Consider the following 57671-nt stretch of genomic DNA (forward strand, 5'->3'; position numbering starts at 1 on the left):
AGAAAACCCAACCTAAAATCATACTAAAAGGAATAGTAAGCCAGATAATATTTTCACCAAATTTTTCAATAGTCTTTGAAAATTCGCCAAGGAAACCAAAAGGTAATAGAATACAAAACAAATTCGTAAAATATAAATTGATGCTCGAAAACTGCCTAGGATAAGGAAAGTTTTTGATACGTTCGCATTTGCCCTGCTGATCGTACAATTCTTTTAGTTGATTTTCCAGGGCAACATAATTGTAATCTGATATCTTGCCTTCTTCATTCAGTTTTTTCAGCTGAGAAGATTGTAAAGTGACGATTTGTGCTGCACGGTTTTTTGTTGATAAAATATACTGGCCTTCACTTTCATTGAGAAAATTTTTCAATCCTTCCTCCAAATTACTTTCCCACTCCGGGACTTTGTAATATTGCAGATATTCTCGGTTATAACTTTTCGTTTTTATATTTTCCCAGCTTTTAATTTCTCTAAGTTGAAAACGCAATGCAGTAAGCCACGCAAAATGACGGTAAATAATCTGTTGATGAAGTTTTTTTTCAAGAACTTTGTCTTCTGAACGGATAAAATCTTTTATCATAATCCCAAAAGCCCTGCTGTTATTGATAATAGCTCCATAAACCTGCCGCGCTTCCCAAGTGCGATTGTAAGTCTGGGTATTTTTGAAACCGGAAATAAACGCTGTTGCTGTTCCCAGCAACGCCACCGGAACCCACGGAATCGCCAGCCATGTCCAACCAAAAAAATAGAACAGAAGCGTAGGAATGATACTTAATATTAACATTTTATAAATCTTGACCCTTGTCCAGGGAATAAAATGCTTGAGTTTGTAATGTGAACTTATATTCATACAAATTTAATTTCTTGAAGAAAATTTACTGATTAAAATACCCACCAAAACCACCGTATAAAACTGCCCTGCAACGCCAATAAACGCTGTGACAAGCTTGGTAATTTGATGATTAGGTGTAATATCTCCAAAGCCGATACTCGTAAAAGTTATAGAGCAAAAATAAACCAGGTCTGTAAATATACTTGCAGGTGATGATGTATCTATACCTTTAAAAGACAAAGGGTTATGGTATTCGAATGTTTGTAGTAAGAAAACCGAAATTTCTATTAATAAAAAATAACCACATGCCGATGCGGAAATAATATCACTATTAATATACCCGGGCTTCAATAAAAACCGAAGCAACTCTAAAAACAGAAATACAAAAAAAATAACATAATTAATATTAAGGAAAGTAAAATACCAAGGTACATCTTTAAAAGCCGGAATACCGATGGGCAAAAGCAGTACGACAATAAAATGAAGGTTCCTGAACCAATGTCTCCAACTGTGTTTGCCAGTAAATATAAAAATGCTTCCCAGTCCCAATATCAACATATTGGCTGGCCAAACAACCCTTGTATAAAACTCGAGGTTGGTAAGAAAAACACCTATGAACAAATGCTGAAGCAATGCGAACAGCAGTAATTCGTATTTTTTACTTTGAAGAAAAGCTATTGTTTTATTCATTGAAGCAGAAATAGATTTTAGAAATTCAATTATTTAGCCTGCCCAATATCTAATCTGTTAAATTTACCTTCCGCATTAATGCTAAACTTAAAATAAGTCTTGAAATCGCCCCAGCTTTCTGTGTGGAAATTTCCGGTAATATCTTTACCCTCATTTTCCACCTTTTCTATGCTGGTGAATCTTTCGTGCCCGCAGGCTTCTTTCACAAAGCTCTGGAAGTTGCGGGGATTACCATCATCATAAAGCTTTGCATCTGCAGCAAAGTATGATAGAAAAGTTTTGCTATCGCCGTTTTGCCAGGCATCGAACGCGGCTTTTACAGTTCCGTTTGTAAGTTTGTCTGTATCCATTTTTTGTGTTTCTTTAATTGTTGTTGTTTCTGATTTTGGAGTTTTTGATTGTCCACAGGCCTTAAATGAAAGACTGACAGCAAGAACAGCAATCATCGGAAGTGTTGTTTTCATCATTGGAAATTTACTGTTCATAATGAGCCGTTTTTAAGTGGATGCTGTAAGTAAATGATGATCAGGTTCAGCAAAAGAAATGGCAATTCTATCACGACGCCTTTCAAATCTCTGTCATGCAAATGAAAACAGATAATCAGTAAAATGCCGGCTGCCATCAAAAAATTGCCCCAAACAAAGGTTTTTGGAAAAAGAATTAACAATGCACTTAACATTGTTACCGCTCCGATCGCCATTAATCCTGTTTTATTAATGTTCCATTTACCAAACATTTCCAACATTTCGGGTTTTCCTGAAAACATTGCATACCCTTGTTTTAAGCCCATAAAAACAGCCACAAGGATTAATGCGGAGTTAATAATTTTTAGTATCATATTGTTTTTTTTAGTCGTTCAAACTGATGGCTGCAGAATACAAATTGCCTTGTCCAAATATCGAGTGCCGTTCATCTAATTTAATTATTTTTGAATAACCCTGCTCAATAAATAATTCCTTAAGCTTTAAAAAATTAACCGGATAAGGAACCCATTGGTTGGAAGCCGTCGTATCATACTCTACTATTACAAATTTTTTATTTTCAGATAAATATTCATTTAACCTATTAATTAATACCCGTTTATCTTTTACATAATGTAATGAATTGGTCATAAGAATTCCATCAAGGTTTGAGAAATCAAAATCAAATATCTCAAAATCAGCTTTTATAAAATCAATGGAAACGTGGTCTCCTATTACTTTTGGAAAATTTTGCGCTTGAGCATCTATTGCATAAATATGACTTCCGTTTGGTAATAAATGAGCCAATGCATGGGTAAAAGTGCCATCACCACAACCTAAATCCGCCCAAATTTGAGGCTTATCAGAATATTGAATTGCTTTTTCAATTAAATTAACAGCTTCTTGTTGCTTCATATTTATCCAAAAACACTTAAATTTTTCGCAATGTCTTTTCCTTCATACGGCGGAAAAACATCAAGTTCCAAATCAGGATTTCCTATCAGCATCGCTTTTGTATTGCTCAATGCATCAAAGCCTGCTTTGCCGTAATACTTGCCCATTCCGGCATAACCAACACCTCCAAAAGGTAAACTGTCTATCCAGCAATGCAGATTGGTCTGGTTGACGCAGCCACCACCAAAAGAAACTGAATTTAAGAAATAATCTATATTCTGCTGATTTTTACTAAAGAAATATGCGGCCAAAGACTTCGGCTTACGTTTAATAATTTCTACAATTTCTTTTAAATCTTTATATACCAAAATCGGGAAAACAGGTCCGAAAATTTCCTGTTGCATAGCAGGATCTTCCCAGGTGCTGGGATATAAAATGGTTGGCTCAACATATCTGGCTTTCACGTCATATCTTCCTCCTAAAATTACTTTTTCAGGGATAATATAAGAAGCTACCCTTTCGGTATCGTGTTCGCTGATCATCCTTGCGAAATCAGGGCTTTGACTTGGGTCCTCGCCATACATTTTTATCACAGATGCTTTCAATTTATCTATAAACTCATCTGCAATACTTTCGTGTACATACACGTAACCCGGAGCAATGCACCATTGGCCGGAAATTGCCATATGCCCCCAAACAATACGGTCAACAGCAATGTCGAGATTGGCAGTTTCATCAACCACAGTCGGATTTTGACCACCCAATTCCAATACTATTGGCGTTAGGTTTTCGGCCGCAGCACGCATTACGATTTTGCCAACGGCAGAACTTCCCGTAAAGAAAATAAAATCGAAGGGCAGTTCCAATAGCGCAGTAATTTCCTCTCTTCCTCCTGTAACAATACTTACAGCTTCGGGTTCGAAATATTTTGGAATAAGCTCCTGAAAAAGTGCGGCAACTGTAGGCGTTGTATTGGCTGGTTTCAGAATAACGGGATTTCCTGCTGCCAAAGCTGCAATGGCAGGGTCCAGCAATAATAAAATCGGTGCATTAAACGGCCCAATGACCAATGTTACACCGAAGGGTTCCTTATAAACAATACCTTTGTTACCGGTTTCTTCCAAGCCTTTTGGTATGGTGACTGTTTCCGGGGTCATTAATTGTTTCAGATTTTTTTTATAATATCTTATATTTCCTAAGGGAACTGTAATTTCGAACAATTGCTCAAAAGGTGGTTTATTAAAATCGGTTTTTAAAGCCTGGCAAAATGTTTCCTGATTTTCAGTAAGCATTTTTTCCAGTCGGTTGAGCTGGTCTATCCTCCACTCATAAGTTTTGGAAACATCGGTATAGAAAAACTCTTTTTGTGTGTCGAAAAGTGATTGGTATTTATTCATGTGTTTTTTGTTTAATGTTCTACATTTCTGATTGGTAATCTTTAATTATAGTTTTTTTAGTCCGGAATTTTCCAGGGAATCGTAAAAACCAATATTCTGAACCTTTAAAACATATATCGAAAAAGTAAAAAATACAATTATTAAAACTGTTTCAGAAGTTTTGGGTATATCATTTTTTATTCATTTGTGTTTTTCAAATAAAAACAGAACGAAAAGAAAACGAAAAACAGGATGTTCTACTTTTCGTTTCTCATAATAAAAAAATTTACTCTGATAAAGCTTCAATAACTAATTGAGAGGCCAAAAAGCTACTGTGCTGTTGTTGTACGGTAATCAATCTTCCATCTCTGATGGCGAAGGGTTCCAGCGGACCAGCTACTTCAAAATTGGTGTTTGGATTTTTGCGGGCTTCTGTTTCGATGGTGTAATCGTTCACCGTCATTCCAAACATTTCATTAATCATATTTTCCTCGCTGTCAGCAAATCCTGTCCAGGTTTTCCCATCTGCTAAAAGAGTTCCGTCGCTTAATTTCGTCCATAATAATAACGATGTTCCATGGCAGATTAAGCAAGTGATTTTCCCTGCTTCATAGAAATCTGCGATCAGTTTATGCAGTTCTAAATCATCTTTGAAATTAATTAATGGAGCACCGCCACCAGATACACAAACTGCATCATAATCGGCAACGTTGATATTGGAAATAGGCAGCGTGTTTTCCATCCATTTTCCAAATGTTGCGTGATGCACAAAACCGATACTTATCAAATCGTTCGGGTAAGCTCCTTTTGGGTTTTCCGGGTTGCTATGTCCATCAAAAACTACTTTTCCCCCTCTCGGAGACGCAACATCTACATCGTACCCTGCATTGATGAAATCAAAGAATGGTCTTGTCATTTCCTCGGCAAAAAATCCAACTTCCATTCCGTGAAGCTGTGCCGCATTGGAAACCAGACATAATACTTTTTTCTTGGGAAAGGTATATTTCGGTTGTTTTCGGATTACATTATTTTGTTTGTTCATTGTTTAAGGAAATTGTATGTTAAAAACAAAAAGCCAGCTGTTAGATAAATCACAGCTGGCTTTCAATTGATTATCTGGTTGTATAACCCCCGTTTGCAAAAATAGTTTGTCCGGTAATCCACCATCCGTCGGTTACTAAAAATTCAACTAACGGAGCAATATCTTTGATGTCAGTAAGACCTCCTAAGGCCGAAGCCGATTTGTGATATGCGACTGCATCAGCACTTTCCTGTCCGTAGAAGAAAGGTGTATCCATAGGACCGGGAGCAACTGCTGTCACTGAAATTCCCCTGCCACCAAATTCTTTAGAAGCGGCTCTTGTGAAATGCTCTACAGGAGCTTTTGCACCCGCATAAGTAGAATACAAGCCGGTATAAGCTGCTAATAAAGAAGTAACGATAGTACAGATTTTACCGTTATCATTTATCTTTTTACCAGCTTCCTGTAAAAAGAAATACGCTGATTTTGAATTGATCCCGAACATTAAATCATATTCTTCTTCAGTTGTTTCAGTAAATGGCTTTTTTAACACCATCCCAACCGTATTGATGGCAATATCAATGCCTCCAAACTTGGCAATAGTTTCATCAAAAAATTGAGTAATATTTTCTACTTTGGTTAAATCACCCTGAAATAAGAATGCCTCAGCACCAAGAGCTTGAACCTCAGCCAAAGTTTTTTCACTTTCAGCTTTAGAACTTTCGCTGTTGTAATGTATTGCTAATTTTGCTCCTTTTGCTGCAAAATCTTTGCTTAGTAATCCACCTAAGTTTTTACCACCTCCGGCAATTAAAACTACTTTTCCTTTAACTTCATGTGTTGACATTGTGCAATTATTTAAATATTATCATACAAAAATCAACAATGAAAATCATATTTATAGGGTGAACTTTTCGGATGTTGTTAGAAATTCCGAATTCCACTTGCTTTTTTGAAATACTCCTGAGTAAGTCTTCTAGAGATAATCTTCAATTCTCATTTCATCTAAGGCTTTGTTTAAATTATCCACATAGGTTCTGTGTTTATTGAAGTAGATGTCCATTGTCTTCGTGTCGATAATCGGCTCTAATGCGCTTATTTCATCAGGCAACGGTTGTAATGTGTAATTCATTATACTTAATTTAAATGGATAAAAATTATTAATGATGAGCGAAAAGTCCATTGATAAAAATAATATTAAAATTGATTTATCCCTGTTGGCTAGAGGTGTATATTTAGGAAATGCTATTTTAAATGATAAAATGACAAAGACCTTTAAAATAATGAAGAAATAATGTTTTGCTTGTACGTCTATGGCATATTAATTTACAAAAAACGGTAAACCTCAATAAAGGGCCATGGATTTTATAATCCATGGCCCTTTGATGTACTATATTGTAGAGTCCTTAAGATGCAATATTACAAATTATTTAACTACTTAATATATTGTTATAGTGTCGTTTTAGTTCGGTCCATAAAATACCTTAATGAAACCAGAATATCTATCTAGGATGTAAATAATACTCATGGCATGAGATGTCAAAGAAAACTTCATTTAAAAAGGTCTTTTTATTTCAGGGTTTCCAAAACGTCCAAACTGTACCATTATAGACCGCTAGGTGTCTCTTTACAGTATCATACACCAGCATTCCGGCACTTGGATTGATAATATTTAAATGAGGACTTGCTACTTTGGGCAGTATCATTGCTTTATCTGTATCAGCGAGTACCAGTATTCCTTTTGTGGTGTCTGTTCCTCCTGCAGATGTACTTATACAAACCTTAGCTCCCGGCTGCTCCTCTCTATCAGCCGCCTGGATACTCAGATCTGCAGTTCCTGATGAGTCTACACTCAGATCAAACCATGTGTTGGTATCTTTTAAGTATTTTACTTTATGATCTGTTGTATCAAAAAGAACAGTTCCATTTTCGGTAATTCCGGTCTTATCTGTAACATAGGGAAGAAGAAGACCTTTATTTTCATTATCTCCAAATTCTAAAGAAACCGAGCCGTTGCTTACACTTTCTGTGCTTATTCCTATTTGTGCCTGTGTAGAAGCAGCCATTAAAAAACTGCCTAATACGATTATATTTTTAACCATTGTAATTTTAGTTTAAAGGAAAACGAGAACCTGAATATTCCATTACTTTTCTCAGGCTCTCAAAAAATTATATTTAATCAGGGCAGGTTTGTGTACTGATACAAAACCACGCAAATGAACCTCCATTCTGAGAAGTATACATTTTCAGACATTTATTGGTGGTATCATACACCAACATTCCTTCAACAAAATCAGAAGCCGGAATTCCTTCCGGGTTTCCAGAAGTGTTAAAAGGCATTCTGTTCACAACAAAACCTTTCGTTCTGGCTTCCAGAACCAGCCAAGCTCCGTTACGAACTGCCGGCCAGTTATCTGAATTCTGAATCCCGGCTCTTGTCAATGAACTGATTCCTACCTTACTGATCAATGCCGGGTTTCCTGCTGTAATAATAGCTCCAGGCTTATAACAGACTTCAGTAGTTAGTACACCGAACGTGAAGTATCTTTTTGTGTTTTCAGAATCGAAATTATGATTGAATATCCATTTGCCACCTACTTTGGTACCGGGAATCAATAGTCTATTGGTTGTAAAGGTATCATCATCGCCAATTACCATATAAACAGTAGTACCTTGAATATTGAATTGACTTTCGTAAGCGGATAGATCTGCTTGGAAATAGGTATTTTCTAGGGTACCTGTTCTCTGCGAAAGCCATTTTCTCTGTATGATTTTACCAGTATTACTACCCAAAGTCACATTCACCATCGGTAGATCTGTGTCATTGTTATCACCAGCAATGAAGAACTCCTGATCATCAGAAATAACTGTTCTGGACGCATCAAGGTTATCTGTAACAAAATCATTACTAGTCGCGATCGTAAGGATGGCCGCGCTGTTAACACTTACCGATACCTTTTGATGCAAAGCACTGATGTCATCTCGTCCAAGACCAAATATATTGCTGTTATAAGATGTATTCTGAGCGCCATTCCATACAACAGTTTCTGCTGAAGATAAATAATGGTTTGTGGCAGTACGTCCCAAGGTAAGACCATATTTGATTGCCAAATAAGAATCTACTCTTCTGCGTTCTGTTTCTGTAAGGTTACCTGATCCGTAAATAATAGCTTCGCCTATATGACCTGAAGCATTATCGTTATCAGACCCATTACTATTGAATATTGTAGAACCAAAAACATGTCCACCTGTCAATATTCCTCTTGGACTAAATACTCCATTAGCTCCGTTGGCACCTCCATTTAAACCTCTAGACACCGTGGTATTCCCAAATCGATTATACATTATACTAGGAATAGTGGCCGCAAAATTAATACCGCCCGGTACAGCAAGATACCTATCTGTGATGTTTACAGTTACACTTTCTACCTCATCAGCTGTATTACCTGCAAATCTTTTATTAACTCCTATACCATCCCAATAAGCAATATCTCCTCTTTGAAAATTGATATTTGCCAATGCACTGAAAATTCTATTATTAGCATTATTCAGAGGTGCCCATCCTTCTTTTGTAAAAGTAAAAATATCATAATCCGTGGAGGTTACCGTAGATGCGATCTGATCATTACCTAGCGATTGCTTTACTGCCGTAAAATTGATTCCTGGGTTATAATTGAAATAATTGGCTGCACCTTTTACATATTTTGGAAATGTATTTTCATACATTTTGGAAGAGACCGTCCCAGAAAAGAAATCTGTCCATGATGTAACATCAGTTCCTTCACCTGTATTCACTGCATTTTTATCTGCCCTGTACCAATAACCTAAGTTATTGACTACTCCCCCAGGAGCATGAGCATAGCCTGCAAAAGTGAAAAACTCTCCGTTATTAAAAGTCACCGTTGCCATATTGTAAACCACACCATTCACTGTCGTTTCTAAAGTCATTGGGATAAACTGATCCGCTGCATCGAAACTTTCATTTGTTGAACGAACCAAATGAAGATTAGAAGTTCCTTTAGGCCAAGCAATAGTTACAGTCCCTGTATTCCCCGTGTTCTGAACCTTCCAGACAGAAGCAAACCTGTTATTAGTTTCTCCACCGGGTGCAGTTGGATATGATAGAGGAATGGATAGTGATTGTTTTAATCCATTATCTCCCACAACAAGAAATTGCCCGTCTGTTAAAGTATTAGTGTTTGCAGAATTCGTATTAGATAATGAATTCCCCGCTCCAATAATTAGTTTCTGACTAGGATTTACACTTTTTGATTGCTTCTGGTACAGAGTACCCTGATCATCACGAGCAATCCCGAAAACGTTGTTGTAATAAGTTGCATTAGCAGTCGCATTCCAGACTGTAGAAGCTGTAGAAGAAACATAATTCTGTGACGGATCTAATGTAATACCATATTTGATGGCCAAATAACTGTGTATCTTTTGAAGATCAGCATCAGTCAAATCGCCTCCTGAAATGCTATGGTATAAAATTACCTCTGCAATATCTCCCTGAAAGTTATCTCCCGTAGTTCCGTCTGCACCCAAATAAGCACCGATACCGGTAGCGGGCAAAACGTACGCCCCACCCGTTATAGGATATGGTGAAGAATAAATTTTTCTTGTTCCACTATTAAAACCTCTTTGAGAACCTTGGCTCGTTGTTTTAGGCAATATCGCCGAATATATACCAAATGTATTAGTTGACGACGGACCAGCCGCTGAGTAATTGAAATTATTACCAATTGTTGACATTGGATAGACTGTGTTACTATTTACAGTTAAGAAAAATCCATCATCATTTCCGGCTATTGCAAATAAATTCCTATATGCATTTGTCATCCTGGAAAGTCTTGCAACTGCAATATAATGTACAGAACCAGCAGGGTTCAAATAAGCTGTTGTCGTGTTTCTTAAGTAATTATTCGTTCCATCATAAGATAGCGTTGGGTTAAAGTTCCACATATTGGTATAAGTGGTCTGATCATTATATGGGATATATGCTGTACCACTTGGAGTTAAAGTTACTGACGTAGATGAGGAAGAAATCCACTGCGTAACCTGCTTGGAACCATTAGTAGTTATTCCAGCGTCGGCTTTATACCATACAGATAAATCCGTTGATACCCCACCAGGAGACTGACCGTAGAGCCAAACAGAAGAAATAACTGAGACGAAAAGAAATAATTTAAATTTTCTCATTTGTTTTATGTTTATAAAAATTGCTATTGTTGGATATTATGCTCAACATTGGGCTTATTCAATGAAGAGGCCAGACTGATTTCATTCTGACCTCTTATATATAAAGACATTTGTGTGTTAAACTTATAGAAATATAAACGTCGGCTGTATCTATCAGCCCAACTTATCTTCACCAATGCAATATTAAAAACAAACATCAGAGTTAACAAAAAAAAGGCCACTCACATACACTTATTAGCTTACTTACATTTACTTAAAATTCATATTTGTTTAAAAATCAAAGCATTAAACCCAATCAAATTAAAATGTGACGATCATATATGAATTGAGGTCTGTTTCAGAAGACAGATTGAGCTTCTTCCGTATCCTGTATTTCTTATTTTCTACAGAGCGAATTGTTGTATTGGTTGCAGTCGCAATATCCTTAGTACTTAGGTTTAATTTTAGCAAAGCACAGATCTCCAATTCTGATGCAACAAGATTTGGACAGGATTCTAAAATCCTTTCGAAATAATCCGGAAATTGCGACTTGAAATAGGTTATAAATAAGGAATTTCTACTTATAGCCAGTTCATACAGATTATTGGATAAACTTATCTTATCAGTCTTTTTAATCAGATCATTCATTTTTTCTTTTTCGACGTAATATTTAATGACTATTTTCTCTTTCCTGTTAATAAAATACATCCCGACAAACGTGCAGAAAGCAATCTCCATTGCCTTATAAACCCGAACATACCATTGTTTTTCAGGTGAAAGATTTTGCTGCAAAAAAGTCAGTACAGAATAATCAGTAATGATGTTTATCAAAAAAAACAGTACATATAGCCCCAAAAGCATAAATACGATGACTCTATCTCTATCATAATCAAAAAAAAATGCTACGGCAATTGATAATGATATATAACTTAAATAGTTCATTACCCCTCTCCCACTTACTGTATCGCAATAAAAAATAACAACTCCCAAAAATATAAAGAGCAACATCAGTACGTGTCTATTGAATCGTATCTTGTTTGACAAAAAAATTGTGCAGAACATAAATAACCCCATTCCCAAAAATATTGCCGCATAAACAGGTTCCTCAAGAAAAATAAGGTTCAATAAAAAGTTACTGATCAAAATAAAAACAAGAACAAGCGTATAAACATCAAATAAAACACTTTTCTCATATTCGATCTCATCGATGGCTAGGCGCTTCTTTTCTATTAAAGAAGAAAAAAAATTTGTGTACATAATAACTGTAATAAAAACTGCTCTAAACTGCTTTCAATTATAAACCTAGAACTCCCAAAATTCTTCATCATCTTCATATGATGTTTTGCTCAGATTCATATCCAATTTGGCTTGATATATCTTCCAGCCGAAAACCAAGAAATTATTTCTCAAATTCTATGATCAATTGATTCATAGCGCTTTGTTAATCTATTAGTAGAATTGTAGACTAAAAGTTCTGTTTTAGATTTATAATCGGAGAAAGACTGCTTGTTGAAACCATGCGGGTCTGGGGCCAAGAAAGCCTCTATTGGATGATTCCCCATGTAGCATAGCTGAAAGATTGGGGAATTACCGGGTGGTACATTACTCGTTGTGATCATCCCCACCTGACCATATAGAAAAATAGTTGCCATGAATACTAAATGCAACAATAATTTTTTTTTCATGATTCTTGTTTTTTGTATTATTTTGTATTATATAATGTTCAATATGCCATTTAGTATCACCCTACTTTTGAAATACGTAATTTAAAGGACCGGCACAAAAAAATATTTGTCAAAAACTATTAGCGACTTAAATAAAGTAATAGATTTCAATAGCCCTCCAATAAATACCCTTTACCTAATTATATTTACTAAATATTTCAAAAAAAAATTATATTTATTTCAGTTGAAAACCAATTCTTAAAAATTTCAATTTTAGGACTTGAACAAAAAATTATAATAAGTTTATTGGAAACAGCTTACTTTTATTGTAATCATAAAATTACAATATTATGCTGCTTTGTGCTATTTTCATCTCATATGTTTTTTGTAACTAAAAAGTATCGTGTCTTAAAAATAGCTGATTACCCAGGTTCACTGCTATAAATTTCAACAATATTATAAAATATAACTACATAACTTAAAGAAATGCTTGTGTGTTTTTCTGAATATATAACAACATCTTTTACTGAATTATTTTATAATAACGTAACCACAGAAAGGCTTTTGGAATGATGCTAAGAGAGAAACAGCATTGCCTAACATGTAATAAAATAAAAAGATGAGCTTAACTAATAATATTATAATACACATCCGGTTTACTGAGATTCGCAGTTAGCAAATAATGGAGAAAAAACAGTTATAAATGGAGGAAACTGAAACTCTCCTTTTTTAGTTGCAAGAGCTGATACAGCAATGGGAAATTCTGTAAATTGTTGGCTATTATATTCTAAATGTATTAGCTAAAGATAAGGGACAACACCAGAGCAAAAAACTAACATTCTCTGCCATAATTATATCAAAAATCGATTTTTCCATTTGGTAATCGTGTTTCTGCTTAAATTAAAATGTCTAGCCAATTCGCTATTATTTAAATTGTTCTCCTTCTGATATTCCAAAATTTTAATAATTGTAGATGTATCGTAAGAACGGTGTTTCTGGTTAAAAGCAAAATTTTCTTTAGAGACTTTATTAAAAAGAATTCGGCTAATTTCTATAATATCAAGCGTTGAAAGAATATTTTTCGATAGTAAGTGATTGCATTTTTCCCTTTTTTCAGGATACTTTATATTTATTAAATCATTGTATATTTTTTTGTAGTCTGGTGCAGTACCTTTTTTTCCCAAATTATTTTTCTTTATCATCTTTCTTTGATTTTCCGTATTTATTCAACCATCTATATATTGTTGTTCTGGGAATTCTGTATTCACTCATAATCTGTTTTTTTGTTTTATTCCCGTTAGCCAACTGTTCTAAAATAAATTCAATAACTTCGATTACGTAGATATGTTTTGTAGAATATGAAAGAGAAGATTTTTCTGAGACACTATTGTAATTAATATTAGATTGAGGAGAATATAAAATTAAATGCTGAGAATAAATTCTCAAAAATTATATTCCAACAACAAACAATCTCATTACTATCTCGGTATTTAAAGATTTTTGAGATAAGGTGGATTGCCATTCTGATTCTGTGCATTCTAACCGCCTACAAATTTGTTGTATGCCCATTACTTTTTCCTCAACACACTGGATTAAATGTCCAAGATCAATATTTTTTTAGATACAAAACATATTTTTTTTTGAGTTAAATTGTATTCTCCTTCCTAAATTCTGTGAGTTCATAACATCCTTTCAATAATGAATCTAACTTCTACATTATAAGCGCAAACATTTGCCCAATAAGGTCCGTTATGCAGACATTGTAGTTACTATAAAACAATAAGACACTAATAATTATTAATTTAATGCATCATAAAAAGTATAATACATTAAAAATCTCATTGTTTATTACAATATTATAAGCTTTTAAACTTGGCTCAAAACAAAGCATGTTGTGTATTCGGAATTTGTTACTGCAAGTAAACAGTGCTACAGAAAAGATCATCCGAGTAGTATAGTATCTCTTCTACGGGTATCATACTTAGGAGATAGAATATAATCGGACAAAAGGACGGTAGATATTAAAGTATATCTTCCCGTAAACTACATTAAAAAGAAGTTTTACACCACTACCTACTAGTGAATGGATTCTATTTCTCTACATGCTTTAGTGGTACATGCAATTCTAAAAGTGCATTGATATTTAGTTACAGTGATTCAGACCTGAAACAATTACTTTGAATATTTAATCTTGATAAAAATTGTCTGATAAAATGCGAGTAATATTAATATTTACACAAATATTATTTTATTCAAAGACCCATTTCATAAAGACAAAAATTGAAAATCCTTCAGGATATTAATCAAAATATTTTAGATCTCTATCCAATTTTCTATTCTAAGGGTTTTTCTTGTGTTAAAGAGAGAATAAACATTGTAAGATATTCTGAATATCTTACAATGTTTAAGTTTTATAACAAATATTCATAATTGATGAAATAGAGGGGTGAACTATTCATCATTCAATCTTATAGGCAATTTCAAATCAACTAACAACTGCTTTGATTGTAGTCCTACCAAGCTCACTAAACGGAACTTAGTGCGTATTTGCTTCCGGTGAATTATCCTTGTACTATTTTCTCCCGGCTTTATTAACTCAAAGCTACGAGTTGCCTGAAGGTCTAACATATTCCTTCACTGCATATTGATCACTGCTGTGGTAACGCAGTGTATCTTTGAAATACCAGCTATTTAACCCCTGTATCATCATTCCCTGGTAAAGCACATATTTGTCAACAGATTCATGCCAATCTCCGAAATCCGGCAGGTTGGCATGTAATGCAACAAATTCCGCTACATCTGCGTCATGAATGCGAACTACTTCCTGAATTGCCTCATCCAGTGAAATATTTTGCTCGTGTTGTATAATGAGTACCAGGTTAATTACCTCGCCTTTTCCCATGATTTCTCTTTTTACGGAATAAACATCATTTTGCCAGGACATTATTCTGGCTGTTAATGCCTGTATACGCTGTATAACAGGATGAGCCGAAATGTGTTTTGGTAAAACATACCCTAATCCCAGTTCGGCCCAGGGTTCATAAGCATACATGGCTATGCAATATTCCCTTAATATCATAAAATAGTCGCGTGGCGGAAATGTTCCGGTTGTCTTGAAAGGTGCTTCTTCCCGCAATCCATACCTTATGTAGCGGTCCATAAAATAAGCGAATGTTTCTAGCCATTCAGGTGAGGTAACGGCTAGATATTCATCTCTTACCTGCGCCATAATCTTATCATGTGGATGCGCGTCCGCCCCCGGCTCATCCCCTCTAATGATACCCATAATGCGCTTATGTACCTGATCCAATTCTTCGACAGTACAAAATCCAACGTAATCATCGAATGTAGTGATCCAGATCATGAAGCGATTACATGCTTTCGCATGTTCATAAGTGGGCGCTATGGCAAGCATCCTTGCGGTAGCTCCATGCAGCCCCATTCGTTTATAGCTCTCCCGGGTTTTAGGAGATAAGAAGGTAAAATCAGTATCCAGCCATCCTTCCAGATCCTCCTTCAGCTGGTCAAAATGCGGATTTACCAAATCCGGCCAGGGATATTTGAAGATCAGTGGATAGGGTTGTTCAAAATATTTATTTGATTCCATACTTGAGTTGTTTTGTTATTAAAAATGACACTTAGAGCGTTTGATATCTGCTTATTTTAAGTGGTATTAGTATGCAGATCACACTTTGCTCAGTTTCTCCTTCAACTCAGCCGCATCCGAAAATTCCATAGCATTGTAACGGTCAGATTTTGTGGATATGCTTTTCAAGTCAGAGAATATGGTAGCTCTATAATACATCCTTTTGACTGACCTCCTATTTTTGGGAAATATGTTTTACGTCAAAATCTAAAGATATTGCCGATTGTCCGTTAGGTGTTACAGCAAAACCTTCCGGATAATACCGCTGTGTCCCACCTTCATAATACCATGCATTGCAACCGGTTATCATCAGTTTCATGTGATATACATAATTTTCCACTTCTTTCTGATAAGGACTGAAATCGGGCAGACAGACAGATAAAGACTCCATTTCCTTAACAAATTCGTCATGTATTCTCAGCCCTTCTATACAAGCCTCATCAAACGTTATTTTGTGCTCATGCTGCAGAATAAATATGATATTGAATCTTTCGGATTCTATGGCCATTTCTTTTCTTATCGATGCATAATCATTCTGAATCGCAATAATGTTGGAAAGAAGCATGACCAGACGCTGAATAACCGGATGGTTGTATATGTCTACAGGCAGAGCAAATCCTGTAGCAGGTTCTATCAGATCACCATAGGTTACCATGCCTATAGAGTAGGCACGAATCATCAAGTAACGGGCAAGCGACGGATATGTTTTGCTGAACTTAAATGGTGTTTCTTCCATGATGCCATAAGTAATGAAACGATGAAAATTGGTAGAAATCCTTTCGATCCAGAACTGGGGCATTCCGTTTTCCAGCCATTCCTTTCTTGCTGCTGCCATTTGACGGAGTATCCCTTTTTCTTTGGGACGGGGATCTTCACCGGTCATTACCTCAAAAATCCGGTCTCTGAAAATTTTCAGTTCTTCAAGAGGCATCAGCTCAACATAATCATCAAATGTAGTTACGTATACTGCAAACCTCCCGATGGGACGGAACTGGTCTCTGTCAACAGTAGTTGGTGACATAAATGCTCCTACCTGAACAATTCTTTGTTTTTTGTATCTCTTTATAGATTCCGGGCTCATGAAATCATAATCGTTATCATACCAATCGCTTTCTTCTTCATAAAAAGTTTCGCTGATCGGGCTGTAAACAGTAGGCCAAGGATAGCTTGGTTTCGGTATGTGAATGGTGCTTCGCATAACTGAGTTTTATTCGTTTACTAATGTTGTTTTTATTGCATTGCTCATTACCGGCAATATTATTTTGCAGTGATATAAAATTAAATTACATTGGTTCAGCTTTTCTTTCAGTTCTCTTGCTTCCACAGACAAAAAAGTATAAGCATTACCATACGAATCTTCAGCATCCTTCTTCATCATATCAGTATATGGAGAGATCTTGTCCGGTCAAGGATAATATATCGTTGTTTATAATTTTTGTAATGGAATTAATTATAATTTAAAGTGATGTATCTTCAGTTTCCCTATCTGGCCATGCAAAGCATTTGGGATCATAACGGTTTGTATCTACCAGGTAAAAAGTATTCAGACCTTGTATCAGACTGCCCCAGCCTAGTAACAATTGTTTTACATCTTCCTGATACTTCCCAAAATCGGGAAGGTCTTCCTGTAAAGCAACAAGTTCTGCAAGATCAGCGTCATGAATTTTCATAGCTTCAGTTAAGGCATCTTCTAATGACAGGTTATAGTTTCTTTGTAAGACGATAACGATATTCATAACTTCGGTATCCTTACTTAGTTCTTTTTTCAATCCCTGGATATCATTCTGCCAGGCAACAATTCTGGACCATAGGGATCGAACACGCTGTATTACGGGATGGCGTTCTATCTCTTCTGTTAAAAAGGTACAAAACTCCGCCTCAACCATATAGAAACAGGGAAATATTACAATTGAATATTCCCGGAGTACTTTAAACAATGCAAGGGAAGGTACTGTTTGGGTTGCCTTATAAGTTGCCTCTTCCTGAGCACCATATCTTGTAACGGTGTAAAATGCTTGTGCCAAGCGTTCCATCCATTCATCAGGCATAAAAACACGACATTCATCTCTGATTTTGGCGGCCTGAATGAAATATCCGGGATCCTCTGGAGTGAGGCTATCTCCTCTGATTATGGCTTCCAGTCGCTTAGCATATTTAGTGATCTCTTCTTCGGTTGCATATTCAAGCTGATCGTCAAATACGGTATGGAAAAGAACAAGCCGATGTATAGGTGTTACGCACTCATAATTTGCATAAGGATACATTCTTGCTGCACACTTGTGCAGGTTCATGCTCTTGTATCGTTCACGTATATTTTCAGATAAATATACATAATCAGTATCAATCCAGTTTATGTAATCAATACCCATTTGCTCCACATTCGGATTGATTTTATCTGGCCAAGGGTAATAACCTTGAGGCAGGTAATTCGACGGGTTGTAATCTTCTGGTTTCATTTTTTTAAAATTAAAGTGTTAAATTGATGTTTTATAGGTTGTTATTATGATAGAATATTTTAAATTAAAAATATTCTTATACAAAGTATTATTGAACCTGATTCAACTTTGCTTTTAGTTCTGCTGCCCCAGGAAATTCAGCTGCGGTATAACGGTCCAGTTTTGTAGATATATTTTTCCAGCCGCTCAGAACCATGCTCATATAATGTACCCAGTTGATCACCGCGTCCTGCCAGATCCCAAAATCAGGAAGATTGGCTTGTAGTTCTAAAAATTCTTTCAGATCTTCATTGTGAAGACGTAAATCTTCAATACAAGCTTCTTTGAGGGACATCTGCCTTTCGTGTTGGATCACTTTTACGATATTGTAATAAATACTGTCAGTTGCTTCATCCTTCAGTACAGATTGTACTTCATTAAAAAAAGTAACCAGATGGCAGGCAAGTGTCTGCAGGCGAATGATGACAGGATGTGCGTGAATCTCCGGTGGCAGAATAATTCCGGTTTCTACTTCCGTTAATTGTAAGAAGGGATAAAGACATATAGAATTTTCACGCAATGCAATACATTCGCTCACACTGGGATAGGCTTTATTTTTCTTGTATTTTAATTCCGTTTCTAATCCTGTGAAATACCTACTGATCATTTGCGTAAAACGGGCAACTGATTCCTCTGGGATAAATTCCAAGAGTTCTTCTCGTAAAGAAGCTAGCATAGGTCCTAAAGGTATTCCTGAATCTTTAGCGGTTATTTCACCTTTTAATATGGCAATAGACTGGGTGTGTACATATCCGATACTTTCAGGCTCACTTTCTTCATAAAGATCATCATTGTATAAGGTCCAGAGCATTAGTCTGCAGATGGGTTTGAACCGTTCAGGTGGTGCTGTTGGAAACCATTGGGCCGCAATATGTGCTGTTTTGGTTTTTTTGTACTTTTTCCGAAGGTCGGGGTTTTGTTCGTACAGCCACAGATATTCGCCATCGATCCACTGGTTTTCAGTGATTTCCTGCAATTTGTCGGCGTTGGGATTTTTTAATGTGGGGAACGGGTACCTGAACTGATGACGAAGAAGTTCGAGGGTACTGAAATTTTCATGGTTCATAGTTTTATGTTTTTGGTTTGGTTTTGAATATAATTTATTTAGAGTTTGTTTACATTTATTCCATAATAGTTTTACAGCAGATAATTTGACCCTATTTCGGAAGTTTTCAGCAGTAATTCATAATTTCTATAAAGTCTTCTGTCATTATTAGCCAAGAAAAAATGCTGTCTGATGCTGTAAGAAGATTCATAATATAGTATTGATTCATATAGAAATTCTTATAACTAATGAGAGGAACCGCCTTTTTATAGAAGTAGAGATTAATTAACTAGCAACTAATTGATTATGTATTAAACAAACATTTTTTTTCCATTTTTGAACTCCTGTTTAAAAATTCAAAATGAGAAAATATAATTACCCTGGTCTGAAATCCTGAGTTTTGTATTTATTGACCTGCGTTCCTTCTGGCCATGCAAAGCCTTCACCACCGGCAAGGTAGCGTTCCGTGTCCTTTATATAATGAGTATTAAGTCCCTGTAATATTGTTCCAAGACTTGTAATATAGTCATATACCCGTTGCTGATAATTGCCAAAATCCGGTAAATTTTCATGGAGAGCTACGAATTCAGCGACATCTTCATCATGGATACGTTTTGCTTCATTGACCGCCTCTTCTAAGGATATTTTTCGACCTTTCTGTAAAACGAGAATTAAGTTCATTAATTCTGTGTCGAGACCCATCTCCTTCCGCAAGGAGTAAAAATCATTCTGCCATGCTTCGATCCTTGAGGTAAGTGCGCGCAGACGTTGTATCACGGGATGCTCTTCAATATATTTAGGTAAAACGAAATTTGTTTCAATATCTGCCCAGTATAAATATGGATACATGTTTACGGAATACTCCCGCAATATCATAAAGTATTCCAATGAAGGGATGCGCTTCGCTAGCTTAAACGGAGTTTCTTCCTGTACACCATACTTGAAACAGCGGGAGAGATTTTCTGTAAATCGTTCCAGCCATTCCGGTGGCATAAAGGCTTTATACTCATCTCTTATAAGTGCTAAATGCTGGAAAATCCCATTTTCATTAGGAGCAGGAGCGGAGCCCTGTAGAATTTCTATTACCCGGTCACAGTCACGCTTTTTTTCATCAATTGTTGCAAATTCCATCTGGTCGTCCATCACAACAAAATTGAGGACAAACCTATTACAAGGTATTGTTTGCTCATAACTTGCTTTGGGTACCATTCGGGCAGTGCATAAATGAAAGCCCATTTTTTTGTATTTCCTTCTTGCTTTTTCCGGGAGGTAGGAATAATCTTGATCAATCCAATTGTTCATATCAATCTCCATTTGCGCAATATTTGAATTGATTAAATCTGGCCAGGGATAATAACCTTGTGGCAGATAGTCTTGCGGATTAAAGTCTTCTGGTTTCATATTATTTTAAGAATATAAATAAAGTTTTTTGCAGTAGGTACATTCAAGCATATAATTGTCTAAAAATATATGAATGTCTATTATCATTGACGGATTCGCTTCAAAAAATGCAGTTCAATCTATAAATACATAGATAACAGTTTGGGAGATATAGTCAGGGAAAGTATTGAAATCGTAGAGACAGATCTTACCTTTCTATTTTATTAGGCAGTAAATTTCATAAATAATAATTTGGTGTTTTCTCTGGTTTTAGTTTATTACTAAGTTAAAAAAAAAAATGATCCAGCCTAACTTTATTCACTGAAATATGATATCAGAAAAGTAACAGCCTTACACCACTGTATTAATAGAGGATTAAAAGTTCAGAATAAATTTAGTTTATGTATTAAATTCGGAATTTATTGTTTTTTTCTGCTATTTTCTTGTCCTTTTTTTGTTTTTATCTCTAATGTTGTGGTATCTGCTAAATAAATTTGTTTACGATTATATTTTCGATAATTATTTAACTAATGCACTGTTGTTTTTCATTGACTAAAAACGTTAAAAGAGGTATTAAGTCTTCGACTGGACACCCCTTTCTCTTAAAAAAACCAATATTTATCTTTTTTAGACGATTTTTACCTTAAAGCTCTTTACTATTGATACGAGCCTAACAGGATTCGGTGTTTCCTTTCTTAATTTTCCCTCAGGATACCCGAGAATAGAAATATACTGGCTAGAGTGGTTCCTGCGTATTTGATCATTTGTGCCCCCATTGGTAGGACCTGAATAAAAACCTTCCACTTTAGAAACATTTAAAGCAGCCCTTAATGCAATACCTACAAACCCATGAGCCGTTTCTCCGGCATTTTCAAGGGGCTGTCCACTAATTGTAGCTTCAATGACACCGTTATGAAAATCAATATCTTTCAAGATCGCAAGTGTAACATCACCTTTGGCTTGACCAGGTATTTTCAGAGCCAAAGCATCTTTACCTTTATAGTACACCTTCCTGGCTTATCATTTATCATTTTCTATAAATCTTATTTTAATTCAATATAAATATGAAAATCTCTAGTGGAAACAACATCTTAAATGAAAGTATAAACATAGCTCTTGCTGGTAAACTTTCAATATGACGAAATAAAAACAAGTTTACAAATTTATCTGGTAAGCACCTTTTATATAATCTCCTCATCCTTTAACTTTATATGACTTGGAGTGGTTCGATTACCGAAAACTTTGACAACTAGAACCGCACGAACTGGTTTTCCAGCTTCATCATTTATAAATTCAAGTTTAATGTTATCTTCAATTGCCCCAATACTACCTTTATTATTTGTCAGATCAAGAACCAGTAATCCTCCTAGTTTTGGCCCTGTATTTTGATATTCACTTGCCTGCCCCAAATACTGTTTCCGGATATTTTCAAATGAAGAATTGTACAGCTCTCTTTTGACTTCAAATATAAATTGATGATCAATATGATTAATGACAACATCAGCCCTGCCTCCTGCTATATTGTTTACTTCAATATTTATTTTGCCGTCAGAAGGAGCTGTTGCCATATAAATATAATAGTCATTTTGGAGCGCATCTTCTTTCTGGTCATTTTCAAAAAGATAGGAAACTGCTGAAATATTCCCCTTAGTCGCATCCATTCTACTCTCTAAAAACTTAGTGTATTATATACGTGCTTTCTGAAGTTTAAGCCGATTGTAGGATTTCTGAAAGATTCGATAACTTCTAGCTCAGTAAAAATTTTTTCGAAGATTTCTACTAAATTTTGTGAAGTATTATTAAAGTTGCTGATCATATATTCCTTAGTAAACTCAGTAAATTGCTTTCTTCTTTCTATTGGAATACGTTCACTAAAAGGGACAGTTGAAGTTATTTCCTCAGCTGTCCCTTCATCTTTTTCCAAAGAAGCACTTCTTTTATAATCCACAATATCTTCCCGCAGTTTCCCAGCATCTGCCCAAAGTTCATTTTGAGGGTGACTACTGATCCACTTATCAAGAAGATAAACATATGTTTCTTGCTGGTTGAACTTCATCTGAACCAAAGGCTGAATCAAGTGATCTACTCCTTTGCCTGCATCTTTTTTTAAAAGTGTCCTGCTACAATTATAAATCTGAAGAAGATAATTCTCTATGACAATCTTGGGATCAAACCAAGAAATCTCTTCCAATGCTGCCATGGAATTTTTAAGAACACTTACTAAGTTGATACCAATTAATAATTTCCGCATTTCTAGCATTAGCCCAAGGCAGAGATGCATTTACCCTGCGCCATCCCGAACTCAGTCGAATTATATTTTCAATCTTATTGAGCGTATCATGTATTTCTTCTTCTTTAGCAGACTTATTAGCGTAGCTCAACAAAATCTCCAAAATCAAATCGATACAGTATGCATCAGTATGTGTTGAGGGGCCAACTTTATTAAAATAGCTCTTTGCCTTAGTAAAACTATAGTATGCATCTGCATGTGATATTGCAGAAATACCTTTTCCAAGATACCCCATTCCCACCTCATATAAGCCATCATCATCAACACTAGTATCCATCACATCAGTCAATCTTTCAAAAATGCTTTCATCCTGGAAAAATGAATAAGATAATCCTAATATTTTAACATAATGAGAAAAGTAATTTTGATCATCAAGTTCATCTTCTTCAAGAAGATAGCCAATTAAATAATGCTTCTTTGCCTTATTATAAGTTGCTATCTGAAACGCAGCTAATAAATACTGGCTTTTCAGAAAAGAGTTTATGTCCTGATCCTTCCTTTGCAGACATTCATTTAAATAGTGATCTATTGGAGCCCCAACCTCCTGTAGTTTTTTATGTGATTTCCTCTGATGCGGTGAAACTTCGTTCGGAATATGTCCTGCTTGAAAAATCTGTGCAGGCATCCAAATTACAGCAGAAATTAACAAAAGGAGATTATCTTCCCCAGCTGGGTATTGGTGCCACAGGATATTACCTGGATCCTTTTTTAAAGGGACAAAAAGGAGACTTTAACGGATTACTTTATGCATCATTATCTATACCTATAACAGACTGGTGGGGAGCAAAACACAAAATGAAAGAGCAGGAATACACAACTCAGATTACTGAAAATAATCGTATGGAGAATATTGAGCTTCTCGGCTTACAGATAGAAAAATCCTGGACCGACCTTAATGAATCCTACGACAAGATTATTCTCTTAAAGGAAACTTTGCAACAGGCAGAAGAAAATGTACGGATGAATAAAAACTCGTACGACAATGGTCTGATTCAGCTTTCTGATCTTTTGAAAGCACAAGCCATAAAAGTTGAAACTGAAGATAAACTGGCAGAAGCTAAAACTCAGTATAAGATTAATGTTACCAACTACCTGCTAGTAACTGGAAGATAAATATTAAAGTTGCAGTTGGTTTTCTTTTAAAAATCAGTTTTAAATATGAATACTGACTGCAATATTTTTAAATAAAAAAATGCTCAAAAACAAAAACGCAGGCTATTGAAGGTGGATTATCATTTTTCCAACGGTGACTGACCATTACAAGGATGGCAAAGATGCCGCTTATTGCTGATCCAAGGTATTCAATGGACGAGGATAAATCCAGAGAAATGGAAAGAAATCTTCGAGAAAATGTAAGTATGACCAATCGAGAGCCGTATCCGCAGGAACATGAGATTGGGTTGTCTAGAAAAAAAGCAATAGAATCCAATTAAAAGAAGGTTAATAAAATTGTGGATACAAAACTAAAATTTAAAAGGTAGTGATATACTTAAATGTACACTTTGTTTTATTGTAAACTTAGCAACGAAAAAGATGAAAAAGATTTCTAAATTTAGCTAAATTCGAAAAAGAAATTCTTAATTTCTCACACCTTAAGTTTCATAAAACGGTGTAAACTAAGCAATTTTGAGTTAATAAAATTTTCTTACTATGAAAAAAATTTACATGCTTTCAGCCTTCTTGTTTTTAAGCAGTCTGAATGCTCAAACTAATCTGAGGGTTCTCACCGGTTGGGGAACAAGGCTTTATGATATCAACAACAATGGAAACGCTGTGCATTCCGGAGGCTATTATAGCTACTCTACAGGTACAAGTACCCCTATAGAGCCTGTTGCCGATGCAACAAACCGGCTGAATAATACAGAAAACATAGCTGGGAGTATGCCTTTTACAGCTGCGGATGGTTCCAGTTTGAGCCAGGCTGCTTACCGCAAAAACGCAACCTGGACAGCTATTGGCTATTTCTCCGGAGACACACCGGGAAACAGCTGGTTTGGAGAAGCAAAAGGAATTTCAGCAAACAGCGTGTACATAACCGGACAAATGACTTCAGGTAATGCGGGGAGCAGTTATCCATTTATTTATAATACCGAAACTAATATACTTACCAAACTTACGGGTGACCTACTGTACACTAACGGCCGCGGGGCTGATGTCAATGATAACGGAGTCGTAGCCGGCTGGATAGACCGGGAAGACCTTTTCGGCGCCGGAACTTTTCGGGTGCCTGCTTATTTTGATCAGAATGGAGGTGCACATTATATAGATTTCAGCAATCCGGAATACGGAGAAGCCAATGATGTGAATAATGCCGGACAGGTGGTTGGCTACAAAGGAAGTAAAGCTTTTATTTATAATATTAACACCAACATGTATCAGGCCTTTGATGCTCCGGCAGGATATACTGATGCTGTATTTGTATCAATATCAGAAAATGGTACCGCTGTAGGATATTGCGGAATGATCGGAGACAGAGAAGTAATTATTTATCACCCTTCTTTAGGAGCCAGTCCCGTATTACTTACTGATCTTTTAACTTCACAAAATGTTCCGATTACTACATTCGATACAAAACTTGGCACCGGAATGGGAATATCGCCGGACGGTAAGTACATTTGCGGATTTGATAATACTATCCCTCCCATATTTGCTGCAGGATGGATCGTCAAATTAGACAATCTGATACTTTCCGCAAGTGATATAAAGAATAATAGTCTCAAATTTAATATTTATCCAAATCCCGTACAGGATATTCTCAATATTTCAAGCGAAAAAATAATAAAAATAATATCCATATACGATGTAAACGGCAAAATGCTGATAAAAGACCAGGCAATTAATAAAATAAATGCTAAAATTGATGTATCTGTACTGAATACGGGTGTATATCTTGGTAGTGCAACCTTGAATGATGGTACTATTAAAACTTTTAAGATTATAAAAAAATAAATATACAACTTCGGAAACAGTAAGCAAATGCTTTCCATTTAACTGTAGTAATTATTCTTTATTACAAAAAACAGCTGATCTCTTTATGGGATAAGCTGTTTTTATTTATTATCAACTACTTTGTTGAGGATATAATCTCGTCCATTCTAAGGCTTCCAAAAACTCCAGACAGTACCATTATAAACAGCTAATTGTTTTTTTATGGTATCATATACTATCATTCCTGCAGAAGGACTGATGATATTCAAATGCGGGCTGGCCACTTTAGGCAAAACCATGGCTTTGTTATCATCGGCCAAAACCAATATTCCTTGCGTAGTATCTGTTCCTCCCAAAGTCTGACTGATACAAACCTTTGCTCCTAGATGCTCTACTCTATCAGTTGCCTGGATATTCAAATCCGAAGTCCCTGTTGTATCAACACTCATATCAAACCATGTATTTACATCTTTTAAATATTTTACTTTATTGTCTGATGTGTCAAAAAGAAGAGTCCCATTTTCAGTTATCCCTGTTTTATCTGTGACATAAGGCAAAAGAAGTCCTTTATTTTCGTTATCTCCGAACTGTAATGAAACAGAGCCATTGCTTACGTTTTCTCTACTTATTCCTATTTGTGCGTGAAAAAATGTACCCATTAGAAACCCTGCTATTGTTATTATATTTTTAAACATTTTAATTTTAATTTTAATTTTAATTTTAATTTTAATTTTAGTGAAAACTTCAGAACCTGAAAATAAAAACATTACTATTCAGGTTCTAAAAAAGTATTATTAATCAGGACATGCTTGTGTGCTGATACAGAACCATGCAAATGTACTTCCCCCATTTTGAGTAGTATACATTTTTAAACATTTATTAGTCGTATCATAAACAAGCATTCCTTCAACAAAATCAACAACCGGGATTCCAACCGGATTTCCAGAGGAGTTGAACTCCATTCTATTAACAACAAAACCTTTCGTTCTTGCCTCTAAAACTAACCAGGCGCCAGTACGAGCTGCCGGCCAATTGTCTGAATTTTGTGTTCCGGCTCTTAGTAATGAAGTCATTCCTACCTTACTGATCAGAGCAGGATTTCCAGCCGTAGCAATAGCTCCGGGTTTATAGCAGGCACCATTGCTACAAACAATAGGAGTGTAACCGTCACCAGGTACCGTTACTACCGATGTTCTTGTATCAATATAGGCAGAATATACCCTCAATGTCTGGTCTCCTAATGAGGCAACACTTCCAATAGAAATTTTCACTTCATCAAACGATAATGTTGTTTGGAAGCCCGGTGTATATATGTTTGGATTGGTACCAAACCATTGTGTGAAGAAAGAAAAATCTATCAAAGCTCCACCACTTCTCTGCTCTCTGAGTACACCATTTAAATATGTACTTACCGTAACATTGGGTAAAAAACCACCGGAAAAAGGAAAGTTCTGTTTGTCCACCGTAAACCCTGCAAATGTGCCCGGCGGCAAAGTCACTTTAGGTATCGCTACAGAGATAGAACCTGTAACACCAGCTGATGCAGGTAAATGTAAAGTTGCATAATCCGCCGGATCCGGGCTTACCGCATTCCAAACATTATCAATACCATATCCTGCTGTAGCTAAACCTTCATATCCCGTGTTAGCATATTCTATTACCGCTGGAATTGTAGGAGAAGTAGTAGTCGAAGGTCCATTTGTCAGCACATATGTACCATCACACTGTAAAACTAACGGACATGTAGTGGTAGAAGTAGGACTGAAGTCTCTTGCTACTACATTGAAGATTCTGATCTCACCAGCAGAAGCACCCGCAAAACGAGTTATCACATAACGTACTTCATCAAATGGAACATGAGCTACTGTTCCTATTATCAAACGTTGAAAACCTCCTGAAACCGCAGCAGTACTTAATCCACCGGCAAGCTGGGTACCTGTACTGGTCTGTACCAGAGTACCGTCTTTGTATAATTCTATATTATTTGTTTCAAAAGCACTAGCCTGCGCTATATCTAATGTTGCAATGTCAAATCCTACATATGTATCTTTAGGGAAATCACCAAAACCATTTGCCACACTGAAACCTAATCCTGAGCCCGCACCCGCACCAAGTTGCATCGTTGCATAACTGTTCGGATCCGCATCTATGGCATTCTGAGAAAGACTGATAGAACTATTGCCATCCACGAAAGCAGTTACTCCTGTTCTTGCCCCGTTCACATACAATGGATACTTAGGAACACTTATATTCTCTATTCCATCACATTTGATGACAGGCGTAGCACAGAATCTCTGAATTACAGCCGAGTAAATTTCTAAAACACCTGCATTAGCACTTAAAGCTTTGTTTATGGTAAGTTTAACACCGGTAAATGGCTGACTGGAAGCAAACCCCAATATCTGACGATTGCCCGTTCCGTTCAGAACAGAGGTATGTAAACCGAAGAAACTGGAATTCATTACCGCAGAGTCTGCAACACTTCCATCTGCTTTTAATGTCAAAATCGTAATTGTGCTTCCCGCCAATTCTGCTGCTGCAAGTGTAGGGAATGATACTTCAAAACCAGCAAAAGTACCGGCAGGATACAGTTCATAATTGACATCTCCCGGAACACCAATACCTTTACTACCGTCCTGTACAGCTACCGAAGCATTGATTACAGCTCCTGCCGCAGTATATAATTTAGCTGGCTGGCCAGTGCTGCTCACAATATTGTTCAAATCTTCAAAATAAGTATTTCCTGTTGCAAGACCTTCTACGCCAGTATTTGCAGCATCTATGAATACAGGATAAGCCGGTCTTTTGAGATCTGTAGATGTATTACAAGTCTGGGCTGCTGAAGGGCAAAACTTTTCTATCACCGCACGGTAAACTTTTGTGCTGGAGCCAGCCGATGCACCTACCAGTAATTCTACTGTAATTCTTATCTCATCAAAATCTTTAGTGGTTCTCATCCCAATAATGTACTTCCCGTTATTGGGTGTAAATAGACTTCCCGATGCTACATTAAGGGTATTGTAAGTATCCTGAATAACTCCTTCTTTATAAGTACTGATGATAAAATTTTTAGCCGCACTTGCTGTCGCAAAGCTATCGTCCTGAATTTCAAAACCGGCAAAAGTACCTTTAGGATAACCATATTTAATATGACCTGGGTCACTGGCATCCAACACCTGCCGCGAAATAACCGAAATACCATAGTTGGAATATAATGATGCACCTGTGGCAGCACCTATTTCTGCATAATTGTTCAAATCAGTATCTATCACATTTTGTACGTTATTGATGCCTGGATTTCCGAGAGAAGCTGTAAGTACACTAGTACCAATAGCTTTTGCATAGACAGGGTGGTTTTGTACACCCCCCGGGGTAAGCTCTCCTGAAATAAGGCTTACCGGCGCACCGCAGGTAATGTTTGCATCACAAAAACGCTGCACAATAGGATAATAGATTTCGAGCAGGCCTAAAGCTGCAGATAAGTTCAAAGAGATTTCAAATTCAATGGAATCGAAAGGAAGCGAAGATACAGCACCCACAGTCAAGAGACTTCCGCTGGCCGAGGCACTTAGAAACTCTTGACTCACTACATCCGGCCCTTGTTGGGAACCATTTAAATAAAATCTGAGTGTTTTTGTTACATTCAACCCTCCGGATATGGCATTCAACTGGTAAACACCACCGCCAAAAGTACCTGCAGGATATACCACACCCTCATCTTTTAATCTACCGGAATACACAGCCAGACCCGCACTAATAAAAGGAATTGTACCATGTGTATTGGGTTTCTCATCTTCTAGGGCAGGGGCCAACCCCGGCCATAGAGTTGCCGGAACAACAATAGGAACAGGAGAAGGCGGTACAAATACAACAGCCGCCCCAGAACCTGTTACCCCTTTACCTGTAAGCGGTATCTGGGCATTACAAGTGACAACCTTCTCTCCTGTCGTATCAAAACCACCACCGGTACGGGTGTAACGCTGCAAATACACATAATTAATACCAAGAGTTGCAGTGGCAGTACCACCTACATTGGTTACCCGCCCATTTTGTATTACACGCACCTCATCAAAAGGTTTATGTACATAAAAACCAACATCCATAGAAGAGTCTCCCAGTGTCCAATTTTGAGCAGGAGAAGTTTCTTGCACAACACCTCCAAGGTATGTTATAATAATGACATTGTTGATACCGGTAAGACCAATTGTCGGGGTAAAACCTCCTGTAATAGCTCTGTTTGCCACTACACCAATTCTATACCCTGTAAATGGACTTGTTCCATAAGTTTTACCATCGCTTAGTTTTACTGTCGACGTTATGTCTGTACCCAAAGTTGAAGCAACAGAATGTGATGAAAAGCCAGAATTGCTTGTGTTTGAATCAGTAATTTGAGAAAGCGTAGTCCCCCAATTACCAACAACTGCCACAGCAGTTACTGTCCCAAAAATAGTGGTTCCACCACCGCCGCCTGTACGCCAGGCAACTTTGGTGTCGTCATTAGTAGGAGTTACCGCAGCATCTTGAGAAAATACGGTTATACTTCCTGCTAAAGCTATCAGCATCATAAGATGCTTGCAAAAGGTATTTCCTTTTTGCTTCAATTGATTAAGATTCAGCATATTTTTAGTTTTTAGTTTTTATCTAACATTCTTAATTGATTATTATTTATGATTTGGAGATGAGCTACGCTGAACCACTATGAAAGTTTTTCTTTCGTATGCTCTGTTCTAAAAGACCAATCCATTTTTTATTAAATAATCTTTTTTTTGGGGAGAGAATACATTTGTAAGTCCACAAAATATTGTAAAATTTATAGCTTAAATTTTGGAAAAGAAAAGAAGATAAGTGAGAATTACTGAAAAAGACACAATAATATCATCAAAAAAACCCATGTGCAAATTTTAAAAAATAACTGATTATCAATTAATTAATAAAAAAATAATTTAAAGGATATTTTAAGTACCTTAAATAATAACTAAAAACTAGATCCACATCGTAATGGTATACTTTACAAACAGAGATCCCAACTTATGCCAGGATTATTTTATACATATTTGAGATGAAAGGGCTGATTTAAAAAATTTAATTCTTCTTTTATTTATTGATAATACTCTTCCATAAGGCTTTTCCGTTCCTGTGTTTCCAGATCAATATAATCGAATTTCTTATACTGACAGAAAGATCCCATATCCTTATCTCCATTGATAAAAACAGCACCCACCAAAACAACATATTTACAAGGATAATTGGTTTCTTTCACCAACACCTCTATTCTTTCATCAATAGCTTCATACATAACCTCCGTAGCCTCAAATATTTGATTTTCTGCATTCAGGATCCGGTCTTTCTGATGAAGGAAAATCTGCTCAATGATATTCATCTGAAAGTCCAGTGAAGTAACATTTCCTTCAATGATCCGTCCCGCAGAGAGTTTTCCCAATGCTCCTTTAGCAGCTCCACAACACGCCGAGTTACACTCTGCCCTATTCTGCCTATTTCCCCTATAGTACCATCTTTTGTAACGCCGATATGTGGTGCATAAATATGATTACCGCACCATCTTCCGGAACATGATGTGCAAAGGCATTCATTCCCGTGATTCCGGCAAAGGAAAACCGTCAAGCCCTCCCAAATGGAACGGTCCCAGCATTTCATAAGCTCTTGGTGGGTATTGTATAGCATTTACATCGTCGCAGCACATACTGTCTGCGTGCATTAATTGGTTTGGTTTTAAGCCAATATACTTTTCAATTGTGTCTAATAGCCGGTTAACAGTATCAATAGAAGTTAACGCCTTGGGATACCATTTTCTAACGGTTCCTAAATGTTCCATAATTTGCTTGTATTTTTATTTACATTAAAATATTATTCTGTGCGACAATTGCCGGTGGCAAATCTTTTTCGCCCAACATTTCACGAAGGTCAATTTCTATATTCCTGCTTATCTGTGTTATAGGAATATCGTTGGCATTTCCTTCAAATGGGTTTTCCGTACTTTCTCCGATCTGCTCCAGAACTAAAAATACCCATCCCAGCAATACACTAAAGGGAATAACAAGCCAAATGATGTTTTCCCCGAATTTTTCCGTCAACTTGGAGAATTCGCCTATGAAACCTAAGGGCATTAACAGGCATAAGGCATTGGTAAAATACAAATTGATGCTCGAAAACTGCCTTGGATAGAGAAAGTTTTTAATACGCTCACATTTCCCCTGTTGGTCATATAGTTCTTTTAGCTGATTTTCCAGAGCAACATAATTGTAGGCCGATATTTTATCTTCTTCATTCAGTTTTTTTTAACTGAGAAGATTGTAAGGCTACAATTTGCATTGCCCGGTTTTTTGTTGATAAAATGTGTTGGCGCTCTTCTTCACTGAGAAGTCCCGTCAGTTCTTCATCCAGACTACTTTCCCATTCCGGGACTTTGTAATATTGAAGATATTCGCGGTTGTAGCTTTTTATTTTTATGTTTTCCCAGCTTTTAATTTCTCTAAGCTGAAAACGTAATGCTGTAAGCCACGCAAAATGACGGTAAATAATCTCCTGATGCAGTTGTTTTTAAAGAACTTTGTCCTCTGAACGGATAAAATCTTTTATCATAATTCCAAAAGCACGGCTGTTATTGATAATAGCAGCATAAATCTGTCTCGCTTCCCAGGTCCGGGTATAGGTCTGGGTATTTTTGAATCCGGAAATGAATGCTGTCGCTGTTCCCAACAAAGCCACCGGAACCCACGGAATCGCCAGCCACTTCCAATCAAGAAAATAAAACAGTATCGTCGGAATTATACTTAATATTAACATTTTATAAATTTTGACCCTTGTCCAGGGAATAAAATGCCTGAGTTTGTAATGCGAACTTATATTCATATTGATTTAATTTTTTGAGGAAAATTTGCTGATAAGAATACCAACCAGAACTACTGTATAAAACTGTCCTAGAATGCCAATAAAAGCAGCAATTAATTTGGTAGTATGTGTACCTGGTGTAATATCGCCAAAGCCGATGCTGGTAAAGGTTATAGAGCAAAAATATACCAGATCAATAAAAATACTTGCTGATGATGAAGTATCTACACCCTTAAAAGACAATGGGTTATAATACTCAAACGACTGTAATAAAAAAACTGAGATTTCAATTAATAAAAAATAGCCGCACACCGATGCTGAAATAATATCGCTATTAATGTACCCTGGTTTTATTAAGAACTTTAGCAATTCTGAAAACAGGAACGCAAAGAAAATCACATAATTGATATTGAGAAAAGTGAAATACCAGGATATATCTTTGCAAAACGGAATCCCAATGGGCAACAGTAAAACAACTACGAAATGGATATTTCTAAACCAATGCCTCCAACTATGTTTGCCTGTAAACATAAAAATACTTCCTACTCCCAGTATCAGCATATTTAGCGGCCAGACAACCCTAGTATAAAAATCAAGGTCGGTTAAAAAATGCCTATAAACAGGTGCTGTGCAAGTGCAAAGAGCAAAAACTCGTACTTGTATTTTTGCAAAGCAGCAATGGTTTTATTTACTTCATTCATTAGGTTTTAAGAGCTTTTTCATCAATGCACAGTTCCTTTAGTCACAGAAATTTTCCTGATAAATTAGCCTTACAAAATACATCTATTCTGGCCCTTCTACAATACAGAAGTGCGCTTCTTACTTTCTTCAGCAGAGAACGTGGGATTCAACACCTTCACACCAAACCCATTTAATGTTGTTTTTCAGATATTTATAAAATTTACTGCAATATATAGCAATAAATTCGAAACTGTGTTTTCTATGCCTTCATTTGATTAAAAAAAAGGGGTTCGAGGGTTCGAATCCCATTCCGCCAAGACATAAAAAACGCAGTTTGGAGCGCATAAACAAAGATTGTGGCAAAATCGTGGCAAAGCGATTATACAACAGTTGGAAAACAGCGCTAACAGGGTTAAAAACAAAATAAGTTCGAATCCCTCCCTCTCTAACACCTACAATGTTCAATATTTTCATTACATAATCATTTGATAATGAAATAGAACAGATCTGCTAAATCACTTGTTTAAAGGTATTTCAATGAATAAGTTATTGAATGTACTTTACCTAAGTGGTCTAATATGAAATCCTTGAATGTTATTATCATCTTCAAGTCCACAATCCAGAAAAATAGTCTCCCATTCTTTATTCTCATCATAGAAATTCAGTTCACAATATTCTTGGCAACAAATGGTTAAATCAAATATACTTGTCATCGTAATAACCGCTAAAGGAAATAGAATTTCTTCACTTATTTCCCAAGCTAAATCAATCCAATTAATATTTTTATTGGATTGATCAATAAACTTTTGGAACATTTTTCGTATCTCAGTTTTTCTTTTTTCAATACTTTCATTTGGTTTTATCAACACTCCTGCCCTTTTAAAATTATCATTAAGACAAATCTCAAATTCGTCAGACATCTTAGAAAGAAAGTTATGCTTACCAATATTTTCATCATATATTTCACTCCACATGGCTACTTCAGTCAACTCCATTATGTCTAAATATCTTTTGTTTTTAATAATTTCCTCAAGCAACAAAGATCTTCCAGTATAAGTATCCATTTCATAGATTAAATTTTCAGTATGAAAATGTAGCATGTAACCTATAATTTCAACTTTATAATCTTTCTGTTGTAACACTGTATACTTTTCAAATGCTTGGATATACTTATCATATCTATCCAATCCAAATTTATCTGCATAAAAATTAAAGACATTCCTGGAAATTCCATCAATCCCAGAATCATGCAATAAATGCAAAGCTTCTTCTTTTAAGACTTTTAAAACCGAATTTTTTCTGGATTTTTGTAACTCAACAGACCTACTGAAGAGATGTATTTTAAAATTTTTTAAGGTAAAAAAATGAGGATCCAAATTACATAATTTATCACTTCTATAATCCCAAATTTTAGGATCAATACTATATTTCATGTTAAAGCTTACTTTAATATCTTCATCAATAAGCTGGCAATATAGATTTTCATTATTTTCCAAATTTAAATAATACTTAATAATCATAGTCGAAATTCAATAATGTTAAACAAATAATTACATCGTGTTAAAGAAGATATGCACGAAAACTCATATTTTCTTTAATTTTTAGTGAATTTATTCTGTTTGACTTTCAGTTCTTTATCGAAAGTAGCATATATCCTTCTTTTTCCTTTGGTTTCCTAATTACTGAAGCTTAATTATCTTTAAAGCATTTGGATCCGTAAATATTATATTTCAAATTCATTGTATAATAAACTTCATTAACATTAATAACCTACATAAACAACTATTAATCAATTAAATAAAAACATCGTCATATATTTGACACAAATATTAAAAATGGAAATATCATTATTAACAAAAGAAGACTTACAAGAATTTAAAATCCAACTATTGCTTGATATAGAAAGAATATTAGATGAAAAAATACAACATTCTGGATCTACACCTAAGGATATAGATCCAGAATGGATAAGAAGTAAGTCTGTAAGAGCTTTTATGAATATTTCTCCAGCTACCCTCCAAAATCTTAGGGTAACAGGAAAGGTCAAATTTAAAAAGGTTTTAGGATCATATTATTACAATCTAAGTGATTTAAAGAAATTATTTGAAAATGAAAAAAGATAATACAATCAATTGGATCAATTATTTAATTCAAATTACAGCAGACGAAAGACTCACTGTATGGCATATTGCATTATTGCTTGCAATCATCAAAATTGCTTATATTCAAAATGATAAAGAAATTATATTCGTTAGCAGAAGCAAACTGATGTTTCAATCACATATCAAAACAACCCCTACCTATCACAAGTATTTTAAGGAACTTCAAGAGTTTGGTTATATAAAATATACTCCATCCTATCATCCAGCTTACAAAAGCACTATTGCTTTTTTAAACTTCAAAATTATCTATTAATACATTTAAAATTCGATCAATATCAGCAAGAAATTGATTCGAAGATAATCCTGCAAAGTTCGCATGACAGGATTTATATAAAACTTTTTAATTCCACCTTAGATCGTATTTTTTTGTTGGGCGTCACCTACGCTCAGGCTTTTCACTCCAATCTTTTGCAATAACAAACAAGTCAAATAAAGGAAGTTTGAAAATACTTAAAATTCTGAATTAAAATCTTTTGTCAAATCTCTTAAATAGAGTAACTTTGATTCAGTTATTATCAGTTTGTTTGAGAATGGCGGTCAAATGTCCCCTGAAATACTTAAATTCCTATATATTAAGCTGGTTCATATTCTGTATCGGTAAGTAAAAAATATAAATAACACAAACCTAAACAAACCAAAGCCTTAATTATTAGGCTTTTACACAACATCAGTATTATTGACGATTTTAACACTTTTGACTGATTTTATAATTATTTGTCCCCCTATTGTTCCCTGAACCGTAAATTTTTTGCATACTAACAATTCGGGGAAATTACTTCGCTTAAGGTATCTTATTGTACCTTAATGTATCCTAACGTATCTTATTGTATCTAAAATCCTGTTTTGGGGTTTCCTCAGAAAATCGATTACATTTATCTCAAACTTTTGATAATAGATAGTGCTAATGCCATTTTTTTTTATCCAAATTCTTAGCAATTTCCAAGGCTCTTTGATTGATTTCACCTACAGATTTTTTTCTTCCTTCTGAGATCCATGCGACTAACTCAGATTTAGAAAAATGAAGTCGATTGCCTTTTTTGAAACACGGTATTTCCCTGAGCGATACTTTAGAATAGAGAGTTGGTAACGATAGCTTAAGAATTTCACACGCTTCTTTAGCTCCAATGAAATCATCTTGTGCTGATTCTGGATTTGTACGTTTATGTAAGCATGTCTCAATATTTTGTAATCTCAACTCAATATTTGCTAAAACATTAAGTATTTGTTCAAATGAATATGTCTTCATGTTTTTTTTACAAAAATAAATGGGTGTACTTGGCTAGTACCCCATCATGTTATTTGGAACCTAAATTTTCCTAAAGTTTCCTTTTGATTAGCTCATCTTTTAAGGAGTTGAATTAAGTAGGATGTTTTGTCCGATATTAAATGTATTTAGCTTGATTTTTTCTGAGGCTTCCTTTTTAAGACTGTCGACAATTTTTGCATAGATTTCTGTTGTTTTGATGCTCTTGTGACCAAGTAATTTTGAGACCGTATAAATAGATGTTCCAGCAGCTAATTGTAGTGTAGCAAATGTATGTCTGAATCCGTGAAAAGTAAAATGCTTATCAATTTTTGCGCTGATGAGCCATTTTTTCAACTCCTTTACAGTATGATCGTACTTCAGGCCATTAAAGACTTTTTCATCAGGATCACAAGGATTTCCGAGTAATTGAATCGTTTGATCTGAAACCGGAAAATACTCTGCATTTTCAGTTTTCTCCTGGTTATAAAGAATATAAAAGTTCCCGGGACTTCCATGAATTTCTTTCCAGAGGAGTGTGGATACATCTGAGTAACGAAAGCCTGTCATAGCTGAGAATAATCCCGCTTTCTTTACTATCGGATTATCACAAGGAGCATCTGCCATTCTTTCCAATTCTTCCATGAATAAAAAAGGTCGATGTGTTTCTTGCGGTGTTATGCTCTCAACTATATCACCTAGGTTAATTGGTAGAAATCGTTTTTTAAAAGCTGATTCAAGTGTTAACCTAAATCTGCCAAAATAAGCTACAGCAGTATTTTTTCCAATCTTACGCTTTGCCCTTCCAATGCCTGGAGATGAAAGTAAATAGTCAGCAAATTCCTCCGCTACCGTTTCATTTAATTCAGTAAAGGGAAGCTGTTCACCAAAACAAGCTTTAAAGTATCTAACTGACATAATCCAATTATAGCAACCTTTTCTCTTTGCAGCTTCCTCTTCAAAAAAATCTATAAAATTAGACTTCATTTTTGCATCAGAAACAAAATCAAAACGCCTGTTTTGTAAGTCAATCTGCCGCTGCGCTCTTATATATTCAGCAAGTGCCATTGTTTCCTGATTATAATTTTTCTCTACTTCGGTTTTTGGACGCTTGTATATATGTAGTTCTAAATAATGTTTCCTCTTCATTTTACCAGTATCAGGATTATAAATAGGAGGATATATATCTAAGTATAAAGATTGTTTACCATTTGAGATATTCTTCTTTCTTAATTTTACTTGTGACATGTTGTATTTTTTAACAGTTAAATTGGAGTATTTAGATCACCTCATCATTCAGTAGTGTTCTGAATAGCCAAAGCTTTCTTTTAAATGCCTATAGAAAGGCTTGATTATTCCTAGCCGCAATATTGATGCGATTGAATTTTATTCAGGATCGGTTGAATAACGCGTTTGGGAACATATACGAATTTTCCTTTCTGAAATTTTGGAATTTCGTGACGTCGGATTAAGCTTTGTAAACTAGTTTCTGATATGTTATATTCCGACTGGATCTGGCCGATAGTAAAGCAGTCCTTTAAAGGCGTTTCTTCAATCGACTTATTAATTGGAAGTTCTTGCGAAGGATTCTTTATTGTCTGAGAAGTTTCAAAAAGAGCGTCTATATCTTTCTTTAAAATCCTAGTTTTACGTTGTGATAGATTAATTGAAGGGAGTCTTTTGGACTTGACCATCAAATAAATTGTTCGAGAGTCGCATTTTAAGAGTACTGCGGCTTCTTTAACTGTTAAATAATCTAAAGTTTTTAAAGCAAAATATGAATTGAGATCAGATTTAGGTTTTATTGATTCTTTTTGTATGGCGAGCTGTTTCTCACTTGAATTGATCTTTTCCTCTCTAACTTTTACTTTATAGGCTTTTTTAGCACAGTTATCCCCACAATATTTAGTAACCGTGGTTCTAGCAATAAATTCTTGCCCGCAGTGTTGGCAGATTTTTTTGATTTTAATGTTTGAACTCATAATATTTATTTTAGAGGAGTTCAAACTTCACTTTAGATGCAATAAGGTACATTAAGGTACATTAAGGTACATTAAGGTACAATAAGATACGTTAAGCGAAGTAATCTCTCCCTCGTTTCAAAAAATAAATTATTATCAGTTTGAGGGACAAATGGGGGACAACAAATAAAAAAACAAACCAAAATAACAATAACCAATACAAAACTGAAAGTTTCGTAATTAGTTAATTATTAGATATTTGGTTTGTTTGAGTTTGTTTTACCTATCGTATTTATTTGCCGATACAAAACTTAGAAAAAATATTCCCCAGCACCTCATCATTCGTCACTTCACCTGAAATTTCACCAAGATGCTCCAAAGCATTTCTAAGTTCATAGGCCAGCAGTTCTGTGGAGATCTGGAAAGAAATGGCTTCTTTTACTTTATGGGTAGCCTCCAAAGATTTCCGAAGGGCTTCAAAGTGTCTTTGGTTGGTAATCACTACATTATTTTCCTGAGGCTTTAACTGTTCTACGTAGGAAGACAGTTCATTTTTAAGGTCCTGGATGTTTTGGTTTTCTACGGCGGATATTCTGATAAAATCAAAATCCTGGGCAATTTTATTTCTGAAAATATCTTCTACAGCTTCATATTTCGGAGGCAGGACTTCATCAATTTTTGTGGCACAGATAATCAGTTTCAGATCGTCTCGCTGCAGAGATTTTATCATTTCAATATCTTCGGAATAATCTTCTGTAGCAGCATCTGCGAGATATACGAGAATATTGGCATTTTCTACTTTTTCTTTAGCCTTCTTTACTCCGATAGCTTCGATCTCATCAACAGTTTCACGAAGTCCGGCCGTGTCAATCAGACGGAATGCGTGGCCTTTAATATGCAGCACTTCTTCAATGGTATCTCTTGTAGTTCCGGCAATATTACTGACGATGGCTCTTTCTTCTTTCAGTAAAGCATTTAACAGCGTAGATTTTCCGGCGTTAGGCTTTCCGATGATGGCAACTGCTGTTCCGTTTTTGATGGCATTTCCATACTGGAAACTTTCAATAAGAGAATCTAGCTTCAATTCGATCTTATCCAGCAGTCCGTTAAGAGCTGATCTGTCTGCAAATTCTACATCTTCTTCAGCAAAATCCAGCTCAAGTTCAATCAGGGAAACAAAATTCAGAAGATCTGCTCTTAATATTGATATTTCATTAGTAATTCCTCCTTTCAGCTGGTTGATGGCTACTTTTCGGGAAGCTTCATTTTCAGATGCAATAACATCTGCAATGGCTTCCGCCTGAGAAAGATCTATTCTTCCGTTTATAAAGGCGCGAAGGGTAAACTCTCCTGCTTTGGCCATTCTTGCCCCATTTTTAGTAAGGGTTTCAAGAATACGTTTTCCGATATGCGGTGAGCCGTGGAAAGCTATTTCCACAGAATTTTCCGTAGTAAAACTTTTCGGAGCCAGAAAAATAGAAAGCATCACTTCATCAATAGCTTCTTCACCGTCCATAAAATACCCGTAGTGGATGGTATGGGATTTTTGCTTTTCCAGTTTTTTGCCCGGAAAGCTCTTCTGGACAACCGGTAAAGCATCATTCCCTGAAACCCTGATAATCCCTAAAGCTCCTACTCCATTGGCTGTAGCCAGTGCGCAAATCGTATCGTTATTCATGGTGCAAATTTACGTTTTTTCAGGCTAATTTCTGATGGAGTATTTTATACAGATTGTCTATGACTTTGATTGGAACTATTGAAATTTTAAAATCATTGCGAGGATCAAATTGACAAGGTAATTTCATTTTAAAATGGGAATGTTTTCATTTTCCTGAAATTTAGATTACACAGGTATTTTACTTCTGCCGCCTTCCTGATTCTCTTACTTTCTGAAGCCACCCGTCACGCTGTGCTTCGGTAGAATTTCGTATGATCCCTATATAAGTTACCTTCACCGGTTTTACACCGCAAAACTCCAGCGTTGACTTTTTAAGCTGATTAATACTTGGCCTTCCATAAAAAAGCCGGTAATACCATCCCGGCTGATCAAGTGTGGTAATAATATGGGCTGTTTTTCCTTTCAGCAGCTTATCCCACCAAACTGAATTTTCTCTGTAGCGGTAGGCAAATCCGGGAAGAAAAAGTCTGTCAATAAAACCTTTCATCAAAGCAGGCAGGCCGCCCCACCATACCGGATGGATCCAGACCAGATGATCTGCCCACTGTATAATTTCCCAGGCTTTCAGCAAATCAGGTTCCAGTTCCATTCTTTTCTGATATCCAAAGTGAAGAGCAGGATCAAATTCCAGTTCGGCGATTACGATTTCTCTGACTTCAGCTCCTGACTGCTCAGCACCTTTTCTGTAAGCTTCTGCCATTCCAAAATTGAAGGAATTCTTATTGGGATGCCCGTTGATAATGGCTATTTTTTTCATCTTGATGTTTTGATATTGATGGATTCATAAGCTTTAAGCTTTTCCAGAAGCAATGATGGCTGATGCAGCTGATGGCTGAAATAAGTATTATTTTCATGAAAATTCTTCAACAGCTCTTCTGTATGAAGCACCGCAGAAAGCGCCGTTAATTCTGCCTGCCCTTTTCTGCTTTGCAGGCTTAATTTTTCAGTCCCTGATTTAGTTTTTATAATAATTTCAAATACACTCTGATCGCCATTTCCACTTGATCCGAAAATCATTTTCCGTTCTTTAAGTGATAAAATATTAAAAACTCTCACCTTTTGAAATGCACCTAAAAGCCATGTAATAAACTTTGAGTTATAAGTCATCTTTACACTGACATCAGGTATTTTTTCTATCTGATTGAGAATATATAAATCCGGCACATCAAAGTTATAGGCTTCTCTTTTTCCTATTCCAAACGAAAAATTAAAATCTTCGGAATCTAAAAAATGTTTTATCGGAACCTGTCTGTTATTTTCATATCGTATAAAAGGTTTCGCCACATTTTCGGCCATAAAATGTGCCGAACTTTCTCCTGCAAGATCTTTCACGGAATAATACACAAAAAACTTCACTTCCTGAATATCGTTTGTATTGCCTGAAAGTGTTTTTACCAATCCGTTGACAATACCTCCCATCCATCCGGAGCTGAAGACAATCCTGCTCTGTACATTTCTGTCTTTAGCAATTGCATATGCTTTGACAAGGTCGGGGGTCAGTTTGGTGATATCCAGGTAATCTATTTTATTTTCGATGGCAAAACGGAGAATATGATCCTCTTTATCATTCACAGAAAGAATAACCAGATCTATTTTTTTTTTCCAGAATCACCTGAAAAGTCCCGGGATCCGTAACATCAATTTTAAGATGATTGCCTGTTCCTCCTTTTCGGCCGCCAATGAAAATATTGATCTGTGGGTTTCTAGACTTTAAAATCCGGATAATTGTTTTACCTACAAGGCCGTTTCCTCCAACGACCAGAATATTGTGCTCCATATTATTTTTTTGACAAAATTATAGAGCTGTGATGCTATGGCGTAGGACAAATGTCTAAAAATTACATGACCGTTTCTTTTCTGATCCTGCTGAGGTGTCTCTGTGTAATTCCTAAGTAAGATGCCAGATACTGGAGGGGAATTTTCTGAACATAATCGGGCTGATTGCCTAGCAGCGTCTCATACCGCTGTGCTGCACTGTCTCTTTGAAGCTGAAAAAATCGTTTCTCAAGCTCAAGATATTCCTGTTCAGCTATCATCTTTAAAAATTTTGTCCAGTTGAGATCATCTTTTATCAGATCATCTATTGCCTCTTTTTTTAAGACCAGCAAATCGGCATCGGTAATAGCCTGCATATTTTCTCTGCTCGGACAATCCGAAATAAATGAGGAATAACTTGCCATCAGCTGATTGGGGAATCTGAAACAGTAGGTCATATCCTTCCCACTATCCGAAATATAATAGGAACGGAAAATTCCTGAGATAATAAATGCTATTTCCCTGCATTTGTCGTCTTCCTGCACAAAAAAATCATTTTTATGCACTTTTCTGGTTTCAAAAAGCTGTAAGAAATCTCTGATCTCACGGTCTGAGAATATATTAAAGCTCCGGAAATAGTTTTCTATCATATTTTCAATTGCACTTGGAAACCTGAGGTTTTCTTTTAGTATGTTTCAGCGAAATTAAACAAAATACTAGGCCATTGCAAACATTAAACTCTCCTGATGTTAGTAAAAAATATATTATTGCAGGCTTTTCACTAAATCAGTTGAATTTATAAAATTCTTTACTAAAAATTGATAATTATTGGCGGCAAAAAAATAAAACCACTTCAGAACGAAATGGTTTTACCTGCTTTGAATTTACTAAGTATATGAAGATATGAAATGATGTATTTTTATTGAGACAAAGATAGATGGTCCCGCAAGATGTTCTGTCAGGGGAATCCCTAAAATTATATCCGTGAAAATACGGTTGTATTTAATGAAAAAAGCCCTGCAGAGAAATCCGCAGGGCTTCAAAATTTATCTAACAATTATTAATGTTCAAAGTATAGAAGCTCAATGTTTAGGTTCAAAATTAACTATTAAGCATTGACTATTCAAAATTCCAATTCACATTCACCTATTAAAGTGGGCTCACCAACTCAAGGAACCATGTTTTAACATCTCCTTCAAGGTAAGGGCCTATTTTTTCTTCACATGTTCTGTGATAGTTATTCAGCCATGTAATTTCTTCTTCTGAAAGGATTTCTTTTACAATGGTATCCTTAAAGAACGGGCAGAAGGTAAGAGTTTCAAACTCATAGAACGTTCCGTGAATTGTTTTTTCCGCTTCTTTTACAGCGATCAGGTTTTCGTGTCGGATTCCGTATTCTCCTTCAAGATAATATCCCGGCTCATTGGAACATACCATTCCCGGTAGAAGATCCTGCGGGTTCATATCTTTTCTTATGCTCTGAGGACCTTCATGAACGTTCATGAAACTTCCTACTCCATGGCCTGTTCCATGATTGAAGTCCTTCCCTTCCATCCAAAGCGGAAGCCTTGCAATGGCATCAAGGTGAACACCTTTTGTTCCTTTCGGAAACTTCACCATTGATAAACGGATCATCCCCTGGAGTACCAGGGTGGAATTTCTTTTGAACTCCTCGGAAACAGCTCCTAAAGCCAAGGTTCTTGTAATATCGGTCGTCCCTTCCAGATACTGCCCTCCTGAATCTACCAGGATACTTGCATCATTCGTAACCTCTTTACTTCCTTCATTTTTTGCCGAATAGTGCATGATCGCTCCGTTATCCTTATATCCAACAATGCTGCCGAAGCTTTCTCCCACGAAGTTTTCTCCTTCTGCACGGAAGCCTCTCAGTTTTTCACCGATAGAATATTCGTTCATATGTTCTTTTCCTGCATTATGGGTCAGCCAGTAAAGGAATTTTACCATGGCAACACCGTCTCTTACCATTACTTTTCTGAATCCTTCCAGCTCGGTTTCGTTTTTCTGAGCTTTCATCAGGTTACCGGGAACCGGAGCTTTTATAAACTGGTTGCTTTCTTTTAAAGTTTCAATGATCATCTGGTTGCTGTTTGGTGAAACCAGGATTTTTTCATTTTTGAAGGCTTTCAGGTAGTTATAAAACTCGTCATAAGGCATCATTTTCACAAAGGAATCATCCATCTGTTTTCTTGCCTCCACATCCATTTTTTCAAGATCCGTGAACAGCACTGCATCATTTTTGGTAATGACAACATATCCTAAAAATACAGGATTGCTCTGTACATCGCTCCCTCTTAAATTCAGTGTCCAGGCGACATCGTCAAGACTGGAAATAACATGAACGGTAGCTTCCTGGTCTTCCATTTTCTGACGGATGGCTCCCAGCTTATCTGTCACAGATTTCCCTGCTCTCTCTACAGGATGTATGAAAATAGGATTTTTTGAAGGGTTGCCTCTGTCTTTCCAGATCTCCTTTAATAGAGGAAGATCTGTTAAAGTTATATTTTTGGGCTGTAATTTTTGTGAAAGCAGTTCCCAATTCGCATTTGAAGTGGCAACAGCATTAACGGCTACTTTTCCGCCTGTAGGAATCTGGGAAATAATCCAGTCAATATAATTGGGTGTTCCTTCCATTCCGTCTTTGAAAAGATCTATTCCTGAACCTTCCAGCTCAATGGCAGCCTGAGTAAAGTATCTTCCGTCTGTCCAAAGCCCTGCTTTGTCTTTTGTAATTACCACAAAACCTGCAGAACCTAAAAATCCCGACAGCCAAGCTCTTTCCTGCCATTCTTCAGGCAAATATTCACTCATATGCGGATCTGCAGAATATATTATAAATGCATCAACATTATTTTTTTGCATTTCTTCACGAAGTGCAGCCACTTTTTCCTTTGAAGTCATTCTTTTCTTTTTTAAACACCGAAAGTTACGAAAAAATTGAAGTTTAGAAATGAATTCTGCTCTGTATTTTCGTTAATAATCTGTTATTTTCTTCCATATCCATTCAATCCTTAATAATGGTTTTTATTTTGCATTCTTTACTGTTGATGAACTTTATTGTTTCAATTAACCGTTGTTGCTGATCTTACAAAATGTTAAATGCATTTCTGGCTAAATACGTTTTGCATCTTTATGAATCCTCAACCATATTTGTACTTACGTACCACAAAAACAACATTATTATTAAACATATAAAGTTTTGGAGAGATTATTGCTACTATTTATGATATGAGAGAGCAGAATTATAAAAATCACAGGAAATTTTATCCTCCCCATCATTTTATTTATCTTCCGCTACTGATCGTGCTGGAAATTATTGGAATTTATAAAATCTGGGATGATCCTGAAAATAAGCTGATTTGGATATTATTTTCAATTGTGATATTTCTGCTTTTCTACCTGGCCTTCATGACTAGACAGCATTATGCGCTCGGACTTCAGAACCGGCTGGTAATGCTTGAATTTAAGCAGCGGTATTTTGAAATTTTCGGACAGAGGTCTGATGAAACGGCAGATAAGCTGAGATTTGATCAAATTGCAGCATTAAGGTTTACCTATGATGATGAATTCAGGGAACTTCTGTACCGGGCACTTCACGAAAATATATCCGGAGACGAAATCAAGCGTTCTATTAAGAACTGGAAAGCCGACCGCCATAGAATCTGATTTTAACACCAAAATATTATATCATGAAAAAGTTAACTTTATACAGTATGATCGTATTCACATTGCTAACGTTAACAAGCTGTGAAGCAATTGAAACTATTTTTAAGGCTGGAATGTGGTGGGGAATTATCCTGGTCGTTGCAGTGGTAGTAATCCTTTTTCTGATCTTTTCGAGGGGTAAGAACTCTTAACCATTTTTTTTATGGAGAAGAATATGGATCTGGAAATTATTTCCCACTTAAAGCCTTCAAAAATCATCAAGATCATGAAGGATCCCGAAGCCTCCGCAAAGGCGGTGCATCTTGTATATACCACCGATGCGGAAACTGCTGGGATTACCCGGAAAAAAAACGGAAAAAAGTATTCTTATTACAAAAATGGAGAGAAGCTTAAAGATAAAGAAGAGATCTCCAGGATCAACAAGCTGGTGATTCCTCCTGCCTGGGAAAACGTGTGGATCTGCGCATTGGACAATGGCCATCTTCAGGCTACAGGTTTTGATGTCAAAAAAAGAAAGCAGTACCGCTATCATCCTTTGTGGAGCGCTTTAAGAAATCATACGAAATTTTACAGAATGCTTCAGTTCGGGTATGCGTTACCCAATATCCGGCTTCATGTGGAACAGGATCTCGCTTTAAGAAATTTTGAGAAGAGAAAAATCCTGGCATTAATTGTAAGTTTAATGCAGCATACAAACATCCGTATCGGCAATAATGCCTATGAAAAACTGTACGGCTCCTTTGGCTTAACGACTCTGAAAGGCAAACATGTGAAAATTAACGGTCAGAAGATTACCTTTTCCTTTAAAGGAAAGAAAGGGGTTATGCATCATATTGATCTCAAAAGCAGAAGGCTATCAAGACTTGTGCAGATGTGCAAAGATATTCCGGGAAAGGAACTTTTTCAGTATTTTGATGATGAAGGAAACCGCCATTCGATAGATTCGGGGATGGTCAATGAGTATATTAAGGAAATAAGCGGAGAAGATTTTACAGCCAAAGATTTCAGGACATGGTCCGGAACAGTAAGTGCTTTGATCGCTTTTAAAGAAATAGGCTACGCTGAAAATAACAGCCAGTATAAAAAGAAAGTGAAAGAAGCTTTGGATATTGTTGCTGAACACTTAGGAAACACCAGTACCGTCTGCAGAAAATACTATGTACATCCTTTGGTGATCAATCTTTATGAAAATAATACGATCAAAAAGTACCTTGACGAACTGGAACAGATAGAAGAAAACGATGGAAAAGCAGGTCTCACGCAGGAAGAAAAGCTTGTCCTGAAAATTCTGGAAAATGAAAAGATGTAGATTACTAACAAGAATTTAAAAATCAATAAGAAAACTAAAAACCCAGTCATTTTGAATCATCAAAAAATGATATTCTTTACAGTTAAGACAGTGTTAAATTTCATTGTATGAAGATGCGCTGTTTTTTTTCTTTGCGTTAATTATTGTAAATTTGTATACCAACATATTTATCAATTTAAAATAATACAACATAATATGTCAAAAGCAATTTCGCAAGTACCATTTGCAGTAAACGAACCGGTAAATTCTTATGTCCCGGGATCTCCAGAAGTTAAAAGCCTTATCGCCACTTACAAAAAGATGTGGGCTGAGAAGACAGAAATTCCGATGATCATCAACGGAAAGGAAGTAAAGTCTGACGAGAAAGTTCAGCTTCAGTCTCCTCAGGATCATGCTCATGATTTCGGATTTTACTACAAGGGTACGATGCAGCATGTAGATGACGCTATCAACGCGGCACTGGCAGCTAAAAAAGAATGGAACGAACTGGGCTGGGAACAGCGTGCAGCTATTTTCCTGAAGGCAGCTGACCTTTTGGCCGGACCTTACAGAGATGTGATCAACGCAGCAACCATGATCGGGCAGTCTAAGAACGTACACCAGGCTGAAATCGACGCTGCCTGTGAGTTTATTGATTTCTTAAGATTCAATGTAGAGTTCATGACTGAAATGTATTCTGAGCAGCCGGTTTCCGACAGCGGAATCTGGAACCGTGTAGAGTACAGACCACTGGAAGGGTTCTGTTTTGCAGTAACTCCGTTCAATTTTACGGCGATTTCCGGAAACCTGCCTACCTGTATGGCAATGCTTGGAAATGTTGTTGTCTGGAAACCTTCCGACAAGCAGGTTTATTCTGCTAAAGTAATCATGGATGTATTAATTGAAGCGGGTCTTCCTGCGGGGGTTATCAACATGGTTTTCACAGACGGCAAAGAAACTGCTGAAAAAGTATTGGCACATCCTGATTTTGCAGGTCTTCATTTCACAGGTTCTACGAAAGTATTCCAGGGGATGTGGAAAATGATCGGTGATAATATCCATAACTACAGAACATATCCAAGAATTGTTGGGGAAACAGGTGGAAAAGACTTCGTGATTGCTCACCCTTCTTCCAATGTTGAAGCTGTGGCTACTGCTTTGGTAAGAGGATCTTTTGAATATCAGGGACAGAAATGTTCTGCAGCTTCAAGAGCTTATGTTCCTAAATCTCTTTGGGCTGATGTGAAAAAAGTAATGGAAACCCAGATGAATTCTATCAAAATAGGTTCTCCTGAAGATCCGTCAAATTTTGTTAATGCAGTAATCGACAAAAATTCTTTCGAAAAATGTAGAGGTTATATCGACAGAGCTAATGCTTCAGGTGAGGCTGAAGTAGCAATAGGCGGTAAATATGACGATTCTAAAGGATGGTTTGTACACCCGACTGTTATTGAAACCACAAATCCACATTATGAAAGTATGGTTGAAGAAATCTTCGGACCTATCTTATCTGTATATGTATATGAAGACCAGGACTGGAAAGAAACTCTGAAACTGGTAGATTCCACTTCTCCCTATTCATTGACAGGTTCTGTTTTCTCACAAGACCGTTATGCAATCAATGAAGCTTTCAAAGCGTTGGAAAATGCATCAGGTAACTTCTATATCAATGATAAACCGACGGGTGCAGTAGTAGGACAGCAGCCTTTCGGAGGAGGAAGAGCTTCAGGTACCAACGATAAAGCAGGTTCTAAAATGAATCTATTAAGATGGACTTCCGTAAGAAGTATCAAAGAAACTTTCGTTTCTCCAAAAGATTATAAATACCCATACCTGGGATAAGAGTTATAAATTGTGAGTTATAGAGTAATCTGTAATAAGCAGTAATCACAGAGCCCCGGAACTTTATTTCCGGGGCTTTTTTATGAATGATAGCAGCTTGATAATGGACGTGTTCAGACATTTAAAAAAGGAATTCGAAATAAGAATTAAATGAAACCCAAGGATAAACAAAGTTTTTAAAAGCATTCATTTTTAAGATAAACAGAGCGGCTTCACTTATTGGTAAGCAATAAAGGAAAGGTAATTGTCTTATTATTATCTGTAATTCTTTACTGTTACTTTTTTTCTAACACCTTTTAACAAAATTTATCTATGTTTTAATATTTTGTTTTACCACTTAGGAATAATTATTGGATTTAAACAGTAACACCAAAAATAAAATATTATGAGAAAGTTTTTGATAGCAGCCTTCGGTTTAGGAATAGTAGCTGTGAGCTGCGGAACCAAAGAATCTTCTATGTCATCAAGTAATACTGATTCAACGGCAGTAGATACTACCAGAACAGTAACACCTAGTACAACGGATACAACCTCCACAAAGACGGTTACTCCCGCTGATACCATGAAGATGAAAGTAGATTCTATGGCTACCACACCTCCGGCTAAATAGATACAAACAAGTTTAACCTAACATGGAAAATCCGCAGATGAAAGCTCTGCGGATTTTTAATATCAGTCAAAATAAAATATATTTTTCTTAGATCTATAGCAGGCTCTTAGAAAACTATTAATATTTTTTTATATTTGATCATAGTAAACATCAAAATCAACTATTATGAAAAAATTATGGATAGGCGCTGTTTTAGGGGCTTTATTTCTAGGCAGCTGCGCCCAGAACAAAGAGAAAAGAGAAGAATTCAAAGATGGCCGTAATAAGGAGTCACTGAGAAATAAAATGGGAGACTCAGCAGTTGCCAACTCTGAACCGGCTCCGGTTTCTCAGGATACCGCCAAAGTAAAAACTGACAGTCTGAAAACAAAATAAAAAACAAATCCGCAGCATGCTGCGGATTTGTACTTAAAAAAACTTGACTGAAAAAAACCGGGCAATCAACCCCGATTGTATTATAAATATTTTACCGCATCAGGTCAGTTACTTCCCTATCAATAAAATATTGGTTACTGATGAGCGTACTTATTAACCGAATAAGTATTGCCAAGAAAGCCTTGGGGGAAATTCCCCCTCAGCTTTGGATCCGTTGTTTTTTCACGACGATATCCAGACTGTAACCACACTGTTGTATTGGTTTGTATTTTTTCAAAGACATCGTTTAAAAAATGCCAATACAGCTGTTGAAGTTACCATCCGTTTAATTTACTAGCTTAAAGTTTTCATGGTTAGCATAAAATAATCAGAGATATTTTATACGTCTAGTAATTTTAGTGTTTGAATTTTGAGCGCTGTTCTGCTTTACCGGAATCAAGATTAAAATGAGTGACAAACCGCAGTAAGTCTATTCCCATAAAGCTGGCGCAAAGATATAGATGTGAAGGTCTTAGGTAAAACAATAGGTTAGCCATTTTCGAGAAAATGAAAAGACAGAATACGTAAAAACATCTGTTTTTTAATTGTTTTCCGGAAAATGAGTATTTTTATCTGATTGATTTTCATCCAGATATTTAATATAAGATGAGGGAGAGAAATCGGTCACGGCCTTAAATATTGAAGCAAATTTACTGTGCGAGGAAAAACCGCATTCCTCAGCAAGAATACTTATTTTATACTGTCTGTATTTATCATCATTGATAAGCTTGTCTACAATATAATTAATCCTTAAACGGTTGATATATGTTTTCACATCTGCACGTTTATGCCGGTTGATCACATACGACAGATACTTTGTATTGGTATTCAGTTCTGCAGCCAAAAATGATAAAGACATATTTTTGTTGTTGTACAGCTCTCCTTTTTCAAATTCCTCCAGAAGCTCCAGAAGCTTTGATTCTGTTTCGGAAGTCATCAGGGATTCGCTTCTTCGTTTGCCACTTTCTGCAGCCCTGTCATCTACTTCTTCCACAGAAATATTTGAAAAATCAGAATTTTCTCTTTTTAAAAGTAAAGGCTCACTGCGTACACTGATCATCCCCAGCTGGGTCCTTATAATATTCCTGAATTTTGCACGCTGCTTTTTCTGCTTGCTTCTGAAGAAAACAACGATAGCAACCAAAGCAGCAAAGAGTACAATAATTGCTGTATTTTTAACAATGCTGATCCTGGCACTTTTTTTATTGGGCTTAACTAAGGTTTCTGGACTTTTAGGTGCAAATTCACGGTTTCTTGCAGTAAGGCTGTCATAGGCTCTTATATATTTTACAGCATAAAGCGACGCTTTAACGCTATCACCTGTTCCTTCATAATAATCATTAATATTGGAATATACGGCTTTCTTAAGCTTGAGACTCCGTGAACTGTCCGCTATATTTTCTGCTTTTTTCAGATACAATTCAGCGTCCTTCCAGTTTTTCTGCTTTAGGCGGATCCCACCCAGTCCATTATATACCAAACCCAGAACGCAGCATTTATTTTTAAGCATCGATTCTGCTTTCCGGTAGTTCTTTTCGGAAGTCGTGTAATCTTTAAGCTTAAAATATATATCACCAAGAAGCTGGTAAGAAGCTGCTACAGCCCGTTCATTATCCTGAATATTATCTTTTCCAAAAGAATGCAAAGATTGTTCAATATATTTTACAGCATCCGGATAGCTTCCCTGTTCAATTTCATAATAGGCCATTTCCTGATTCAGCAGCCCCATCATTTCTCCTCTTTTCTGGATATCCGGGATACTTTTTGCTGCCTGCATACCCTGTATCGTATATTTTCTGGATCTTTCAAACAGACCAACCAGCCTGTATTCTTTAGCTAAAAATTCATTAACACGGCAAAGCCATTCTGCATCATCAATCTGACTCAACAGGGAGTGAGCATTTTCACCGTAACATATCGACTTTTTGAATTCACCTGCTAAATGATACAACTCGGCAGAAAGTAAAAGGCTTTTTACTTTATCCATCGGTTTCTGAGCTGTCATATATAATGAATCTGCTGTTTTGAAAGCTTCGGGGAGATTTTTTTGTGTAATCTGGATGGATGTTCTTTCACAGATCTGGTCAAAATTGTATTTTTTCTGTGCCCAGACGGGGATAGCAGTAATGAACAAAAACAAAAGTTTCAGCAGACCTCTAGACATAAAAAAATAAATTATTATTTTGATTTTATAATAATTCATCATTCTCATGGGGTGTCTTTTTGTTTTTTACAAAGCTACTAATATTTTATATTTTATTAAAATATTCTTCTATTATTTAATTTTTTTAACTAAAAAGTTTGATATCATTTATTTTAATAACATTAATCAATAATTCTCACTTTAAATAGACTTATTACATATTAAAATAAAATATCCGTAACTATTTTCTCTGTGTGCCGACTTATTTGCTGACATAATTATTACATTTGTAATCAATAAAAAGTTTTATGAAAAAATTAGCACTATTTTCTTCTTTATTTATAGGAGCTCTGGCATTTTCCCAGGGAATAAAATTTGAAGACAGCAATTTTGCAGCTATACTCGCAAAAGCAAAAAAAGAGAATAAACTGGTCTTTGTAGATGCTTATGCATCATGGTGCGGGCCCTGTAAACTGATGGTAAAAAATATTTTTCCGCTTCAGACGGTTGGAGATTTTTATAATTCCCACTTCGTGAATGCAAAAATAGATATGGAAAAAGGGGAAGGGATAGGTCTTGCCAAGAAATATAATGTAAAAGCATTTCCAACATATCTTTTCATTAATGGTGACGGTGAAGAAGTACACAGAACATTAGGCTATGTAGAGGAAAAAGATTTTATCCAGTTTGCCAAAGACGCGGAAGATCCTAATAAAAGACTTACCGCATTGAAGCAAAAGTTTGAAAATGGCGAAAAAGACCCTGAGTTTTTAAAAAATCTTGCAGGACTAACGATCTATAATGATTCTGAATTCGCAGGAAAAGTACTGGACCGTTATTTCCAGCAGAAAACAACACTTGATCAGGAAGATGTACAAATGCTTCTTTCAGGAACGCAAAGCACGGAAAGTCCGTTATATAAGATATTCCAGGCAAAAAAATCCGAGATTATCAAGATTCTTCCGGAAGACAAGTATGCAAAATTCGATAAAAACATTAAGCTTAATACGGTTCTTAAAAAGTCTTACAATGCCGATACAAAATCCTGGAACGACAGTTATTTTCTAGCTGAATCGCAAAAATTCATGACGAAAGATGAGGCTGAAAAAATGTTAAAAAGAGCAAAAGCAGGCAGAGCTTTAAAGAATAAGGACATTCCAACTTATGAGAAATTAATGCTGGAACTGTATAAAGATTCTTCTGCAGCAAGTTCTGAAGAATTAAACTCTTTGGCATGGAATTTTTTCGAAAATGTAAGCACCAAAGCTTCTCTTGAAAAAGCGGTAACCTGGGCTCAGGAATCTGTAAAAAAAGATGAAAACTATGCCAATACAGATACTTTGGCTAATCTTTATAACAAGATCGGAGATAAAAAGAATGCAAAAATATGGGCTGAAAAATCTGTTCAGCTGGCTAAAAGTACAGGGCAGGATTCAACGGATACTGAGAAATTACTGAAAAGCCTTTAGTCTATTAAATCATAAAAAAAATCCGCAGAAAATTTCTGCGGATTTTTTATTTTAATGTGTGCTGTTTAGTTATTATATACCAAAACCTGCATCTTGGTCAGCATAGCTTCGGTATCACCATTATATCCGGCATAACCAGACGGAACAAAATTAACGATCTGATTTCCTGCCCATGCCGAATACTGTACTTTAAAAGTATATGTACCTGCGCTTAGTGTTACTGCCTTAAGAAAAGTTACCGGAACAGGAAGTCTTACCAGAGCTGTCCCGCTTACCATTGAAGTATATGCAGAAGATATTTTGGTTCCATCCTGTAATAAATAGAAAGCGCCCTGTGCATCAGTTGCTGTGGTACTCGTGGCATATCCTAAAATAGTAAAAAGGAAAGTTTGGGTAGTACCAGCCGGTACTGTTAAAGTTATAGTAACCCCCGGTACATCAGCAACTACACCTTGGTTAACCGCCAATGATGTTGTTCCCTGTACATAATTGGCAGATGCAATTGTTCCGCTTGATGTATTAAGAGTCTTCCAAGCAGGTGCTGCTCCGGCTCCGTTTGATGTAAGGATCTGTCCTGTAGTCCCTGCGCTTCCCGCTGTATTTGTAGTTCCGCCCACATTCAATTCGTTTGTAACCTGTAATGCTCCGTTAACATGCAGTTTTCTTTGTGGAGTTGTAGTTCCTATCCCTACATCACCGGCACCGGTCACCGCCATTCTGTTGGTATTATTAGTATGAATATTTACAGGATTTGCCGAGATAGCATTGATATTCATGCTTGTGCTGGTTCCGGCTGTTGTAATCTGTGTGGCTCCGTTATTATCTACAAACATATTTAAAACAGCTGAACCGCCGTTTGCCTGAAATGCTCCTCTTGTAGAACCCGTTGCCGATACAAGCCCCATAGTTCCTGTAGTGCCAATTATTACACTATTTGTACCGTTGGTGAAAGAAAGTTGATTTCCTGCCGTTGTTACAGTTCTGCTTGCTGCAAGGGTACCATTAGAGGTATAAATATTAACAGGGGCATTCAGCTTGGTCCAGACCGTACCATTGTAATAATAATATCCCACGGCATCAATATTTGCAGCAGTTCCCGTTTGTGTTCCGGTTGCAATACTGTTCACATAAATTAATGTAGAAACAGGAGTTCCCGTCATACTTTGTGCTCTTTCCCTGTCAACTCTCGGAACCAGTAATCCGTCCACATTGGCAGTGGTGCCGGTAGCATTTTTTGCTGTTATATCGAGGGTTGAAGCAGGATTTGGGGTGTTCATCCCCACTTGTGCATAACAGAATAAGGGCAGTAGAAAAGCCCCAGGTAATAAATACTTTTTCATTTGTTTTTGTTTATTAATTATAACAAAGTTAACAAACGAAAAGCTTATAACAAATTATTTTTTTTATAATTTCCACCAAAACAACTAAACACTATCAAAAAATACAAGATAAAAACGAAAAGCTAGTTAATTATTCACACAATATTGAAATTATCAATATTCAAACAGAACGCTTCCCCAAGTAAATCCGCTCCCGAATGCTGAAAGAAGTACAAGATCTCCCCTTTTGATCTTTCCTTCTTCAATGGCTTCGCTTAAAGCAATAGGAATAGAAGCTGCCGTTGTATTTCCGTATTTCTGAATATTATTATGGATCTTCTCGTCCGGAAGTCCGAATTTCTGCTGTACAAACTGAGCAATTCTGAGGTTGGCCTGGTGAGGAATGAACATATCAAGATCTTCAATGGTCTTTCCTGCTTTATCCAAAGCCTCCTGCATCGTTTCAGGGAATCTTGTCACGGCATGCTTGAATACAAAGTTACCGTTCATGATAGGATAAACTTCTTTATCGGTCACATTTTCAGGCTCTTTTCTCATCCTGTCACTCCATCCGAATTTGGAACCCGGGAACTGTGTACACAATTCATCGGCATATTTACCTTCGGAATGCATATTTACCGCTAAAATATCCCCTGCATTTTCATCTTCCGTTGCCGAAAGTATAATAGCTCCTGCCCCATCTCCAAAGATCACAGAAACACCTCTGCCTTCATCTGAAAAATCAAGCCCGAAAGAATGAATCTCTGCACCTACTACAAGTATATTTTTATAAGTTCCTGATTTGATAAAAGCATTGGCCACACTTACTGCGTACACGAATCCGGAACACTGGTTCCTTACATCCAGAGCACCGATGGTATCACAGCCCAGCATGTCCTGAAGCAAAACACCGCAACCCGGGAAATAATAATCCGGAGAAAGCGTTGCAAAAACAATATAATCTATATCCTGAGCAGTGAGACCTGCTTTTTCAAGTGCTTTTTGAGAGGCTTTGAAAGCTAAATAGGCAGTGGTTTCCTGAGAATCATTTCTGTTTTGTCTGTGTCTTCTTTCTTTGATTCCCGTTCTTTCTGTAATCCATTCATCATTGGTGGTCATCAGTTTTGCTAAATCATCATTCGTAACAACATTATCTGGAACATAAAATCCAATCCCTTTTATTGTACTTTTAATCATATAGTTTTTTTAATTTTGGCAAAGATAAAATTATTTAACACATAGTTTTTCAAAATATTAGTATTTTTATTATATGCCAATCGACACGATATACAGAGACTCCCAATGTGAATGGGTAGATGTAGAGGCTCCCACTGCGGAAGACCTGAAATTTCTTCACGAAAGATATGAAATCAACAATCTCCTTCTGGAAGATACGATGGATCCGAACCACCTTCCGAAATATGAAGAGGATGAGAGTATAAAATTCTATCTCCTCCGGGAAAGCACAGAGCTGGAACGCAAAAACCTGAATACCATAAGCGATATCAGTACAAAAATCGGGATCTTTCTGGTGGAAAACACCATCATTACCATCCACAGGATGAAAACCAAAAGCATTTCGGAAACGAAGAAACAGGTCACCGGTATGCAGACGGAAGTTCCGCCTTCAAAAATAGCTTTAATGATTGCGATTCTGATTATGAAAAGTTTCGATGACGAATCAGTAAGCCTTCTGGAAACGATGGATAATATCGAAAACGAAATTTTCCTTAAAAATACCAATCATACCAACCAGATCAGAAGACTGTATAAGCTGAAAAGGAAATCAGGACTGAATTCAAGAGTGCTGACTATTTCCACAGATGCTGTAGATAAGTTTAAACTATTAAACCTCCAGGATTCCGAAATCGTTGATTTAAAGGACAAGCACAAAGATGTAGTGGCAGATTTTGACCATCTGAATATCCAGATTACCAACCTTATTTCGATGTTCCTTGCGTTGTCTGATCAAAAGGCCAACCAGGTTATGAAAGTTCTGGCTATTTATTCAGTGTACTTTTTGCCCATCACTTTTATTGCGGGTCTTTACGGAATGAATTTCGACAATATGCCTGAGCTGCATCATAAATATGGATATTTCATAACGGTAGGCGCTATGGCATTGGTCGTAATCTGTACATTTATTTATGCCAGACGTAAGCAATGGTAAAGAAGGAAAAATACTGAAGCTGCGGTAAAGAATTTGTTGTTAGCTTTAAAATATTTTTGTTGCTGGCTAACGCAAGGGCGCTCATTTTTATTAAGATTAAACCTGTTTTTAAGCCACAAGGATTTTATCTCCGATAAAATTGAATGCTGTTAATATACACCCTTCAGATTTAGCTGAAAAACTTTGATTTTTTTTGAACCTTACCAGCATAAACATTTAAAAATCTTTGCACCTTTACGATAATAAAAACGCCAATACCAAATTACCATGAACACTGAAATACTCAACAAAATTCTCGAGGAAAATGTCCTTTCCAGAGAGTCTAAAGAAAAGCTTTCTGCCCTGCATGAAAATATTTCAACAAAAGAGTTTTCTGACCTTTTAGATGCTCAGGGAAACCAATATGTAGAGTTTGTTCAGGAAGGAGGCGGTGTTTGGGGCAGTGCGCTGGTTGGCTATCTTTATGGTCTGGAAATCTTCGGGGTCCGTTTTCTGAAAATAGC

The 57671-nt window shown here is 36.2% G+C and carries 56 protein-coding genes and 2 pseudogenes (2 of these 58 cut by a window edge); 14 read left to right on the forward strand and 44 right to left on the reverse strand.

Annotation, left to right across the window (positions count from 1 at the left end):
* From J4Q03_RS05830 to J4Q03_RS05870, 9 genes are all read right to left on the reverse strand, one after another.
* On the reverse strand, positions 1-784 hold the 5' portion of the coding sequence (locus J4Q03_RS05830; RefSeq protein WP_426047269.1) for a bestrophin family protein. It extends 167 nt beyond the left edge of the window; 784 of the gene's 951 nt are visible here — the first part of the coding sequence; the start codon lies at positions 782-784; its stop codon lies beyond the left edge, outside the window.
* 72 nt (positions 785-856) lie between these two features.
* Complete coding sequence (locus J4Q03_RS05835) at positions 857-1522, reverse strand: ion channel (RefSeq protein WP_426047270.1); 666 nt, start codon at positions 1520-1522, stop codon at positions 857-859.
* A gap of 29 nt (positions 1523-1551) precedes the next feature.
* Entirely contained in the window at positions 1552-2007 is a 456-nt protein-coding gene (locus J4Q03_RS05840) for a hypothetical protein (RefSeq protein WP_426047271.1), read from the reverse strand.
* Positions 2004-2360, reverse strand: a complete 357-nt coding sequence (locus J4Q03_RS05845) for a DoxX family protein (protein WP_426047272.1) — start codon at positions 2358-2360, stop codon at positions 2004-2006. Before J4Q03_RS05845 ends, J4Q03_RS05840 begins: the two co-directional genes overlap by 4 nt.
* A gap of 10 nt (positions 2361-2370) precedes the next feature.
* The gene (locus J4Q03_RS05850; RefSeq protein WP_426047273.1) at positions 2371-2898 is read right to left on the reverse strand and encodes a class I SAM-dependent methyltransferase; all 528 of its coding nucleotides are present in this window, start codon (positions 2896-2898) and stop codon (positions 2371-2373) included.
* A gap of 2 nt (positions 2899-2900) precedes the next feature.
* A complete protein-coding gene (locus J4Q03_RS05855; protein ID WP_426047274.1) occupies positions 2901-4274 on the reverse strand; it encodes an aldehyde dehydrogenase family protein in 1374 nt (457 codons plus the stop codon).
* Between the two features lie 265 nt (positions 4275-4539).
* The gene (locus tag J4Q03_RS05860; RefSeq protein ID WP_426047275.1) at positions 4540-5295 is read right to left on the reverse strand and encodes a type 1 glutamine amidotransferase domain-containing protein; all 756 of its coding nucleotides are present in this window, start codon (positions 5293-5295) and stop codon (positions 4540-4542) included.
* 70 nt (positions 5296-5365) lie between these two features.
* Positions 5366-6121, reverse strand: a complete 756-nt coding sequence (locus J4Q03_RS05865; RefSeq protein WP_426047276.1) for an SDR family oxidoreductase — start codon at positions 6119-6121, stop codon at positions 5366-5368.
* A 129-nt stretch (positions 6122-6250) separates the two neighbouring features.
* Positions 6251-6406, reverse strand: a complete 156-nt coding sequence (locus J4Q03_RS05870) for a hypothetical protein (protein ID WP_426047277.1) — start codon at positions 6404-6406, stop codon at positions 6251-6253.
* 31 nt (positions 6407-6437) lie between these two features.
* Here J4Q03_RS05870 and J4Q03_RS05875 point away from each other — a divergent pair, with 31 nt between their 5' ends.
* The gene (locus tag J4Q03_RS05875; RefSeq protein ID WP_426047278.1) at positions 6438-6569 is read left to right on the forward strand and encodes a hypothetical protein; all 132 of its coding nucleotides are present in this window, start codon (positions 6438-6440) and stop codon (positions 6567-6569) included.
* 279 nt (positions 6570-6848) lie between these two features.
* Here J4Q03_RS05875 and J4Q03_RS05880 read toward each other — a convergent pair whose 3' ends face one another.
* The 15 genes from J4Q03_RS05880 to J4Q03_RS05950 all read right to left on the reverse strand — a co-directional run bounded on the left by J4Q03_RS05880 (position 6849) and on the right by J4Q03_RS05950 (position 23597).
* Positions 6849-7376, reverse strand: coding sequence for a hypothetical protein (locus J4Q03_RS05880; RefSeq protein WP_426047279.1), 528 nt, complete (start codon positions 7374-7376; stop codon positions 6849-6851).
* Between the two features lie 73 nt (positions 7377-7449).
* Complete coding sequence (locus tag J4Q03_RS05885) at positions 7450-10473, reverse strand: hypothetical protein (RefSeq protein ID WP_426047280.1); 3024 nt, start codon at positions 10471-10473, stop codon at positions 7450-7452.
* A gap of 300 nt (positions 10474-10773) precedes the next feature.
* Positions 10774-11394, reverse strand: a complete 621-nt coding sequence (locus tag J4Q03_RS05890; RefSeq protein ID WP_426047281.1) for a helix-turn-helix transcriptional regulator — start codon at positions 11392-11394, stop codon at positions 10774-10776.
* Between the two features lie 1573 nt (positions 11395-12967).
* A complete protein-coding gene (locus J4Q03_RS05895; RefSeq protein WP_426047282.1) occupies positions 12968-13318 on the reverse strand; it encodes a helix-turn-helix domain-containing protein in 351 nt (116 codons plus the stop codon).
* Complete coding sequence (locus J4Q03_RS05900) at positions 13302-13562, reverse strand: helix-turn-helix domain-containing protein (RefSeq protein ID WP_426047283.1); 261 nt, start codon at positions 13560-13562, stop codon at positions 13302-13304. Before J4Q03_RS05900 ends, J4Q03_RS05895 begins: the two co-directional genes overlap by 17 nt.
* A 1156-nt stretch (positions 13563-14718) precedes the next feature.
* A complete protein-coding gene (locus J4Q03_RS05905) occupies positions 14719-15723 on the reverse strand; it encodes a terpene synthase family protein (RefSeq protein WP_426047284.1) in 1005 nt (334 codons plus the stop codon).
* A gap of 214 nt (positions 15724-15937) precedes the next feature.
* The gene (locus tag J4Q03_RS05910) at positions 15938-16960 is read right to left on the reverse strand and encodes a terpene synthase family protein (RefSeq protein WP_426047285.1); all 1023 of its coding nucleotides are present in this window, start codon (positions 16958-16960) and stop codon (positions 15938-15940) included.
* A 9-nt stretch (positions 16961-16969) separates the two neighbouring features.
* Complete coding sequence (locus tag J4Q03_RS05915; protein WP_426047286.1) at positions 16970-17140, reverse strand: hypothetical protein; 171 nt, start codon at positions 17138-17140, stop codon at positions 16970-16972.
* A gap of 79 nt (positions 17141-17219) precedes the next feature.
* On the reverse strand, positions 17220-18053 hold the full coding sequence (locus J4Q03_RS05920) for a terpene synthase family protein (protein WP_426047287.1): 834 nt from the start codon (positions 18051-18053) through the stop codon (positions 17220-17222).
* A 253-nt stretch (positions 18054-18306) separates the two neighbouring features.
* Complete coding sequence (locus tag J4Q03_RS05925) at positions 18307-19323, reverse strand: terpene synthase family protein (RefSeq protein ID WP_426047288.1); 1017 nt, start codon at positions 19321-19323, stop codon at positions 18307-18309.
* 354 nt (positions 19324-19677) lie between these two features.
* On the reverse strand, positions 19678-20703 hold the full coding sequence (locus J4Q03_RS05930; RefSeq protein ID WP_426047289.1) for a terpene synthase family protein: 1026 nt from the start codon (positions 20701-20703) through the stop codon (positions 19678-19680).
* Positions 20704-21309: 606 nt separating this feature from the next.
* A complete protein-coding gene (locus J4Q03_RS05935; RefSeq protein WP_426047290.1) occupies positions 21310-21690 on the reverse strand; it encodes a hypothetical protein in 381 nt (126 codons plus the stop codon).
* 173 nt (positions 21691-21863) lie between these two features.
* Complete coding sequence (locus J4Q03_RS05940; protein ID WP_426047291.1) at positions 21864-22343, reverse strand: hypothetical protein; 480 nt, start codon at positions 22341-22343, stop codon at positions 21864-21866.
* A gap of 8 nt (positions 22344-22351) precedes the next feature.
* Positions 22352-22882, reverse strand: coding sequence for a hypothetical protein (locus tag J4Q03_RS05945; protein WP_426047292.1), 531 nt, complete (start codon positions 22880-22882; stop codon positions 22352-22354).
* A 7-nt stretch (positions 22883-22889) separates the two neighbouring features.
* On the reverse strand, positions 22890-23597 hold the full coding sequence (locus J4Q03_RS05950) for a hypothetical protein (protein ID WP_426047293.1): 708 nt from the start codon (positions 23595-23597) through the stop codon (positions 22890-22892).
* On the opposite strand from J4Q03_RS05950, the gene J4Q03_RS05955 reads away from it, so the two are divergent.
* Positions 23588-24085 (forward strand): TolC family protein, encoded by a 498-nt coding sequence (locus J4Q03_RS05955; RefSeq protein ID WP_426047294.1) that lies wholly within the window; start codon positions 23588-23590, stop codon positions 24083-24085. The two genes, J4Q03_RS05950 and J4Q03_RS05955, sit on opposite strands and share 10 nt — an antisense overlap.
* A 537-nt stretch (positions 24086-24622) precedes the next feature.
* Positions 24623-25921 (forward strand): T9SS type A sorting domain-containing protein, encoded by a 1299-nt coding sequence (locus tag J4Q03_RS05960; protein WP_426047295.1) that lies wholly within the window; start codon positions 24623-24625, stop codon positions 25919-25921.
* A 146-nt stretch (positions 25922-26067) separates the two neighbouring features.
* On the opposite strand, the gene J4Q03_RS05965 is transcribed toward J4Q03_RS05960, so the two are convergent.
* The 8 genes and pseudogenes from J4Q03_RS05965 to J4Q03_RS06000 all read right to left on the reverse strand — a co-directional run bounded on the left by J4Q03_RS05965 (position 26068) and on the right by J4Q03_RS06000 (position 34926).
* Positions 26068-26595 (reverse strand): hypothetical protein, encoded by a 528-nt coding sequence (locus J4Q03_RS05965; protein ID WP_426047296.1) that lies wholly within the window; start codon positions 26593-26595, stop codon positions 26068-26070.
* A gap of 99 nt (positions 26596-26694) precedes the next feature.
* Positions 26695-30519, reverse strand: coding sequence for a hypothetical protein (locus J4Q03_RS05970; protein ID WP_426047297.1), 3825 nt, complete (start codon positions 30517-30519; stop codon positions 26695-26697).
* 479 nt (positions 30520-30998) lie between these two features.
* Positions 30999-31367: pseudogene (locus J4Q03_RS05975) on the reverse strand (hypothetical protein); the annotation flags it as partial.
* Positions 31368-31401: 34 nt separating this feature from the next.
* Positions 31402-31733 (reverse strand): annotated as a pseudogene (locus tag J4Q03_RS05980) (hypothetical protein).
* Positions 31734-31752: 19 nt separating this feature from the next.
* Positions 31753-32190, reverse strand: coding sequence for a bestrophin family ion channel (locus J4Q03_RS05985; protein ID WP_426047459.1), 438 nt, complete (start codon positions 32188-32190; stop codon positions 31753-31755).
* A 268-nt stretch (positions 32191-32458) separates the two neighbouring features.
* Positions 32459-32704, reverse strand: a complete 246-nt coding sequence (locus J4Q03_RS05990) for a bestrophin family ion channel (protein ID WP_426047298.1) — start codon at positions 32702-32704, stop codon at positions 32459-32461.
* A gap of 72 nt (positions 32705-32776) precedes the next feature.
* The gene (locus J4Q03_RS05995; protein ID WP_426047299.1) at positions 32777-33310 is read right to left on the reverse strand and encodes an ion channel; all 534 of its coding nucleotides are present in this window, start codon (positions 33308-33310) and stop codon (positions 32777-32779) included.
* Between the two features lie 680 nt (positions 33311-33990).
* Positions 33991-34926 carry a hypothetical protein gene (locus tag J4Q03_RS06000; RefSeq protein WP_426047300.1) on the reverse strand — a complete coding sequence of 312 codons (936 nt, stop codon included), beginning with the start codon at positions 34924-34926 and terminating at the stop codon, positions 33991-33993.
* Between the two features lie 339 nt (positions 34927-35265).
* Here J4Q03_RS06000 and J4Q03_RS06005 point away from each other — a divergent pair, with 339 nt between their 5' ends.
* Both J4Q03_RS06005 and J4Q03_RS06010 read left to right on the forward strand, forming a co-directional pair.
* On the forward strand, positions 35266-35553 hold the full coding sequence (locus J4Q03_RS06005) for a DNA-binding protein (protein ID WP_426047301.1): 288 nt from the start codon (positions 35266-35268) through the stop codon (positions 35551-35553).
* A complete protein-coding gene (locus tag J4Q03_RS06010) occupies positions 35540-35845 on the forward strand; it encodes a hypothetical protein (RefSeq protein WP_426047302.1) in 306 nt (101 codons plus the stop codon). Before J4Q03_RS06005 ends, J4Q03_RS06010 begins: the two co-directional genes overlap by 14 nt.
* Before the next feature lie 648 nt (positions 35846-36493).
* Here J4Q03_RS06010 and J4Q03_RS06015 read toward each other — a convergent pair.
* The 9 genes from J4Q03_RS06015 to J4Q03_RS06055 form a co-directional block, all read right to left on the reverse strand.
* Entirely contained in the window at positions 36494-36838 is a 345-nt protein-coding gene (locus J4Q03_RS06015) for a helix-turn-helix domain-containing protein (RefSeq protein ID WP_426047303.1), read from the reverse strand.
* Between the two features lie 99 nt (positions 36839-36937).
* Positions 36938-38083 (reverse strand): tyrosine-type recombinase/integrase, encoded by a 1146-nt coding sequence (locus tag J4Q03_RS06020; RefSeq protein WP_426047304.1) that lies wholly within the window; start codon positions 38081-38083, stop codon positions 36938-36940.
* A 110-nt stretch (positions 38084-38193) separates the two neighbouring features.
* A complete protein-coding gene (locus tag J4Q03_RS06025; RefSeq protein ID WP_426047305.1) occupies positions 38194-38817 on the reverse strand; it encodes a helix-turn-helix domain-containing protein in 624 nt (207 codons plus the stop codon).
* Positions 38818-39088: 271 nt separating this feature from the next.
* The gene (gene mnmE, locus J4Q03_RS06030; protein WP_426047306.1) at positions 39089-40474 is read right to left on the reverse strand and encodes a tRNA uridine-5-carboxymethylaminomethyl(34) synthesis GTPase MnmE; all 1386 of its coding nucleotides are present in this window, start codon (positions 40472-40474) and stop codon (positions 39089-39091) included.
* A gap of 178 nt (positions 40475-40652) precedes the next feature.
* Positions 40653-41231 (reverse strand): NAD(P)H-dependent oxidoreductase, encoded by a 579-nt coding sequence (locus J4Q03_RS06035; protein WP_426047307.1) that lies wholly within the window; start codon positions 41229-41231, stop codon positions 40653-40655.
* Positions 41228-42046, reverse strand: a complete 819-nt coding sequence (locus J4Q03_RS06040) for a saccharopine dehydrogenase (RefSeq protein ID WP_426047308.1) — start codon at positions 42044-42046, stop codon at positions 41228-41230. Before J4Q03_RS06040 ends, J4Q03_RS06035 begins: the two co-directional genes overlap by 4 nt.
* The gene (locus J4Q03_RS06045; RefSeq protein WP_426047309.1) at positions 42039-42251 is read right to left on the reverse strand and encodes a hypothetical protein; all 213 of its coding nucleotides are present in this window, start codon (positions 42249-42251) and stop codon (positions 42039-42041) included. Before J4Q03_RS06045 ends, J4Q03_RS06040 begins: the two co-directional genes overlap by 8 nt.
* 61 nt (positions 42252-42312) lie before the next feature.
* Positions 42313-42879: a Crp/Fnr family transcriptional regulator gene (locus J4Q03_RS06050; RefSeq protein ID WP_426047310.1), complete on the reverse strand. Its 567-nt coding sequence runs from the start codon at positions 42877-42879 to the stop codon at positions 42313-42315.
* Between the two features lie 499 nt (positions 42880-43378).
* Entirely contained in the window at positions 43379-45148 is a 1770-nt protein-coding gene (locus J4Q03_RS06055; protein WP_426047311.1) for an aminopeptidase P family protein, read from the reverse strand.
* A 327-nt stretch (positions 45149-45475) separates the two neighbouring features.
* Here J4Q03_RS06055 and J4Q03_RS06060 point away from each other — a divergent pair, with 327 nt between their 5' ends.
* The 6 genes from J4Q03_RS06060 (at position 45476) to J4Q03_RS06085 (ending at position 50028) form a co-directional block, all read left to right on the forward strand.
* Positions 45476-45913 (forward strand): DUF6526 family protein, encoded by a 438-nt coding sequence (locus tag J4Q03_RS06060; RefSeq protein WP_426047312.1) that lies wholly within the window; start codon positions 45476-45478, stop codon positions 45911-45913.
* A gap of 23 nt (positions 45914-45936) precedes the next feature.
* Positions 45937-46104, forward strand: a complete 168-nt coding sequence (locus J4Q03_RS06065; RefSeq protein ID WP_426047313.1) for a phosphatidate cytidylyltransferase — start codon at positions 45937-45939, stop codon at positions 46102-46104.
* An 11-nt stretch (positions 46105-46115) separates the two neighbouring features.
* Positions 46116-47222 carry a DNA topoisomerase IB gene (locus J4Q03_RS06070; RefSeq protein ID WP_426047314.1) on the forward strand — a complete coding sequence of 369 codons (1107 nt, stop codon included), beginning with the start codon at positions 46116-46118 and terminating at the stop codon, positions 47220-47222.
* A gap of 195 nt (positions 47223-47417) precedes the next feature.
* The gene (gene pruA, locus J4Q03_RS06075) at positions 47418-49043 is read left to right on the forward strand and encodes an L-glutamate gamma-semialdehyde dehydrogenase (RefSeq protein ID WP_426047315.1); all 1626 of its coding nucleotides are present in this window, start codon (positions 47418-47420) and stop codon (positions 49041-49043) included.
* Positions 49044-49428: 385 nt separating this feature from the next.
* Positions 49429-49653 carry a cytochrome C551 gene (locus J4Q03_RS06080; RefSeq protein ID WP_426047316.1) on the forward strand — a complete coding sequence of 75 codons (225 nt, stop codon included), beginning with the start codon at positions 49429-49431 and terminating at the stop codon, positions 49651-49653.
* Between the two features lie 165 nt (positions 49654-49818).
* Positions 49819-50028 (forward strand): hypothetical protein, encoded by a 210-nt coding sequence (locus tag J4Q03_RS06085; protein ID WP_426047317.1) that lies wholly within the window; start codon positions 49819-49821, stop codon positions 50026-50028.
* Positions 50029-50608: 580 nt separating this feature from the next.
* Here the strand turns inward: J4Q03_RS06085 and J4Q03_RS06090 are convergent.
* Positions 50609-52231 (reverse strand): helix-turn-helix domain-containing protein, encoded by a 1623-nt coding sequence (locus J4Q03_RS06090; protein ID WP_426047318.1) that lies wholly within the window; start codon positions 52229-52231, stop codon positions 50609-50611.
* A 287-nt stretch (positions 52232-52518) separates the two neighbouring features.
* On the opposite strand from J4Q03_RS06090, the gene J4Q03_RS06095 reads away from it, so the two are divergent.
* The gene (locus J4Q03_RS06095) at positions 52519-53679 is read left to right on the forward strand and encodes a thioredoxin family protein (RefSeq protein ID WP_426047319.1); all 1161 of its coding nucleotides are present in this window, start codon (positions 52519-52521) and stop codon (positions 53677-53679) included.
* 65 nt (positions 53680-53744) lie between these two features.
* Here the strand turns inward: J4Q03_RS06095 and J4Q03_RS06100 are convergent, their stop codons facing one another.
* Both J4Q03_RS06100 and J4Q03_RS06105 read right to left on the reverse strand, forming a co-directional pair.
* A complete protein-coding gene (locus J4Q03_RS06100; protein ID WP_426047320.1) occupies positions 53745-55019 on the reverse strand; it encodes a hypothetical protein in 1275 nt (424 codons plus the stop codon).
* Positions 55020-55172: 153 nt separating this feature from the next.
* Positions 55173-56195 carry a 3-oxoacyl-ACP synthase III family protein gene (locus J4Q03_RS06105; protein ID WP_426047321.1) on the reverse strand — a complete coding sequence of 341 codons (1023 nt, stop codon included), beginning with the start codon at positions 56193-56195 and terminating at the stop codon, positions 55173-55175.
* 73 nt (positions 56196-56268) lie between these two features.
* On the opposite strand from J4Q03_RS06105, the gene J4Q03_RS06110 reads away from it, so the two are divergent.
* On the forward strand, positions 56269-57168 hold the full coding sequence (locus J4Q03_RS06110; protein WP_426047322.1) for a CorA family divalent cation transporter: 900 nt from the start codon (positions 56269-56271) through the stop codon (positions 57166-57168).
* 267 nt (positions 57169-57435) lie between these two features.
* On the forward strand, positions 57436-57671 hold the start of the coding sequence (locus tag J4Q03_RS06115; protein ID WP_426047323.1) for a patatin-like phospholipase family protein. Its footprint extends 1351 nt past the window's final position; the window shows 236 of its 1587 coding nt (coding positions 1-236); the start codon lies at positions 57436-57438; its stop codon lies beyond the right edge, outside the window.

The sequence above is a fragment of the Chryseobacterium sp. NFX27 genome, from assembly GCF_049887855.1.
Taxonomy (GTDB): Bacteria; Bacteroidota; Bacteroidia; order Flavobacteriales; family Weeksellaceae; genus Chryseobacterium.

Coding starts and splice junctions, on each gene's coding strand:
- J4Q03_RS05835 (WP_426047270.1), bottom strand. CDS start 1,522: ATGAATAAAACAATAGCTTTTCTTCAAAGTAAAAAATACGAATTACTG.
- J4Q03_RS05840 (WP_426047271.1), bottom strand. CDS start 2,007: ATGAACAGTAAATTTCCAATGATGAAAACAACACTTCCGATGATTGCT.
- J4Q03_RS05845 (WP_426047272.1), bottom strand. CDS start 2,360: ATGATACTAAAAATTATTAACTCCGCATTAATCCTTGTGGCTGTTTTT.
- J4Q03_RS05850 (WP_426047273.1), bottom strand. CDS start 2,898: ATGAAGCAACAAGAAGCTGTTAATTTAATTGAAAAAGCAATTCAATAT.
- J4Q03_RS05855 (WP_426047274.1), bottom strand. CDS start 4,274: ATGAATAAATACCAATCACTTTTCGACACACAAAAAGAGTTTTTCTAT.
- J4Q03_RS05860 (WP_426047275.1), bottom strand. CDS start 5,295: ATGAACAAACAAAATAATGTAATCCGAAAACAACCGAAATATACCTTT.
- J4Q03_RS05865 (WP_426047276.1), bottom strand. CDS start 6,121: ATGTCAACACATGAAGTTAAAGGAAAAGTAGTTTTAATTGCCGGAGGT.
- J4Q03_RS05870 (WP_426047277.1), bottom strand. CDS start 6,406: ATGAATTACACATTACAACCGTTGCCTGATGAAATAAGCGCATTAGAG.
- J4Q03_RS05875 (WP_426047278.1), top strand. CDS start 6,438: ATGATGAGCGAAAAGTCCATTGATAAAAATAATATTAAAATTGATTTA.
- J4Q03_RS05880 (WP_426047279.1), bottom strand. CDS start 7,376: ATGGTTAAAAATATAATCGTATTAGGCAGTTTTTTAATGGCTGCTTCT.
- J4Q03_RS05885 (WP_426047280.1), bottom strand. CDS start 10,473: ATGAGAAAATTTAAATTATTTCTTTTCGTCTCAGTTATTTCTTCTGTT.
- J4Q03_RS05890 (WP_426047281.1), bottom strand. CDS start 11,394: ATGAACTATTTAAGTTATATATCATTATCAATTGCCGTAGCATTTTTT.
- J4Q03_RS05895 (WP_426047282.1), bottom strand. CDS start 13,318: ATGATAAAGAAAAATAATTTGGGAAAAAAAGGTACTGCACCAGACTAC.
- J4Q03_RS05905 (WP_426047284.1), bottom strand. CDS start 15,723: ATGGAATCAAATAAATATTTTGAACAACCCTATCCACTGATCTTCAAA.
- J4Q03_RS05910 (WP_426047285.1), bottom strand. CDS start 16,960: ATGCGAAGCACCATTCACATACCGAAACCAAGCTATCCTTGGCCTACT.
- J4Q03_RS05915 (WP_426047286.1), bottom strand. CDS start 17,140: ATGATGAAGAAGGATGCTGAAGATTCGTATGGTAATGCTTATACTTTT.
- J4Q03_RS05920 (WP_426047287.1), bottom strand. CDS start 18,053: ATGAACCTGCACAAGTGTGCAGCAAGAATGTATCCTTATGCAAATTAT.
- J4Q03_RS05925 (WP_426047288.1), bottom strand. CDS start 19,323: ATGAACCATGAAAATTTCAGTACCCTCGAACTTCTTCGTCATCAGTTC.
- J4Q03_RS05930 (WP_426047289.1), bottom strand. CDS start 20,703: ATGAAACCAGAAGACTTTAATCCGCAAGACTATCTGCCACAAGGTTAT.
- J4Q03_RS05940 (WP_426047291.1), bottom strand. CDS start 22,343: ATGGATGCGACTAAGGGGAATATTTCAGCAGTTTCCTATCTTTTTGAA.
- J4Q03_RS05945 (WP_426047292.1), bottom strand. CDS start 22,882: ATGGCAGCATTGGAAGAGATTTCTTGGTTTGATCCCAAGATTGTCATA.
- J4Q03_RS05950 (WP_426047293.1), bottom strand. CDS start 23,597: ATGCCTGCACAGATTTTTCAAGCAGGACATATTCCGAACGAAGTTTCA.
- J4Q03_RS05960 (WP_426047295.1), top strand. CDS start 24,623: ATGAAAAAAATTTACATGCTTTCAGCCTTCTTGTTTTTAAGCAGTCTG.
- J4Q03_RS05965 (WP_426047296.1), bottom strand. CDS start 26,595: ATGTTTAAAAATATAATAACAATAGCAGGGTTTCTAATGGGTACATTT.
- J4Q03_RS05970 (WP_426047297.1), bottom strand. CDS start 30,519: ATGCTGAATCTTAATCAATTGAAGCAAAAAGGAAATACCTTTTGCAAG.
- J4Q03_RS05990 (WP_426047298.1), bottom strand. CDS start 32,704: ATGTTAATATTAAGTATAATTCCGACGATACTGTTTTATTTTCTTGAT.
- J4Q03_RS05995 (WP_426047299.1), bottom strand. CDS start 33,310: ATGCTGATACTGGGAGTAGGAAGTATTTTTATGTTTACAGGCAAACAT.
- J4Q03_RS06005 (WP_426047301.1), top strand. CDS start 35,266: ATGGAAATATCATTATTAACAAAAGAAGACTTACAAGAATTTAAAATC.
- J4Q03_RS06010 (WP_426047302.1), top strand. CDS start 35,540: ATGAAAAAAGATAATACAATCAATTGGATCAATTATTTAATTCAAATT.
- J4Q03_RS06015 (WP_426047303.1), bottom strand. CDS start 36,838: ATGAAGACATATTCATTTGAACAAATACTTAATGTTTTAGCAAATATT.
- J4Q03_RS06020 (WP_426047304.1), bottom strand. CDS start 38,083: ATGTCACAAGTAAAATTAAGAAAGAAGAATATCTCAAATGGTAAACAA.
- J4Q03_RS06025 (WP_426047305.1), bottom strand. CDS start 38,817: ATGAGTTCAAACATTAAAATCAAAAAAATCTGCCAACACTGCGGGCAA.
- mnmE (WP_426047306.1), bottom strand. CDS start 40,474: ATGAATAACGATACGATTTGCGCACTGGCTACAGCCAATGGAGTAGGA.
- J4Q03_RS06035 (WP_426047307.1), bottom strand. CDS start 41,231: ATGAAAAAAATAGCCATTATCAACGGGCATCCCAATAAGAATTCCTTC.
- J4Q03_RS06045 (WP_426047309.1), bottom strand. CDS start 42,251: ATGGAGCACAATATTCTGGTCGTTGGAGGAAACGGCCTTGTAGGTAAA.
- J4Q03_RS06050 (WP_426047310.1), bottom strand. CDS start 42,879: ATGATAGAAAACTATTTCCGGAGCTTTAATATATTCTCAGACCGTGAG.
- J4Q03_RS06055 (WP_426047311.1), bottom strand. CDS start 45,148: ATGACTTCAAAGGAAAAAGTGGCTGCACTTCGTGAAGAAATGCAAAAA.
- J4Q03_RS06060 (WP_426047312.1), top strand. CDS start 45,476: ATGAGAGAGCAGAATTATAAAAATCACAGGAAATTTTATCCTCCCCAT.
- J4Q03_RS06065 (WP_426047313.1), top strand. CDS start 45,937: ATGAAAAAGTTAACTTTATACAGTATGATCGTATTCACATTGCTAACG.
- J4Q03_RS06070 (WP_426047314.1), top strand. CDS start 46,116: ATGGAGAAGAATATGGATCTGGAAATTATTTCCCACTTAAAGCCTTCA.
- pruA (WP_426047315.1), top strand. CDS start 47,418: ATGTCAAAAGCAATTTCGCAAGTACCATTTGCAGTAAACGAACCGGTA.
- J4Q03_RS06080 (WP_426047316.1), top strand. CDS start 49,429: ATGAGAAAGTTTTTGATAGCAGCCTTCGGTTTAGGAATAGTAGCTGTG.
- J4Q03_RS06085 (WP_426047317.1), top strand. CDS start 49,819: ATGAAAAAATTATGGATAGGCGCTGTTTTAGGGGCTTTATTTCTAGGC.
- J4Q03_RS06090 (WP_426047318.1), bottom strand. CDS start 52,231: ATGTCTAGAGGTCTGCTGAAACTTTTGTTTTTGTTCATTACTGCTATC.
- J4Q03_RS06095 (WP_426047319.1), top strand. CDS start 52,519: ATGAAAAAATTAGCACTATTTTCTTCTTTATTTATAGGAGCTCTGGCA.
- J4Q03_RS06100 (WP_426047320.1), bottom strand. CDS start 55,019: ATGAAAAAGTATTTATTACCTGGGGCTTTTCTACTGCCCTTATTCTGT.
- J4Q03_RS06105 (WP_426047321.1), bottom strand. CDS start 56,195: ATGATTAAAAGTACAATAAAAGGGATTGGATTTTATGTTCCAGATAAT.
- J4Q03_RS06110 (WP_426047322.1), top strand. CDS start 56,269: ATGCCAATCGACACGATATACAGAGACTCCCAATGTGAATGGGTAGAT.